At 63.3% G+C, this 55,549-nt stretch carries 58 protein-coding genes (2 of these 58 running past the window's edge); 29 read left to right on the top strand and 29 right to left on the bottom strand.

Annotated features, from left to right (window positions below):
* The 10 genes from AC0L2B_RS07455 to AC0L2B_RS07500 form a co-directional block, all read right to left on the bottom strand.
* Positions 1–287, bottom strand: the 5' portion of a protein-coding gene (locus tag AC0L2B_RS07455; protein ID WP_091590577.1) for a hypothetical protein. Its footprint begins 166 nt before the window's first position; only the first 287 of its 453 coding nucleotides appear in the window; its start codon is at positions 285–287; its stop codon lies off the left edge, out of view.
* Between the two features lie 131 nt (positions 288–418).
* The gene (locus AC0L2B_RS07460) at positions 419–1,261 is read right to left on the bottom strand and encodes a 23S rRNA (adenine(2030)-N(6))-methyltransferase RlmJ (RefSeq protein WP_473744784.1); all 843 of its coding nucleotides are present in this window, start codon (positions 1,259–1,261) and stop codon (positions 419–421) included.
* Positions 1,258–1,878, bottom strand: a complete 621-nt coding sequence (locus tag AC0L2B_RS07465) for a hypothetical protein (protein ID WP_287216688.1) — start codon at positions 1,876–1,878, stop codon at positions 1,258–1,260. The genes AC0L2B_RS07460 and AC0L2B_RS07465 overlap by 4 nt, the downstream gene beginning before the upstream one ends.
* A gap of 257 nt (positions 1,879–2,135) precedes the next feature.
* Complete coding sequence (locus tag AC0L2B_RS07470) at positions 2,136–3,236, bottom strand: ABC transporter ATP-binding protein (protein ID WP_473744785.1); 1,101 nt, start codon at positions 3,234–3,236, stop codon at positions 2,136–2,138.
* Positions 3,237–3,246: 10 nt separating this feature from the next.
* Entirely contained in the window at positions 3,247–4,080 is an 834-nt protein-coding gene (locus AC0L2B_RS07475) for a carbohydrate ABC transporter permease (protein ID WP_473744786.1), read from the bottom strand.
* Between the two features lie 13 nt (positions 4,081–4,093).
* Positions 4,094–5,029, bottom strand: a complete 936-nt coding sequence (locus AC0L2B_RS07480) for a carbohydrate ABC transporter permease (RefSeq protein WP_027152651.1) — start codon at positions 5,027–5,029, stop codon at positions 4,094–4,096.
* Positions 5,030–5,148: 119 nt separating this feature from the next.
* Entirely contained in the window at positions 5,149–6,408 is a 1,260-nt protein-coding gene (locus tag AC0L2B_RS07485) for an ABC transporter substrate-binding protein (RefSeq protein WP_023800684.1), read from the bottom strand.
* Positions 6,409–6,435: 27 nt separating this feature from the next.
* Positions 6,436–7,611: a PLP-dependent transferase gene (locus AC0L2B_RS07490; RefSeq protein WP_473744787.1), complete on the bottom strand. Its 1,176-nt coding sequence runs from the start codon at positions 7,609–7,611 to the stop codon at positions 6,436–6,438.
* Positions 7,608–8,342 carry a FadR/GntR family transcriptional regulator gene (locus tag AC0L2B_RS07495; RefSeq protein ID WP_473744815.1) on the bottom strand — a complete coding sequence of 245 codons (735 nt, stop codon included), beginning with the start codon at positions 8,340–8,342 and terminating at the stop codon, positions 7,608–7,610. The genes AC0L2B_RS07490 and AC0L2B_RS07495 overlap by 4 nt, the downstream gene beginning before the upstream one ends.
* A 230-nt stretch (positions 8,343–8,572) precedes the next feature.
* Positions 8,573–9,253: a TetR/AcrR family transcriptional regulator gene (locus AC0L2B_RS07500; protein WP_473510024.1), complete on the bottom strand. Its 681-nt coding sequence runs from the start codon at positions 9,251–9,253 to the stop codon at positions 8,573–8,575.
* 188 nt (positions 9,254–9,441) lie between these two features.
* Here AC0L2B_RS07500 and AC0L2B_RS07505 point away from each other — a divergent pair, with 188 nt between their 5' ends.
* Together AC0L2B_RS07505 and AC0L2B_RS07510 are read left to right on the top strand one after the other, a co-directional pair.
* Entirely contained in the window at positions 9,442–9,930 is a 489-nt protein-coding gene (locus AC0L2B_RS07505; RefSeq protein WP_473744788.1) for a RidA family protein, read from the top strand.
* Between the two features lie 109 nt (positions 9,931–10,039).
* On the top strand, positions 10,040–10,786 hold the full coding sequence (locus tag AC0L2B_RS07510; protein ID WP_473744789.1) for a haloacid dehalogenase type II: 747 nt from the start codon (positions 10,040–10,042) through the stop codon (positions 10,784–10,786).
* Positions 10,787–10,826: 40 nt separating this feature from the next.
* Here AC0L2B_RS07510 and AC0L2B_RS07515 read toward each other — a convergent pair whose 3' ends face one another.
* Together AC0L2B_RS07515 and AC0L2B_RS07520 are read right to left on the bottom strand one after the other, a co-directional pair.
* Positions 10,827–11,276, bottom strand: a complete 450-nt coding sequence (locus tag AC0L2B_RS07515) for a DNA polymerase III subunit chi (RefSeq protein WP_473744790.1) — start codon at positions 11,274–11,276, stop codon at positions 10,827–10,829.
* 19 nt (positions 11,277–11,295) lie between these two features.
* Positions 11,296–12,807 carry a leucyl aminopeptidase gene (locus tag AC0L2B_RS07520; RefSeq protein WP_473744791.1) on the bottom strand — a complete coding sequence of 504 codons (1,512 nt, stop codon included), beginning with the start codon at positions 12,805–12,807 and terminating at the stop codon, positions 11,296–11,298.
* Between the two features lie 244 nt (positions 12,808–13,051).
* Here AC0L2B_RS07520 and AC0L2B_RS07525 point away from each other — a divergent pair, with 244 nt between their 5' ends.
* From AC0L2B_RS07525 to rsmA, 7 genes are all read left to right on the top strand, one after another.
* Positions 13,052–13,366, top strand: a complete 315-nt coding sequence (locus AC0L2B_RS07525) for a hypothetical protein (protein ID WP_287073990.1) — start codon at positions 13,052–13,054, stop codon at positions 13,364–13,366.
* On the top strand, positions 13,363–14,565 hold the full coding sequence (lptF, locus tag AC0L2B_RS07530) for an LPS export ABC transporter permease LptF (RefSeq protein WP_473611141.1): 1,203 nt from the start codon (positions 13,363–13,365) through the stop codon (positions 14,563–14,565). The genes AC0L2B_RS07525 and lptF overlap by 4 nt, the downstream gene beginning before the upstream one ends.
* Positions 14,566–14,598: 33 nt before the next feature.
* Positions 14,599–15,681 (top strand): LPS export ABC transporter permease LptG, encoded by a 1,083-nt coding sequence (gene lptG / locus AC0L2B_RS07535; RefSeq protein WP_023800697.1) that lies wholly within the window; start codon positions 14,599–14,601, stop codon positions 15,679–15,681.
* A gap of 128 nt (positions 15,682–15,809) precedes the next feature.
* The gene (locus AC0L2B_RS07540) at positions 15,810–18,098 is read left to right on the top strand and encodes an LPS-assembly protein LptD (RefSeq protein ID WP_473744792.1); all 2,289 of its coding nucleotides are present in this window, start codon (positions 15,810–15,812) and stop codon (positions 18,096–18,098) included.
* A 205-nt stretch (positions 18,099–18,303) separates the two neighbouring features.
* The gene (locus AC0L2B_RS07545; protein ID WP_473744793.1) at positions 18,304–19,236 is read left to right on the top strand and encodes a SurA N-terminal domain-containing protein; all 933 of its coding nucleotides are present in this window, start codon (positions 18,304–18,306) and stop codon (positions 19,234–19,236) included.
* Positions 19,233–20,261 (top strand): 4-hydroxythreonine-4-phosphate dehydrogenase PdxA, encoded by a 1,029-nt coding sequence (gene pdxA, locus AC0L2B_RS07550; RefSeq protein ID WP_473744816.1) that lies wholly within the window; start codon positions 19,233–19,235, stop codon positions 20,259–20,261. Before AC0L2B_RS07545 ends, pdxA begins: the two co-directional genes overlap by 4 nt.
* A 22-nt stretch (positions 20,262–20,283) precedes the next feature.
* Complete coding sequence (gene rsmA / locus AC0L2B_RS07555; protein ID WP_128185603.1) at positions 20,284–21,123, top strand: 16S rRNA (adenine(1518)-N(6)/adenine(1519)-N(6))-dimethyltransferase RsmA; 840 nt, start codon at positions 20,284–20,286, stop codon at positions 21,121–21,123.
* A gap of 12 nt (positions 21,124–21,135) precedes the next feature.
* Here rsmA and gmk read toward each other — a convergent pair whose 3' ends face one another.
* The 9 genes from gmk to fabD form a co-directional block, all read right to left on the bottom strand.
* Positions 21,136–21,810 carry a guanylate kinase gene (gene gmk / locus AC0L2B_RS07560; RefSeq protein WP_027152668.1) on the bottom strand — a complete coding sequence of 225 codons (675 nt, stop codon included), beginning with the start codon at positions 21,808–21,810 and terminating at the stop codon, positions 21,136–21,138.
* A gap of 5 nt (positions 21,811–21,815) precedes the next feature.
* Positions 21,816–22,706: a YicC/YloC family endoribonuclease gene (locus tag AC0L2B_RS07565; protein ID WP_473744794.1), complete on the bottom strand. Its 891-nt coding sequence runs from the start codon at positions 22,704–22,706 to the stop codon at positions 21,816–21,818.
* Between the two features lie 180 nt (positions 22,707–22,886).
* Positions 22,887–24,125, bottom strand: coding sequence for an endolytic transglycosylase MltG (gene mltG / locus AC0L2B_RS07570; RefSeq protein ID WP_473744795.1), 1,239 nt, complete (start codon positions 24,123–24,125; stop codon positions 22,887–22,889).
* A 102-nt stretch (positions 24,126–24,227) separates the two neighbouring features.
* Entirely contained in the window at positions 24,228–25,490 is a 1,263-nt protein-coding gene (fabF, locus tag AC0L2B_RS07575) for a beta-ketoacyl-ACP synthase II (RefSeq protein ID WP_473744796.1), read from the bottom strand.
* Between the two features lie 34 nt (positions 25,491–25,524).
* The gene (locus AC0L2B_RS07580; RefSeq protein WP_006203723.1) at positions 25,525–25,761 is read right to left on the bottom strand and encodes an acyl carrier protein; all 237 of its coding nucleotides are present in this window, start codon (positions 25,759–25,761) and stop codon (positions 25,525–25,527) included.
* A gap of 189 nt (positions 25,762–25,950) precedes the next feature.
* Positions 25,951–26,688, bottom strand: a complete 738-nt coding sequence (gene fabG, locus AC0L2B_RS07585; protein ID WP_292545697.1) for a 3-oxoacyl-[acyl-carrier-protein] reductase — start codon at positions 26,686–26,688, stop codon at positions 25,951–25,953.
* Between the two features lie 42 nt (positions 26,689–26,730).
* Complete coding sequence (locus AC0L2B_RS07590; RefSeq protein ID WP_128247644.1) at positions 26,731–26,997, bottom strand: type II toxin-antitoxin system RelE family toxin; 267 nt, start codon at positions 26,995–26,997, stop codon at positions 26,731–26,733.
* A complete protein-coding gene (relB, locus tag AC0L2B_RS07595; protein ID WP_091590868.1) occupies positions 26,981–27,202 on the bottom strand; it encodes a type II toxin-antitoxin system RelB family antitoxin in 222 nt (73 codons plus the stop codon). Before relB ends, AC0L2B_RS07590 begins: the two co-directional genes overlap by 17 nt.
* A gap of 83 nt (positions 27,203–27,285) precedes the next feature.
* Positions 27,286–28,227, bottom strand: a complete 942-nt coding sequence (gene fabD / locus AC0L2B_RS07600; protein WP_473744797.1) for an ACP S-malonyltransferase — start codon at positions 28,225–28,227, stop codon at positions 27,286–27,288.
* Positions 28,228–28,493: 266 nt separating this feature from the next.
* Here fabD and AC0L2B_RS07605 point away from each other — a divergent pair, with 266 nt between their 5' ends.
* From AC0L2B_RS07605 to AC0L2B_RS07680, 16 genes are all read left to right on the top strand, one after another.
* Entirely contained in the window at positions 28,494–30,419 is a 1,926-nt protein-coding gene (locus tag AC0L2B_RS07605; protein WP_473744798.1) for an LTA synthase family protein, read from the top strand.
* Positions 30,420–30,717: 298 nt separating this feature from the next.
* Positions 30,718–31,209 (top strand): 30S ribosomal protein S6, encoded by a 492-nt coding sequence (rpsF, locus tag AC0L2B_RS07610; protein WP_236371601.1) that lies wholly within the window; start codon positions 30,718–30,720, stop codon positions 31,207–31,209.
* Positions 31,209–31,457 (top strand): 30S ribosomal protein S18, encoded by a 249-nt coding sequence (gene rpsR, locus AC0L2B_RS07615; RefSeq protein WP_006203718.1) that lies wholly within the window; start codon positions 31,209–31,211, stop codon positions 31,455–31,457. The genes rpsF and rpsR overlap by 1 nt, the downstream gene beginning before the upstream one ends.
* A 331-nt stretch (positions 31,458–31,788) precedes the next feature.
* Positions 31,789–32,373, top strand: a complete 585-nt coding sequence (gene rplI, locus AC0L2B_RS07620) for a 50S ribosomal protein L9 (protein ID WP_091590536.1) — start codon at positions 31,789–31,791, stop codon at positions 32,371–32,373.
* Between the two features lie 277 nt (positions 32,374–32,650).
* Entirely contained in the window at positions 32,651–33,940 is a 1,290-nt protein-coding gene (locus AC0L2B_RS07625) for a class I SAM-dependent methyltransferase (protein ID WP_473744799.1), read from the top strand.
* Between the two features lie 80 nt (positions 33,941–34,020).
* The gene (locus AC0L2B_RS07630) at positions 34,021–34,344 is read left to right on the top strand and encodes a YnfA family protein (RefSeq protein ID WP_287216711.1); all 324 of its coding nucleotides are present in this window, start codon (positions 34,021–34,023) and stop codon (positions 34,342–34,344) included.
* A gap of 3 nt (positions 34,345–34,347) precedes the next feature.
* Positions 34,348–35,316: a small ribosomal subunit Rsm22 family protein gene (locus tag AC0L2B_RS07635; protein WP_473744800.1), complete on the top strand. Its 969-nt coding sequence runs from the start codon at positions 34,348–34,350 to the stop codon at positions 35,314–35,316.
* Between the two features lie 207 nt (positions 35,317–35,523).
* Positions 35,524–37,014: a replicative DNA helicase gene (locus AC0L2B_RS07640; RefSeq protein ID WP_023800713.1), complete on the top strand. Its 1,491-nt coding sequence runs from the start codon at positions 35,524–35,526 to the stop codon at positions 37,012–37,014.
* Positions 37,015–37,016: 2 nt separating this feature from the next.
* On the top strand, positions 37,017–37,529 hold the full coding sequence (locus AC0L2B_RS07645) for a hypothetical protein (protein ID WP_128247650.1): 513 nt from the start codon (positions 37,017–37,019) through the stop codon (positions 37,527–37,529).
* Between the two features lie 80 nt (positions 37,530–37,609).
* Complete coding sequence (gene radA / locus AC0L2B_RS07650) at positions 37,610–39,013, top strand: DNA repair protein RadA (RefSeq protein WP_473744801.1); 1,404 nt, start codon at positions 37,610–37,612, stop codon at positions 39,011–39,013.
* 27 nt (positions 39,014–39,040) lie between these two features.
* Positions 39,041–39,709, top strand: a complete 669-nt coding sequence (locus AC0L2B_RS07655) for a CvpA family protein (RefSeq protein WP_023800716.1) — start codon at positions 39,041–39,043, stop codon at positions 39,707–39,709.
* Between the two features lie 78 nt (positions 39,710–39,787).
* Positions 39,788–41,257 (top strand): amidophosphoribosyltransferase, encoded by a 1,470-nt coding sequence (purF, locus tag AC0L2B_RS07660; protein WP_023800717.1) that lies wholly within the window; start codon positions 39,788–39,790, stop codon positions 41,255–41,257.
* Positions 41,258–41,284: 27 nt separating this feature from the next.
* Positions 41,285–41,575, top strand: coding sequence for a hypothetical protein (locus tag AC0L2B_RS07665; protein ID WP_473744802.1), 291 nt, complete (start codon positions 41,285–41,287; stop codon positions 41,573–41,575).
* Positions 41,572–42,318, top strand: coding sequence for an SDR family NAD(P)-dependent oxidoreductase (locus AC0L2B_RS07670; RefSeq protein ID WP_473516001.1), 747 nt, complete (start codon positions 41,572–41,574; stop codon positions 42,316–42,318). Before AC0L2B_RS07665 ends, AC0L2B_RS07670 begins: the two co-directional genes overlap by 4 nt.
* An 81-nt stretch (positions 42,319–42,399) precedes the next feature.
* Entirely contained in the window at positions 42,400–43,029 is a 630-nt protein-coding gene (locus AC0L2B_RS07675; protein ID WP_473744803.1) for a hypothetical protein, read from the top strand.
* A gap of 119 nt (positions 43,030–43,148) precedes the next feature.
* Positions 43,149–43,352 carry a hypothetical protein gene (locus AC0L2B_RS07680; RefSeq protein ID WP_027152685.1) on the top strand — a complete coding sequence of 68 codons (204 nt, stop codon included), beginning with the start codon at positions 43,149–43,151 and terminating at the stop codon, positions 43,350–43,352.
* A gap of 14 nt (positions 43,353–43,366) precedes the next feature.
* On the opposite strand, the gene AC0L2B_RS07685 is transcribed toward AC0L2B_RS07680, so the two are convergent.
* Entirely contained in the window at positions 43,367–43,873 is a 507-nt protein-coding gene (locus AC0L2B_RS07685; protein WP_128247654.1) for an OsmC family protein, read from the bottom strand.
* A 142-nt stretch (positions 43,874–44,015) separates the two neighbouring features.
* Positions 44,016–45,050 carry a MerR family transcriptional regulator gene (locus tag AC0L2B_RS07690; protein ID WP_473744804.1) on the bottom strand — a complete coding sequence of 345 codons (1,035 nt, stop codon included), beginning with the start codon at positions 45,048–45,050 and terminating at the stop codon, positions 44,016–44,018.
* 255 nt (positions 45,051–45,305) lie between these two features.
* Between AC0L2B_RS07690 and AC0L2B_RS07695 the strand changes: the two genes are divergently transcribed.
* The gene (locus tag AC0L2B_RS07695) at positions 45,306–46,181 is read left to right on the top strand and encodes a DMT family transporter (RefSeq protein WP_473744805.1); all 876 of its coding nucleotides are present in this window, start codon (positions 45,306–45,308) and stop codon (positions 46,179–46,181) included.
* Positions 46,182–46,352: 171 nt separating this feature from the next.
* On the opposite strand, the gene AC0L2B_RS07700 is transcribed toward AC0L2B_RS07695, so the two are convergent.
* Complete coding sequence (locus AC0L2B_RS07700; protein ID WP_473744806.1) at positions 46,353–47,216, bottom strand: LysR substrate-binding domain-containing protein; 864 nt, start codon at positions 47,214–47,216, stop codon at positions 46,353–46,355.
* A gap of 113 nt (positions 47,217–47,329) precedes the next feature.
* On the opposite strand from AC0L2B_RS07700, the gene AC0L2B_RS07705 reads away from it, so the two are divergent.
* Positions 47,330–47,737 (top strand): tautomerase family protein, encoded by a 408-nt coding sequence (locus AC0L2B_RS07705; RefSeq protein ID WP_023800724.1) that lies wholly within the window; start codon positions 47,330–47,332, stop codon positions 47,735–47,737.
* A 91-nt stretch (positions 47,738–47,828) separates the two neighbouring features.
* On the opposite strand, the gene AC0L2B_RS07710 is transcribed toward AC0L2B_RS07705, so the two are convergent.
* Complete coding sequence (locus AC0L2B_RS07710; RefSeq protein WP_473744807.1) at positions 47,829–49,502, bottom strand: tetratricopeptide repeat protein; 1,674 nt, start codon at positions 49,500–49,502, stop codon at positions 47,829–47,831.
* A gap of 439 nt (positions 49,503–49,941) precedes the next feature.
* Here AC0L2B_RS07710 and AC0L2B_RS07715 point away from each other — a divergent pair, with 439 nt between their 5' ends.
* Positions 49,942–52,164, top strand: a complete 2,223-nt coding sequence (locus AC0L2B_RS07715; protein ID WP_473744808.1) for an AMP-binding protein — start codon at positions 49,942–49,944, stop codon at positions 52,162–52,164.
* A 132-nt stretch (positions 52,165–52,296) separates the two neighbouring features.
* Here AC0L2B_RS07715 and AC0L2B_RS07720 read toward each other — a convergent pair whose 3' ends face one another.
* From AC0L2B_RS07720 to AC0L2B_RS07730, 3 genes are all read right to left on the bottom strand, one after another.
* Positions 52,297–52,560, bottom strand: a complete 264-nt coding sequence (locus AC0L2B_RS07720) for a hypothetical protein (RefSeq protein ID WP_128247659.1) — start codon at positions 52,558–52,560, stop codon at positions 52,297–52,299.
* Positions 52,561–52,745: 185 nt separating this feature from the next.
* Positions 52,746–53,561, bottom strand: a complete 816-nt coding sequence (locus AC0L2B_RS07725) for a CDP-alcohol phosphatidyltransferase family protein (RefSeq protein ID WP_023800727.1) — start codon at positions 53,559–53,561, stop codon at positions 52,746–52,748.
* A 3-nt stretch (positions 53,562–53,564) separates the two neighbouring features.
* Positions 53,565–54,263 (bottom strand): phosphatidylserine decarboxylase, encoded by a 699-nt coding sequence (locus AC0L2B_RS07730; protein ID WP_473744809.1) that lies wholly within the window; start codon positions 54,261–54,263, stop codon positions 53,565–53,567.
* Positions 54,264–54,507: 244 nt separating this feature from the next.
* Here AC0L2B_RS07730 and AC0L2B_RS07735 point away from each other — a divergent pair, with 244 nt between their 5' ends.
* On the top strand, positions 54,508–55,380 hold the full coding sequence (locus tag AC0L2B_RS07735; RefSeq protein WP_473744810.1) for an SMP-30/gluconolactonase/LRE family protein: 873 nt from the start codon (positions 54,508–54,510) through the stop codon (positions 55,378–55,380).
* 3 nt (positions 55,381–55,383) lie between these two features.
* Here AC0L2B_RS07735 and AC0L2B_RS07740 read toward each other — a convergent pair whose 3' ends face one another.
* On the bottom strand, positions 55,384–55,549 hold the end of the coding sequence (locus AC0L2B_RS07740) for an ABCB family ABC transporter ATP-binding protein/permease (RefSeq protein WP_473744811.1). 1,721 nt of this gene lie beyond the right edge of the window; only the last 166 of its 1,887 coding nucleotides appear in the window; the start codon falls outside the window, past its right edge — the gene reads right to left on this strand; it ends in the stop codon at positions 55,384–55,386.

Consider the following 55,549-nt stretch of genomic DNA (forward strand, 5'->3'; position numbering starts at 1 on the left):
CGGCGGCCGATCGGCCAGGTTTCGTTGGCTGGCAGATAGCGATTCTGGTGGATGCCCTGGAAATCGACAATCGCGACGTCGGGCAGATTCGGCACGTGGTGCACCTGGTAGGAGAAGCGGCTGGTGATCTTGTTCAGCACCCAGGCCTCACCGCAAACACCGCTGTCTTCTTCGGTATAGACGGCAAGGTCGGCCGCCTTTGCTGGCTGGGTGACAGAGAGGGACGTGCCGAGCGGCGTGCAAAGCGCTATCAGTGCGGCAAGGGCGGATTGGGCGAAGCGAGTCATGGCAGCCTCTTATGGTCGACTGCGCGCACTGTGCGGATTCGCTTGCGCGCGGTCAAGCGGTTGTAGCGACAATGGTTTCCTAGTTTGAAATCGCCTTCAACCAGGACAGGCGCGCGGATAGCTCTGCCGCCCTACGCCGCCAGCCATTCCAGCGTCCAGTGCGCCGGTTTTTCAATGACAAGCAAATTGTGCAAAGCCGGCAGCAGCGTGCGCAATTCGCCCTCCAGCGTGAACGGCGGGTTGACCACCACCATGCCGCTGCCGTCAAGGCTGGGCTCGGCCGACGGCGGCCTGATCTCGAAGCCGATGTCGAGCAGCTTCGGGACACCTGACTGCGCCAGCGCCTTGCGGAATGCGGCGACCGCCTTGCGGTCCTTGACCGGATACCATAACGCATAGACACCGCCGGGCCAGCGCTTGTGGGCTTTGCGCAGCCCATCGACGAGGCGGTCGAATTCGCCCTCCTCCTCGAAGGGCGGATCGACCAGCACGAGGCCGCGCTTTTCCTTCGGCGGCAGATGCGCGCCGAGTGCCAGCCAGCCGTCGAGCTCGATCACCCGGGTCTGGAAATCGCCTTGGAACAGCGCCCTCAGCTTCGCGGCGTCCTGGCGATGCAACTCGATCGCCGACAGCCGGTCCTGCTTGCGCATGAGATGACGCGCGATCAGCGGTGAGCCCGGATACTTTTTCACGCCGCCTTCAGGATTGAGCGAACGGACGGCTTCCAGATAAGGCGCGAGCAGCGCTGCCGCCGGTGCGTCAAGCGCGGCATCGACCAGTCGGCCGATACCGCCTTGCCATTCACCGGTCTTTTGCGCTTCAGTCGACGACAGGTCGTAGCGGCCGATGCCGGCATGGGTGTCGATGACGCGAAAGGCCTTGTTCTGCTTCAGATATTCGACGAGCCGGCTCAGCACGACATGCTTGACGACATCGGCGAAGTTTCCGGCGTGATAGGCGTGGCGGTAATTCACGATCTAGTTCGACCCCTGCCCCAGCGTGGCGGTGGCGGCTGCGAGTTCGGATTTTGCGGCCGGCGGCCGCCGAAACGCAACGCCAACAGCAGCCCGATCAGGCCGGCCGCTATCAGCGAGAAGCCGACCGGCCGCGCCCGGCGATCGATCTCGCCGACGCCGGAACGCAGCACGAGGTCCACCGCCCGCATCTCGATGCCTTCGGCGTCGCCCGGGCCGATGGTGAAGAGGTGCGGGCCAGGGCTGACCTTCGCGATCAGGCCGGCTTCGTCGCGAAAGATCTTGTCCGGCAGTTGCGGGCTGACCTGGCGCGGATTTTCCGAATGGTTGAATTGCAGCGTCGAGGCGAGCACGGTCCTGCCGCCGGTGGCGGCGGTCAGCGTCAGCACGGTGCGGTGTTGCGAGACGACGATGCGTTCGGTTCTCGCGGTGAGGTCGACCAGCACCCGCACCGGCGCGTCGCGAGCGGCCAGCGGCACCGTCGCCGGCTTGAACCGGCCCTGTTCGTAAACCCGCCAGGTGCCGATCTCACGGCCGGAGAAATTGGTCATCGCCCAGGGATAGACGACGCCGATGCCGATGCCGGCGAGCAGGATCAGAAGAAACAGAAAGCGCATGCGCTCGACTACCTTGCCTGCTTTTGTTTGACCATGATCTCGTCCGAAAATCGGTTCCCACTTTTGTTTCGCTGACATTCGGTTCGGAATCATGGTCTAGCGCCGCCGTGGCGCGTTCCATCCCGTCCCAAAGCCATGTCGAGGCCGAGATCAAATGTCGTATCGAATTCGGCGGTGCCAAGATAGACAATAGCATCGGACCCAAAGGTGGGAACCGGTGGGAGAATCCGAATGATCTGAGCGCCCGATAAGGACGATCAGCCCTTCCCCTTCTGGAGGCTCGTTTCCAATGCGCGCATTCCAGTCTCGTCGAACAAATGCAGATGTTGCGGCGGGAAAGCCACCGTCACCGTCGGGCCAGCCGTCAGCGCCGCCCTGTCCAGCGTGAAGACGTTGAATGGCAGGCCATGCAGGCCGAGATGCAGGATGATGCCGAAGCCGGTCGGCTCGATCAGGTCGACCGTCGCCCTCAGGCGGCTCTCCGATGCCGGCGACATCTCGACATGCTCCGGCCGGATGCCGAGCGTCACCGCAGCGCCTTCCTCCAGTTGATAGGCTGACGAAAGCCCAATCAACGTTCCATCGGGCAATCGTGCGCCGGCCGTGCCTGCGCCGACCTCATAGCGCGCCGACAGAAAATTCATCGCCGGCGATCCGATGAAGCCGGCGACGAACAGGTTGGCAGGGCGGTCGTAAAGCTCCAGCGGACTGCCGACCTGCTGCACCACGCCCTCATGCATGGCGACGATCCGGTCGGCCAGTGTCATCGCCTCGATCTGGTCGTGAGTGACATAGATCGAGGTCGCGCCGAGATCGCGGTGCAGCTTCTTGATCTCTGCCCGCATCTGCTCACGCAAGCGCGCATCGAGATTGGACAGCGGCTCGTCGAACAGAAATGCCTTGGGCTGTCGCACGATCGCGCGGCCCATCGCCACGCGCTGGCGCTGACCGCCCGACAGTGCCTTCGGCCGCCGCGCAAGCAGCGGCTGCAGCTCAAGCTTCCTGGCTGCATTGCTGACGGCGGCCGTGATCTTCTCGCGAGCAGCCTTCCGGATGCGCAGGCCGTAGCTCATGTTCTCGGCGACATTCATGTGCGGATAGAGCGCGTAGGACTGGAACACCATGGCGATGTCGCGGTCCTTGGGCGCCCGCTCATTGACGCGCATGCCGTCGATCCGGATCTCACCTTCGGTCACCTCCTCGAGCCCGGCGATCATGCGCAGCAGCGTGCTCTTGCCGCAGCCCGACGGTCCCACCAGCACCACGAACTCGCCGTTCTCTATCGACAGGTCGACGCCATGCAGCACGGAGACGACGCCGAAATTCTTGCGGACGTTGCGGATGTCGATCGATGCCATTGAACCTCACTCAGCCCTTGACCGCGCCGGCCGTCAGGCCCTGGACCAGATAGCGCTGGATGAACAGGAAGAAGAGGCAGGCCGGGATCAGCGCCAGCACGCCGGCCGCCATCATCTGCCCGAAATCGACCGAAAACTTCGACACGAAGGTGAGCAGACCGACCGGAAACGTGGCGGCGCTGTTGCCCGAAATCAGCATCAGCGCGAACAGCAGTTCGCTCCATGCGGCGGTGAATACAAAACCCAGCGTCGCCGCAATGCCGGGCAGCGTCAGCGGCAGGACGATCTGCCGAAACGCCATGAACTGCGTGGCGCCATCGATCCTGGCCGCCTCCTCCAACTCCTTGGGAATGCCGTCGAAAAACGACTGCATCAGGAACGTCGCGAAGGGGATGTTGAAGGCGGTGTAGACGACCACCAGCCCGGTCAGGCTGTTGGTCAGCCCGAGTGGCGAGAGCATCTTGAAGATCGGCGCGACCAGCATCACCAATGGAAACATCTGGGTGAGCAGCATCAGCGCGACCAGCCAGTATTTGCCGCGGAAGGTGAAGCGCGACAGCGCATAGCCGGAGAGAGACGCAAGCAGCGTCACGATCACGGCCGTCGCGCCGGCAACGATCATGCTGTTCCTGAAGAAGACCGGGAATGCGCTGTGGGCCAGCACGAAGCGGAAATGTTCAAAGCTCATCCGTGACGGCCACATGCGCACGCCCTCGGAATAGAGCAGGTCGTTCGGCGTGACCGATACTTTCAACAGCCAGAACAGCGGGAACAGTGCAAAGAGGACGTAGCAGAGGATCGCCAGGCGGTGCAGCGCGGTGCCGAAGGTCGAATAGCTGTTCATCTGGTCATCCCGATCAGGCCCGATCCATCAGGACTTGCCGCAGCATGACGATCAGCATCGAATAGGCGAGCAACAGGACGAGCAGCACCAGCGCAATGGCCGAGGCATAGCCGAAATCCAGGGCCCTGAAGGCTTGCGTGAAGATGTAGCTCGCGACGATCTGGGTGCGGTCGGCAGGCCCGCCGCTGGTCATGACGATGATCAGGTCGGCGAAGTTCGAGATCCAGACGGTGCGCAACAGCACGGTGATCGCAATGGTCGGCGCAAGGAACGGCAAGGTGATCGACGTGAACCGCCTGAATGCCCCGGCGCCGTCGATCGCCGCCGCCTCGTAGAGGTCGCGCGGGATGGCCTGGAGCGCGGCCAGCAGCGTGATGGCGAAGAAGGGAATGCCCCACCAGACGTTGGCGATGATCGGTCCCCACATGGCAAGCTGCGGATTGGAAAGGATGTTGGCCGGTTCATTCATGAGGCCGAGCGCATAAAGCCAATGCGGCAGCGGTCCGATGACGGGGTTGAACAGCCACGCCCAGTTGAGCCCAGTGAGGAAAGTCGGTACCGCCCAGGGCAGGAACACCAGCGCCTGCGCTATGGCGCGGCCGGCGAACGGCCGGTCGAGCAACAGCGCCAGGATCAGGCCGAACACGAATTGCAGCAAGACGGACGCGCCGGTCCACCACAGCGTGTTGCGCAGCGCCCGATAGAAATTGTCGTCGTCATAAAGGGTGCGAAAATGATCGAGCCCGACATAGCCGCCGGAGAAGGGGTTGAGCAAGTGCACGTCGCGGAAGGCATAGGACAGGCCTAGCACCAGCGGCGCCAGCATGATGGTGACGATCAGAATCAGCGCCGGGGCGGTGTAAAGATATGGCTCGGCATGGCGCGTGATCCGGTCGACCAGCGACCGGCGGCGCGATTCGGGGAACCCGGCGGTGGCGTCAAAGACCATCAGCTAACGCTTTCGCTCCAATTGGCCATCCGCCCAATCGACCCTTCTTCCAATTGACCATGGACGAGACGTATCGGAGCCACCCGCGATGGGCGGCTCCGATGCCTGGCGTCCGCCGTTTATTTCTTGGCCAGGTACTTCTGCTGCGCCTTGGTCAGATAGTCGGCCCACTGGTTGGCCATTTCCTCTGGCGTGATATCGCCAAGCAGTGCCTGTTGACTGGTCTTGATGACCATCGAGTCCTTGAAGAAGGCGAACTCCTCGAGATAGGTCGGCATGACCGTTGGCACCGCATCCTTGTCCTCGAGTTCAGCGAACCAGCCCTTGAACTGCTCGCTTGCGTAGAAGGGATCCTTTTCGGCCGACTTGTGGACCGGCAGCGCTCCGGTGCGCTTGTTCCACTCGACATTGCCCTCGGGCCCTTCGAGCGTTTCGATCAGCTTCCAGGAGAGGTCCTTGTTCTGGCTGGCCGCCATCATCGACCAACCGGCATAGCCGATGGTCGGGAACGTCTTGCCGCTCGGCCCCTTCGGCATGGTCGTGACGCCGTAGTCTTCCGGCTTCATCCGCTCGGCTATCGCGATCAGCGCGTCTGGATCCTGATCAAGCATTGCGCAGGTGCCGGTGTAGAATCCCGCGACGATTTCGTTAAATCCCCAGTTGACGCTGTCCTTCGGCGCCAATCCCTTCTTATACAGATCGACGACCCAGGTCAGTCCCTTGACCCAGCCCTCGCTGTTCATGGTCGAGGTGCCGTCCTCATTGAAGAACTCGTTGGAGCCGGCCATGGTTGCGCCGAACATGATCCAGCCGTTGAGGCCACCCGGCCCGCCGCGCAGGCAGTAGCCATATTTGCCTGGAAGCTTGGATACTTTCTCCGATGCCGCCACGAACTCGTCCATTGTCTTGGGCGGCTCGGTGACACCAGCCTCCTTGAACAGCTTCTTGTTGTAGAACATCGCCCGCAGATAGAAGCCGTAGGGCAGCATGTAGGCGGTGTTGTTCACGTCGCGGCCGAGTTCGAGCGCGCGATCGGTGAGGCCCGAGGTGTGCTCCCATTTGGCCAGATAGGGTTCGAGGCTTTCGAGAAGGCCGTTGTTGGCATAGAGCGACAGCCAGGTGTCCGGCATCTCCATGACGTCGGGGATTTCGCCGGCAGACACCATGGTCGCGAATTTCTGGAACGCCTCGCCCCAGGGCAGCGAGATCACCTCGACCTTGGTGCCCGGGTTGGCCGCCTCGAATTTGGCGACGATCGACTTCAGGGTTTCGGTACGCTCGGGGCTGGTGATCACCTCCACGAGCTTCAGCGTCGTGTCGGCGAGTGCAGCACCCGACATCAGTACGGTGGCGAATGCGGCGATAAGAAGCTTCTTCATTTTCCGTTCCCTTCTTGTCTGGTTGCTTCAGGTCTTTTCTTCAGAAGCGGCGTCGATCGCCGTTTCCAGGTCACTCCACAGCGCCTCGGTTCCCTCGAGGCCGACATGGAGACGCACGGACCGCGGATGGACGCCGAACGCCATCGCGGAATTGGGTTGGGCCTTCTGCTGCAGCACGACCTCGCCGGGCACAATGAGGCTTTCGTGGCCGCCCCACGACACGCCCAGCTTGAACAGCTTGAGGCGGTCGGCAAAGGTGCGGATGTCGATGCCGTCGCGGAAGACAAATGAGAACAGGCCCGACGTGCCGGTGAGCCCCGCGGGAAGCAGGTTGGCCAACCCTGGATGGCAGACCCTCTCAACGATTGGATGATCCCGCAGGCGCCGTGCGATTTCGAGGCCGGTGGCCTGATGAGCGCGCATCCGGATCGGCAGTGTGCGCAAGCCGCGAATCAAGAGCCAGGCATCGAATGGCGACAGCTTGCCGCCGAGATATGGATAGGCTTCGCCGCGGATGCGGCCGATCAATTCCTTCGAGCCCGCGACCACGCCGGCCACCACGTCGCTGTGACCGCCCAGGTACTTGGATGCGGAGTGGACCACAACGTCGACGCCGAGCGACAGCGGCCGCTGAAAGACCGGGCTGGCCCAGCTGTTATCGATGATGGTCGGGATGCCGCGGGACTTTGCCAGCGCAGCGAGCGCACCGATGTCATGCGTTTCCATGACCCAGCTGGTCGGGCTTTCCATATAGAACAGCTTGGCGCCAGGCAGGGCGCTCGCGACAGCCGCCTCGTCGCGCCCATCGACATAGGTCACCTCGATGCGCATGCGCGCGAGCAACGTCCCGAACAGTCTGAACGCGTCCGGGTAGATATGCCTGACCGCGACAATGCGGTCTCCCGGTTCGACGAAGCTCAGCACTGCCGACGAGATGGCGGACATGCCGCTTGCAAAACCGATCGCGTCCTCGGCGCCCTCCAGCTTTGCCAGCATTTCCTCGAACATGCGCACCGTCGGGTTCAGCCCGCGCGTGTAGGTCGGCCGCACTTTTTCGCCGCGGTATGTTTCGAGCATCTCGTCATAATTCGAGAAGGTGAAGAGCGAGGTCTGCACGATCGGCGGGACGACGGCATCGAAGGCGTTGCCCTCGTCATGGGCGGCGATCAGCGAGGCCTGGTCGAAAAAATCCGGGCCATTCATTTCGACATTTCCTCGATATCCTCTTCCACGATCTCGAGGATCTTCAGCGTTTTTCCGCGCGCCAGCTCCGCGTCCCCGGCGACGATGGCATCGAACAGCTCACGGTGATACGGGAACGATCGCCGCGCGAAATCCTGCCGGTCGAAAGGATGGTCCCAGAAGCGCTCGAACGCTTCGCGCATCTGCCCCAGGAGCTGCCGGAAAAGCGGGTTGTGCGTGGCATCGTAGACCGCCAGGTGAAAGGCCAGGTCTTCCGGCCCCGACGTGCCGGTGGCGAGATGGACGCGCTCCATCTCGATGAGTTTTTCCTCGATCGTCCGCAGATCGTCGACTGTCCGCCGCCGCGCCGCAACCATGCTTGCCTCGGCCTCGATGCCGCGGCGCACCTCGAGGGTATGCAAGAGACCGTCGCGCAGCTCAGCCGTATTGAGCGACAGCGGCAAATGGATCGTGCCGGCGGATATCGGCTTGAGCAGATAGGTGCCGCTGCCTTTGCGGGTCTCGGTGACGCCGAGCGCTTCGAAACGCCCCATCGCCTCGCGAATTGTCGAACGCCCCACGGAAAGCGCGGCCATCAATTCGCGTTCGGTCGGAAGCCGGTCACCGCTCTTCAGCGCAGCGCGCTCGACATAATCAGCCAGCGCTTCCATGACTTGTTTGCCGCGGTCCAACGGCGGGAGCGTGGCGATTGCCACACGCGTGGCAGGTGCCCCGGGCAGTTCGTCGCGCATACGCATGGGTACCTACGCCCAAAATTGGTCTGACATCTTAGCAGTTTTGCGCGCCACCGGCCTTTCGTCAAGTGGCCTCGGCAGTGCAGAGGTTGCATTTCGGCTCACACCCATTGCGGAACCCTGGACGTTGCCGCGTCTTCTGCGACCTTGCAAAAATCAGCTGCAAAACTGTGACTTTAATCAGCGATTTTGCGACAGTCGCTTTCAGCCAAAGCTACCGTTCAGCCTCATTTTGGAGAGAGGCCATCGAGCAGGAAGCCGAGGCCATTCCTGAAAGCGCCGTCCCAATCATTGTCCAACAGCAGACGAGAGCGTTCGATTGTCGGATAACGTTCGCTGAGACGTGTAAGGCGCTGCTGCGCAGCGGCCCTGTCGTCGTCCGAGAGGTCGAAGCTCGCCCGGGTGATGGTGGCGCCCATCACATAGTTCCAGAGCGACCATATCGCAACGTTCACATCTGCGTCCGCAACGCCGGCTCTGGACAACGTCTTGCTCAGCAGTTCCAAGCGACCGAGGATGTTCGGGCCGAGCGCCCGGCGCGGCAACAGCGTTGCCGACCAAGGGTGGCGCAGCATGCTGGCGCGCCAGTCTTCGAGCACATGAACGACTTCTCCGCGCCAGTCTTGAGCTATTTGCGGCGGTCCGCGATATTCAAGCACCGAGTCGAGCGCCAGATCAAAGACATCCTCTTTGTTGTCGACGTGCCAATATAGGCTCATCACGCCCGAGCCGAGGCGATCGGCCAGCCGACGCATCGTCAATCCGTCGACTCCTTGAGCGTCAAGCAGTTCCACCGCGGTCGCCACGATACGTTCCCGAGAGAGCGGCGGTTCACTGCGCGGCTCCTGCAAGGGCTGGAGCCGCTCATTTATCCCTCGTTTGCTCCGGCCGCTGCGTTTGGCCGCCATCCGTCTTCCTCGCTGTTCAGAACGTCGATTTTGACCGGCAACGCGAACGGATGTCGATCTGAACGATTGACTCGTACGGCGTACCATACGATGACTCGTACGTCGCACGAGTCATCGTATGGGCGATACGGTTAAAGTTCAATAATGCCGGCCGCGAGGCACGTTGCTCGCATAGCCAAGAGAAAATCATGTCACGCGCAATCAAGCATCTGCTTATCGAAGGGCTAATCATCATGACCATGGGAGTTCCCACTGCCACGACAGCCAATGAGAAGGATCTCAAGCTGACCATCGTCAATCCACAAAACCTCTACGACCCGTCGCCAAATGGCTACAGCACGGCAGTGATCACGCCGCGCGGAGCCCGGGTGGCCTACATTTCCGGACAGGGCGGCCAAGACAGCACGGGAGCCTTGTCGCCCGACTTCGCTGTCCAGGTTGAGCAGGCCTACACAAATTTGCGCACCGCCCTCGAGGCGCTCGGTGCGAGGCCGGATCAGGTCGCCAAGCTCACCGTCTTCGTGGTCGATCACGATATGTCCAAGCTCGAGGTGTTGACCAAGAACGTCAAAAAAATGTTCGGTGAAGCGCTGCCGGCGCAGACCCTGATTCCCGTCCCCAAGCTTGCAATTGACCCCATGCTCTTCGAGGTGGAGGCCGTCGTCATTCTGGAATAGTGGTGCAGCTCGCCTTTCGCAATTGTCCAGAGCTTCGCGGAATTACGAATTACGGATCGCGGTAGGGACGCTCAGCAGGGAAAACGAGGCAGGCGACGAAGGAAAAATAGTGGGGATCGAGGAGCCGAATGTGATGGCATTGGATGGCGTACGTGCGTTGGTATTCGACGTGTTCGGCACTGTCGTCGATTGGCGCAGCGGCGTGGCGCGCGATGCTGAGTGGTTCCTGAAGCGGCATGGAGCAGGATCCGCTATCCCTACCGCTTTCGCGGATGCGTGGCGTCGCCGTTACTCTCCAGCGATGGAGGAGGTGCGCAGCGGCCGGCGGCCCTTTACACGGCTCGACGTGCTGCATCGGGAGAATCTGGAAGCCATTTTGCAAGAATTCGGGATCGACCCGGCTTCGGTGCCGGCGTCCGAGCTGGACGAACTGAACCTGGCATGGCACCGATTGGAGCCATGGCCGGACGTGGTGGCCGGCCTTACACGGCTCAAGGCCCGCTATATCATCGCGCCGCTCTCGAACGGCAACATCGCCCTCATGCTCAACATGGCGAAGCGCAGTCGCATCCCCTGGGATGCGATCCTCGGCGCCGAAGTCGTGCAAGCCTACAAGCCTGCGCCGGAAGCCTATCTTCGCACCGCTGACGTCCTGTCAATGAAGCCGGATGAGATTTGTCTTGTGGCCGCCCACAATGGCGACCTTGCAGCGGCTCGGGCATGCGGATTGCGAACAGCCTTTGTCCCGCGTCCGACCGAGCACGGGGTGGCGCAGACCACGGATCTGCATCCTGATCAAGCCTGGGACCTGGTGGCCAGCGACTTCATTGACTTGGCTGAACGACTTCAGTTGTAGCAACCCCAGGTTGCCGATCGCCCCAGGGCGGCGGGCTTTACTACGCCTTGCGTTCCCAGCGCCGGTCTGAGGTCTGCTGCCAGTAGGTGACTGCGTGGCCGGCTTCCTTCATCGTCTTCCAGTGCGTGCGCGCCGCCTCGAGCTGGGCCGCATCGTGGCCGTCGAACAGGAACACGGCGCGCTCATAACCGGCAAGCTTCGGCGGCACCGCGCCGTCAACCAGGAAGCGTATCTGCGCCTCGTTCGGATTGTCATGGCTGGTTGTCAAAAGGATCGGCTGCTCGGCCAGATAGGATTCGCGGTCCGTCGCATGCGCCAGGAAGGAATCGTCCCTGAAGGTCCAAAGATGCTGGTCCAGCGCGTCGCGCCGTTCTTCGGAGCCGGTCTGTACCACGGCGCGCCAACCGCGATCGACACTGCGCTCGAGCAGGCCGGGCAACGCATCGTCCAGAGTCGATTCGGTCAGGTGGTAGAACAGGACGTCGGCCATGATCGCGCCTTGAAAGGCCTCACTCCTCGTAGTTGTCGCGAACCAGCCGGTCGAGCAGCCTGACGCCGAAGCCGGAGGCCCATGACTGGTTGATCTCGCTGGACGGCGCGCCCATCGCGGTGCCGGCGATGTCGAGATGCGCCCAGGGTGTATCCCTGACGAAGCGCTGCAGGAACTGCGCCGCGATGATGGCGCCGCCATAGCGGCCGCCGATGTTCTTCATGTCGGCATTTTTCGAATCGATCAGCTTGTCGTATTCGGTGCCGAGCGGCATCCGCCACACGCGTTCCTGCGTCGCCTGCCCGGCGCTCGTCAGCCTGTTCGCCAATTCGTCATTGTTGGAGAACAGCCCGGCATAGTGCTGGCCGAGCGCGACCATGGTGGCGCCGGTCAGCGTCGCCAGATTGACCATGAATTTCGGCTGGAAGCGATCGCTGCAGTACCACAGCGCATCGGCCAGAACGAGGCGGCCTTCGGCGTCGGTGTTGAGCACCTCGATGGTCTGGCCCGACATCGAAGTGACGATGTCGCCGGGGCGCTGCGCATGGCCGTCGACGGCATTTTCCACCAGCCCGATGATGCCGACGACATTGGCCTTGGCCTTGCGCGCGGCCAGCGCGTGCATCAGCCCGGTCACCGCGGCCGCGCCGCCCATGTCGCCCTTCATGTCCTCCATGCCGGAGGCCGTCTTTATCGAATTGCCGCCGGTGTCGAAAGTGACGCCTTTGCCGACGAAAGCAATCGGGCTGTCCTTGGCCTTGCCGCCGTTCCATCGCATGACGGCCAGGCGCGCGCCACGCGGCGAGCCTTGTGCGACGCCGAGCAGCGCGCCCATGCCGAGCTTCTTCATCTCCTTCTCGACCAGGATCTCGACCGCGACGCCGAGCGCCTCCAGTTCGTTGACGCGGGCGGCGAATTCCACCGGCCCCAGTATATTGGCCGGTTCGTTGACCAGATCGCGCGCCAGGAGCACCCCGTCGATCACCGCCACCTCGTCGGCGAAGGCCTTTTTCGCCGCCGCCGGATCGGCGGTGTGGATGGTCACCTTAACCGGCTTTTTGGGCTCGGCCTTGTTGCCGTCGCGCTGGCCGTCGCCATTGTCCTTTTTCGTCTTGTACTTGTCGAAAGCATAGCTGCGCAGAAGAATGCCCGCGGCAAGCTGTGCCGCTTGCCTGCCGCCGACGTCAGCACCCGGCAAATCGAGCATGACCGCCACCTCCGTCGCCTTGCGCAAGGATGCAGCGATGGTGCCGCCAAGCTTGAGCCAGGCATAGTCGTCGAGCGCCGAGACCTTGCCGGCGCCGACCGCCACCAGCCGGTCGAGCGATGTGCCCTCCGGCGCCAGCACTTCGACCAGGCCGGCGAACTTGCCGGAAAAGTCGGCCACCGGAAACGCCCGCTCCAGGGTCTTTGCCGGATCGCAAGCCTTTGCCGCGTCGCCGAGACCGCCATCGTTGGCCGCCAGCATGAAGACGCTGCCTTTTTTGGGCGCTGCGAACCTGGCAAAGGCGATCGAAGGTCTCGAAGTCATCATGTCCTGCTTTCGGGAAAGGCGTTGGGTTTTCGGGGGAGTGCCTTGACGAACCAGATATTTGGCTGTTTCCGACCGGAAGCACCACCCCCATTTTCAATCATCGCCCCTGCCTGGCGATCTGCTGCGTATTGTGTTGGCGCCGATCACGACCGCACCGTGAAAAATCGATTCCTGGCCGGCTTTGCTGCGCAATTCTGTTACTTCTGCTTTCATGCCTGTACCTGTCGCAGCCGCGGCGGCCATGTCAGTGACCGGCGCGACATTTGGTCGTTTTCCGGCATTTGGCAAGACTTTGCCGGAATCCGATCCCATATGGCAGATGGAATCGATGGCGATTCGTCGCGGCACGGCCCCGCTTTACTGCCGCAACCTGTTGTTAACCATTGATGTTCGCCCTTTCTTATCCAATGCCGCCGACACTCCGGCCACCGGAAACAACGATGTGGGACGGGAACCAGATCGAACCGCCAACGGACCGGTTGTGCAGGCGTCGCCGGGCGACTACCTTGTCTGGAGGCATGATGCCGTTCGGCAAAATCGAGAAAAGCCTTCATGAAGGTCGTTGAACGCTACATCATGCGTCGTGCGTTGGCGGTCTTCCTCGCAGCGCTCATCTGGACGCTGGCGATCGTGTGGACGACGCAGGTGCTCGCCCGCATCGATCTCGTGACCGACAGCGGGCAGTCGGCGCTGACCTTCTTCGAGGTCGCTGCGCTGATCATTCCGTCGATCGTCCCGATCGTCGTGCCTTTCGCTCTGGTGGTCGCGGTCGCGCAGACACTGAGCGCGATGAATTCCGATTCTGAGCTTGCCGTCTTGAACGCCGCCGGCGCTTCGCGCTGGACCATCGTCACGCCGATCATGCTCCTGGCGCTGGCGGCCAGTGTTTTTTCGTTCGCCGTCGACAATGGCGTCGACCCCTATGCACGACAGAAAAACCGCGAGCTGGTGGCGTCGTCGCGCGCCGATCTTCTGTCGCTCATCATCCAGGAAGGCACCTTCCACAAGATCGACGACGGCCTGTTCCTGCAGATCGGCCAGCGGCTTCCGGACAACCGCCTTGGCGGCATTTTTGTCGCCGATTCACGCGAAGAAGGCGTCAACCTCATCTACTACGCCAAGAGCGGCGCCATCATCGAAAGCGGCGACGAGCGGGTGCTGATGATGAACGACGGCGTCATCCATCGCAAAACGCTGGCCGGCGATCTTTCGGTCATCCGGTTCACCTCCTATGCCTTCGACCTGTCGGCCTTCATGTCGGCCTCATCGGAGGTATTGCTGTTGCCGAAGGACCGGACGACACAGTACCTGCTCAATCCCAGTCCGAACGACAAGATGTTCCAGAAAAGGCCGAACAAGTACCTGGCCGAGGTCCACCAGCGTTTCTCCGAATGGTCCTATTCACTCGTTTTCGCGCTGATCGCGCTTGCGGTCGCGGGAGACGCGCGTTCCCATCGCGAGGCGCGCATTCATCCGCTGATCACGTCTATCGCAATCGCCCTTTTCGTGCGCTGGCTCGGTTTCTTTGCCGCTGGGAAGGCCGACAACATTCCGCAATACGCCTATATGGTCTACGGCGTTCCTATTGTGGCGTCCGCAGTCGCGACATGGTTCATCGTCTCCAACCGGACCATGGAATTGCCGGTCGCCTGGGCCGACTGGATGACGAATTTCGCCGGCCGCTTCGGTGACGGCTGGAGCGCCCTGAAGCTCCGCTTCGCCAGGCGCGGCGCTTCTGGCCAAGAGGCCGGCTGATGGGCTGGACACGCTAATGGGCTGGACACGCTAATGGGCTGGACTCTGGGCAGATACTTCTTCTTCCGCTACGTGACGATCACCATCTGGTTCTTCATCGGCCTCCTGGCGCTTGTGTTCCTGATCGACTTCACCGAGCTTTCCGGCCGCACGACCGGCTTGCCCGGTTTTACCTACGGCACGGCGTTTGCCATCTCAGGGTTGCGAATGCCGATGATCATGCTGCAGACGGTGCCGTTCGTCGGCCTGTTCTCGGCGATGGCAACGCTGGTCTCGCTTAATCGCAGGTATGAACTGGTCATCGCGCGTTCCGCCGGCGTATCCGCATGGCAATTTCTGCTGCCGTGCTGCATCGGGGCGCTGCTGTTCGGGGTGTTGTCGGTCGGCGTCATCAATCCGATCGCCGCCTATGCGTTTTCCTGGTCCGAAAAAATCGAAACCCAGCTCCGCTCCGGCAAGTCGAACACCGTCTCGGCTGACGCCGAGCCCTGGATCCGGCAGAAAACCAGTTCCGGCGATACTATCATCGGCGCGCGCGCCATCCTCAATCAGGGCCTGGAGATGGCCGACGCCGCCTTCTTCGTCCTCAACCCGCAAGGCGACATCGTCGAACGCAAGGACGCGGCGCACGCCTATTTGCGGGATGGTTACTGGGAACTGCAGGACGTCAAGGTGTTCCGGGACGGCAACATCCAATCGGTGGCAACCGACCGCATACCGACCGATCTCAAGCCCGAGTTCGTGCAAGAGCGGCTGGCGCGCCCGGAAACCATCCCCTTCTACGATCTGCCCGGGAAGATCGAGGTTGCCCGCTCCTTCGGCCTCAAGGCAAATGCCTTTGCCATGCAATTTGATTCACTGGTAGCGCTGCCGTTCCTTCTCGTCGCCATGACTTTGATCGCCGCAACGGTGTCGATGCGATTTGCGAGGATGGGACAATCCGCGACGATGATTCTGGGTGGCGTCCTGGCCGGGTTTCTGCTTTATGTCGTGACAGTGCTGGTCAAGGCATTCGGCGTGGCGGGATTCGTACCCACAGTCGTCGCTGCATGGGTTCCGGTTGTCGTGGCTATGTTCTTCGGGGTGACTTTCTTGCTGTACAAGGAAGACGGCTAGTGAGGGGGGCGGTTTTGCGCATCCATAGGCAGGCCGATTCGGCGCGCCTCTATGGGGCGAGCGCCTTGGCGTGCCTGCTCGCTTGCGTCGTTCCGAGTATCCCGGCTTTTGCCCAGGATATCAGCGGCATGGCAGCCGACGTTCCCACCGGTTCGCAAATGCTGCTGGCGGCAGATACGCTGGTCTATGACAATGACAACCAGACCGTAACGGCCGTCGGCGGCGTGCAGATCGATTATGGCGGCAACCGCCTCGTCGCCCAGCGGGTGGAATACAATCGCAACACCAAGCGGCTCGTCGCCAGCGGCAATGTCGAGGTCATCAACAGCGACGGCACCAAGATCTATTCGCAGCATGTCGACATCACCGACGATTTCGCCGACGGCTTCGTCAACGCGCTGCGTGTCGAAACCGTCGACAAGACCTATTTCGCCGCCGAAAGCGCGGAACGCATGGGCGGCGTGCTGACGACGTTCCACAACGGCGTCTACACGGCCTGCGAGCCGTGCGAGGACAAGCCGGACAAAGCGCCGACCTGGCGCATCAAGGCCAGAAAGATCATCTGGAACGGCGAAAAGAAGACGGTTCGCTTCGAGAATTCGGATTTCGAGTTCTTCGGCTTTCCGCTCGCCTATCTGCCGGCCTTCGAGATTGCCGACCCGACCGTCAAGCGCAAGAGCGGCTTCCTGATCCCCAGCATCGCTTACAAGAGCGACCTCGGCCTCGGCGTCAAAGTCCCCTATTATTTCGCGCTCTCACCAACCTACGACCTCACCGTCACCGGCAGCGGCTATACCAAGCAGGGCTTTCTCGGCGAAGCCGAGTGGCGCCAGCGCTTCAACAACGGCCAATACAGTCTGAAGATCGCCGGCATCCGGCAAGAGGATCCCGACGAGTTCATCGACGACGACGGGCACAATGTCGATTCGGGTGCGGCCGGCGACCCGAACGAGTTCCGCGGCATGATGGGCACCAAGGGCCAGTTCGCTATCAATCCGCGCTGGGACTTCGGCTGGGATGTCCTGCTGCAGACCGACAAGAACTTCTCACGCACCTACGCCATCGAAGACTTCGGCGACAGCGTGCATCGCTCCTCGATCTACCTGACCGGCCTCAACGGCCGCAACTATTTCGACGTGCGCGCCATGCGCTTTGTGGTCCAGGAAGAGGCACTCCCTGACGATCCGACCGCGCGCGCCGGCAAACAGCCCTGGGTGCTGCCCTCGCTCGACTACGCCTACATCCCCGACATGGCGGTGGGCGGCGGGCAGCTGTCGCTCAATGTCAACGCGCAGGCTATCAGCCGCGACAGGCTGGATAGGGCCCTTGCCGATCCGAACAACGCTGCGTCCGTCACCAGTGTACGCGGCATCGAGGGCCAGTCGGGCCGTCTCACTGCCGAAGCGGAATGGAAGCGCACCTTCACCACCGATGGCGGGCTGCTGCTGACGCCCCTTTTGGCGCTGCGCGGCGACGCCGGCTATGTCAACGCCTCTTCGGGATCGCTCAATGCCATCAATCAGATGGCGTCTAACCTCGGCGTCGACGACGATACGCGATCGTCGCTCGCCCGCTTCATGGCAACCGCCGGACTGGAAATGCGCTGGCCGGTGCTGTTCTCGTCGACCAGTTCCAGTCACATCTTCGAGCCGATGGCGCAGGTGTTCGTGCGTCCGAACGAGCAATATGTCGGCGGCCTCGCCGTTCCCAACGAGGACGCGCAGAGCTTCGTCTTTGATGCCACGACATTGTTCGAGCGCGACAAGTTCTCCGGTTACGACCGCTTGGAAGGCGGCACGCGCGCCAATGTCGGGCTGCGCTATTCCGGCGCCTATGACAATGGCTGGAGCACCAACGCGCTATTCGGCCAATCCTACCAGCTTGACGGCCAGAACTCCTTCGACGCGCCGGACCTGGTCAACGTCGGCGAAGATTCGGGCCTGGAGACCGCGAGCTCCGATTATGTCGGCCTTGTCGGCTTCAACAGCCCCGGCGGGCTTTCCGGCTCGGTCAGCGGCCGCTTCGACGAGCAGAGCTTCGAGATTCGCCGCGCCGAGGTGAAGGCAGCCTATTCCGGCCTGCCGATTTCGTTCAGCGCCAAATACGCCTTCATCCAGGCTCAGCCGCTCTATGGTTTTACGACCGATCGTCACGAGGTCACGCTCGGCGCCTCGGCGCAACTTGCCGAGAACTGGCGTGTCTTCGGTACCGGCACCTACGATCTCGAGCAAAGCGTCCTGGTCAAGGACGGGGTCGGCTTTGCCTATAGTGATGATTGCTTCACCTACTTGATGACATTCTCGGAATCCCGCGACCTGAGCAGCAAGGAAGTGTCGCAGAATATCGGTTTCAACCTGTCGTTTCGCACGCTCGGCGATTTCGGCTCGACGCAAAGCTCCTTCAACACTGTCCAGTAGCAGACCACTGGCCAATAACGGACGGGCGGAACGGGCGGCCGGCCAACGCACCAGCCCGAAAAATTCAAAGTGTCTTGAGCATACGTCGTGCGTCAAAGTGGACGCACATCGCAGCTAACGACATCGTTTCGCCGCATAGGGCAGGCACGGGTTCCAGTTCCCTCAAAATGCGATAAAATTGGGCCGCAACCGAGATAGGATTGGGATGCTTTCGATGAGGAAATACCTCTTTTCGGCAGGGTTCGCGCTGCTGGTGGCGGCGACCTCAGCCTCGATCACCATGATGACGCCGCCGGCTTTCGCCAGCCAGATCAAATACGTCGTCAACAACGTACCGATCACCACTGGCGACATCCAGCATCGGGCTGCCTTCCTGCGCCTGCAGCGCAAGAAGGGCAATGCCGCCGAGGAAATGATCGAGCAGACGCTGCGCGTCGCCGAAGCCAAGCGTCTCGGCATCCGCATCAGCGACGCCCAGGTCGAGGCTGCCTATCAGCGTTTTGCCACGACCAACAAGATGCAGCTCAAGCAACTCGATGGCGTCATGGCGCAATCCGGCGTCGGCAAGGAGCATTTCAAGGAGTTCATCCGCTCCCAGATGGCCTGGAACCAGGCGCTGACCGCGCGCCATCGCTCAGAGAGCGGCGGCTCCGTGAGTGAGCAGGACGCAGTCAGGCGCATGCTCGACAAGGGCGGCAACAAGCCGACCGCCATGGAGTACATGCTGCAGCAGGTCATTTTCGTCGTACCGGCGGCCGAGCGCAGCGCGACGCTGTCCAAGCGCAAGCGCGAGGCCGACGCCATGCGCGCCCGCTTCAACGGCTGCAACACCTCGCGCGAATTCGCCAAGGGCCTGATCGACGTCACCGTTCGCGATCTCGGCCGGATACTGGCGCCGCAATTGCCGCCGGACTGGGCCGACCAGATCAAGGCCACCAAGGTCGGCGGCGCCACCCCCACGCGCGAAACAGACCGTGGCGTCGAGTTCATCGGCATCTGCTCGTCGCGCGAAGTGTCCGACGACAAGGCCGCCCAGATGGTGTTCCAGAGCGAAGGCTCGAGTGGCAAGGGCGCCGACGAACTCTCCACGAAATATGTCGAGGAGTTGCGGAAGAAAGCCCGCATCGTCGAGCGCTGAAGCCGCCAGAGGCAGCGCTGGCGCTGAGCGCCGGCGATCCATCCGGCGTCGGGCCGGAAATCGCCATTGCCGCCTGGCAGGCGCGTGACAGCGCTGGTGTGCCGCCCTTCTACCTTATAGCCGATCCGGCGCTGATTGCCGCACGGGCGCGCCTGCTCGGCGCCGATGTGCCAATCACGGAGACAGTGCCAGCCGAAGCGGAGCGCGTCTTTGAGCGCGCCCTGCCAGTCCTGCCGCTTGCCGCCCGCTTCGTCGACGACCCCGGCCGGCCGGACCCGGCCAACGCCGCCGGCATCATCGAGGCCATCGACCGCGCTGTTGACGACTGCCTTGGCGGTCGCGCGGCGGCGGTCGTTACGTGCCCGATCGCCAAGAAGCCGCTCTACGATGCCGGCTTCCGTTTTCCCGGTCACACTGAGTATCTGGCGCATCTGGCGACGCTCTACACCGGCGCACAAGCAATGCCGGTGATGATGCTTGCCGGTCCCGAGTTGCGCACGGTTCCGGTCACCATCCACATTGCGCTGCGCGAGGTGCCGGAAGCGCTGACGACGGAATTGATCGTCGCGACCGCCCGCATCACCGCCGCCGACCTCGAATACCGCTTCGGCATTGCCAAGCCGCGGCTTGCCGTTGCCGGCCTCAATCCGCATGCCGGCGAAGGCGGCGCGATGGGCGCCGAGGACGAGCGCATCATCCGCCCGGCGATCGAAAGGCTGAGGGCGGAGGGCATCGACGCTTTCGGGCCGCTGCCGGCCGACACGCTGTTCCACGCCCGCGCCCGAGCCGGCTACGATGTGGCGCTGTGCATGTATCACGATCAGGCGCTGATCCCGGCCAAGGCACTGGCGTTCGACGAGGCGGTCAACGTTACGCTCGGCCTACCCTTCATCCGCACTCCACCGGATCACGGCACCGCTTTCGATATCGCCGGCAAGGGCATAGCCCGGACCGACAGCCTGATCGCGGCGCTCAGGCTCGCCCGCAGGCTTGCCGACATCGGGGCGAAGGCTGCCGCCGCATGAGGCTTTGCATGAGAGCGGTCGCATGAGCATCGACGGGCTGCCGCCGTTACGCGCGGTGATCGAACGCCATGGGTTGCAGGCAAAAAAGGCGCTCGGCCAGAATTTCCTGCTCGACCTCAACCTTACCGGCAAGGTCGCGCGTGCCGCCGGCGACCTGACCGACGCCACGGTAATCGAGGTCGGTCCGGGTCCAGGTGGCCTGACCCGGGCGCTGCTGTCCCACGGCGCGGCTCGGGTCATCGCCATCGAGCGCGACGAGCGCTGCCTGGCAGCGCTCGCGGAGGTGTCAGATCACTATCCGGGCCGTTTGGAAATCATTGCCGGCGACGCGTTGAAGACGGATTTTGCAGCGCTTGCCGAAGGCGCACATGGAGGCAATGGATCTGTGAGGATCGTCGCCAACCTGCCCTACAATATCGGCACCGAACTTTTGATACGCTGGCTGACCGTCGCCGAGTGGCCGCCCTTTTACGCATCGATGACGCTTATGTTCCAGCGCGAGGTGGCCGAGCGCATCGTCGCCCGCCCCGGCAGCGATGCCTATGGCCGGCTGGGCGTGCTGGCAGGCTGGCGGACGGAGGCAAAAATCGCTTTCGACGTGCCGCCGCAAGCCTTCACGCCGCCGCCCAAGGTGGTGTCGTCGGTGGTGCATCTGGTGCCGCGGGCAAATCCGCTGGCCGCCGAAGTCAAGAAGCTCGGCCGCGTTACCGAAGCGGCCTTCGGCCAGCGCCGCAAAATGCTGCGGCAGAGCGTCAAGAGCCTCGGCGGCGAAGCCCTGCTCACCCGCGCCGGCATCGATCCGACGCGGCGGGCGGAAACCTTGAGCGTCGAGGAATTCGTGCGACTGACCAACGCGGTGTGATTGCGCCGGCCCCTAGTCCGTCTTCTCGTCGAGCAGCCCCGAGACGAAATCGAACAGCCCGGGCCGGCGGTCGCGTCTGAGCCGCTCGGCGATGACTATGCCGCGTACCTCGGCGAAGGCACGGTCGAGATCGTCGTTGATGATGACGAAATCATATTCTTTCCAGTGCTCGATCTCGTTGCGAGCGTTCTTCAGACGCGTCTCGATCACCGATTCCTGGTCCTCGGCGCGGCGCTTCAGCCGCGCCTTCAACTCTTTCATCGAGGGCGGCAGGATGAAGATCGAGACGATGTCGGCGCGCATCTTCTCCTTGAGCTGCTGGGCGCCCTGCCAGTCGATGTCGAACAACATGTCGCGGCCCTGTGCCAGCGCCAGTTCGGCCGGCTCCCGCGGCGTGGCATAGCAATTGCCATGCACTTCGGCCCATTCAAGCAGTTCGTCCGAATCGCGCAGCCGCTCGAACTCACGCATAGTGCGGAAATGATAGTGGACGCCTTCGATCTCGCTGCCGCGGCGCGGCCGCGTGGTGACGGAGACCGACAGTTCGAGACTGGAATCGCTCTCCAGAAGATTGCGCGCGATCGTCGACTTGCCGGCGCCGGACGGCGACGACAGCACCAGCATCAAACCCCGCCGGCGAATGCGGGAACCCAAATCCCTGGCAACCATAGGCTCCTTGGCGACCATCAGGGTTACTCCAGATTCTGGACCTGTTCGCGAAACTGGTCGACGACCGCCTTCAGCTCCAGCCCTATGGCGGTGATCGCAGCGGCGTTCGACTTCGAACACAGCGTATTCGATTCGCGGTTGAATTCCTGCGCCAGAAAGTCGAGCTTGCGGCCGATGGCGCCGCCGCCTGCCAGCAGCACCCGGCCGGATGCCACATGTGTCTTCAGCCGGTCGATCTCCTCGCGGATGTCGGCCTTGGTGGCCAGGAACGCCGCTTCCATATGCAACCGACTGGCGTCGAGATTGGCGGAGGCATCCATCAGCAGCCGCACCTGCTCGGTAATCCGTTCGCGGATCACCGCCGGCTCGCGCGACGGATCGGCCTCGGCGCGCAGTGTCAGCGCTTCGATAGCGGCGATATGACCGGACAGCAGCGAGCGCAGGGCGGTGCCCTCGCCCTGGCGTGCCTGCTCCAGCCCGCCCAGCGCCACTTCGAGCGCCGAGAGTATCGCGCTGTCGAGCGCCGCCCGCGCCTCTTCGGTTTCGACGGTTTCGGGGATGTCGAGCACGCCGCGCAGCGAAAGCAGCCCGTCGGCTGTCGCAGGCGCTGCGCCGAACATCTCCTGCAGCCGCTTGGCCAGCTCCGCCAAATCTCTCAGGAAGGCCTCGTTGACCACTGGCTGCGCCTGCTGGCCGGCTGCGCGGCCGACGGTCAGCGTTGCCTGGAAATTGCCCCGCGCAAAGCGCTTCTGCACCGTCTGCCTGACGGCCGGCTCAAGCCGCTCGAGGCCTTGCGGCAGCCGCAGCCTGACCTCGACGCTCTTGCCGTTGACCGACTTGACCTCCCAGGCGATCGACGTGCCGTCATGTTCGGCGACGGCCCGTGCAAAACCGGTCATGCTCTGCAAATTCATGATGCCCTTGCTTCCCCCTGGCGCATGATCCCGGAAGCGGTTCCGGGCCAGATCGTGCGCGGCTTCAAAATCCGGAGCGCCTGTTCGCGTCGAATCGGACGCAGGGCGCTCCTGATGACAAAATCAGCACGTCCCCGGCCGTCAGACGAATCGGAGGGACGACTTCACAACCGTCCGGCGCTACTGCGCCGCCGCTCCGGCGTCGCCATCGCCGTCGTCAACCGGCGCGTCGGTCTGACCTTCCACCTTGGCGGCGTCGGCCTTGGCAGCACCGGCCTTGGCGGCTTCATCGGCCAGTTCCTTCTGCAGCGCCCGGTAGCGGGCGACGTTCTCGTTGTGCTCGGCCAGCGTCGGGGCAAAGACGTGACCGCCGGTGCCGTCGGCAACGAAATACAGGTCGTCGGTCTTCGACGGATTGGCGACGGCTTCCAGTGCCGCACGGCCAGGATTGGCGATCGGCGTCGGCGGCAAGCCGTTGATCAGATAAGTGTTGTAGGGCGTCGGCTTCTTGATGTCAGACTGATAAATCGGGCGGTCGGCGGGTTTGCCCTTGCCGCCGAACAGGCCGTAGATAATGGTCGGATCGGACTGCAGCCGCATGCCCTTGGCCAACCGGTTGAGGAAGACGGCAGCGACCCGCGAGCGTTCGTCGCCCTTGCCCGTCTCTTTCTCGACGATCGAAGCCAGGGTGACGAAGTCTTCGACACTGGCCAGAGGCAGATCGGAGGCGCGCCGCTGCCAGACTTCCTCGACAAGCTTCTTCTGGTCCGCCAAAAGCTTTTCGACCATCTGCTGGCGTGTCGCGCCGCGGGTGAAACGCAGCGTGTCGGTAGCAAGGCTGCCCTCGGGTGGAATGGTCCCCGGCATATCGCCATCGAGCGCTGCCTGATCGGCGATGCGCTGCAGCGCCTGCTCGACCGTCAGCCCCTCGGGGACGGTCAGCGAATACATCACCGACTTGCCGCTCTTCAGCAACTCCATGATGTCGCGCATCGAGGCCTGCGGCTTGATCTCGTATTCGCCGGCTTTCAGGGCGGAATCATTGCCAAAAGCGCGCACGCCAAGGCGGAAGATGCGCGCGTCGCTGATCAGTCCGCGCCGCTCGAGCTGCTCTGCAATCTCCTGGACGCCGGTGTTCGGCTTGACCAGGAAGGTGTCGGCATTGGCCGAAGGGCCGGGCTCGTTGAATTCCTGCTTGCCGAAATACAAGGCAAAGCCAGCCGCCAGAACCATCAGCATCACCAGGGAGATGACGAAGTTCATGAACACCACGAACTGGCTGCGCGAGGCGCGCGAGCGCTTGGGCGGCGGCGTGCCGGCTTCAGGCCGCAATGCCTCGCTGGCCGTTTTCGGCACGATCGGGCCCGACGGTGCGGACCGTTGCCCGAATTGCCCGTTGTCCGCCGAATTTGTGCTCATGGCGCCCTACCGTTTGACCTTGCAACGAATCCCCTTGGGCACAGTAGGGGCGAATATGGCAAAATTGACGACACGCATAGACCGTGCCGGTCGGCGGACCGGTCAGCCATTGTAGCGCTGGAAGACCAGCGAGGCGTTGGTGCCGCCGAAGCCGAAGGAATTGGACAGCGCCACATCGATTTGGCGGGCGCGCGGCGTGTGCGGCACCAGGTCGATCGCCGTTTCGCGCTCCGGGTTGTCGAGATTGATGGTGGCCGGCGCGATGTTGTCGCGAATGGCGAGGATCGAATAAATCGCCTCGGCGGCGCCCGCCGCACCCAGAAGGTGGCCTATCGACGACTTGGTCGACGACATCGATATTTTCGACGCGGCGTTGCCGACCAGCCGCTCGACGGCGCCCAGCTCGATCGTGTCGGCCATGGTCGAGGTGCCGTGCGCATTGATGTAGTCGACGTCTGCGGGCGTCAGCTTGGCCCGGTTCAGCGCCGCCACCATGCAACGGAAGGCGCCGTCACCATCTTCGGCCGGCGCGGTGATGTGATAGGCATCGCCGGTCAAGCCGTAACCGGTGACCTCGGCATAGATCTTGGCGCCGCGCGCCTTGGCGTGTTCCAGTTCCTCCAGAATGACGACGCCGGCGCCCTCGCCCATGACGAAGCCGTCGCGGTCGCGGTCATAGGGACGCGAGGCCGTTTCCGGAGCGTCGTTGCGGTCGGTCGACAGCGCCCGGCAAGCGGCGAAGCCGGCGATCGACAGCCGCGTCACCGGCGCTTCCGTGCCGCCTGCGACCATCACGTCGGCATCGCCCCACATGATCAGCCGGGCGGCATCGCCGATGGCGTGCGCACCGGTGGAGCAAGCGGTGACGACGGCGTGGTTGGGGCCTTTCAGCCCATGCCGGATCGAAACCTGGCCGGATACAAGATTGATGATCTGGCCGGGGATGAAGAACGGGCTGATGCGGCGCGGACCGCGCTCCTTCAGGATCATCGCATTCTCGGCGATGCCTTCGATGCCGCCGATGCCGGAGCCGATCAGCACGCCGGTGGCGCACTGCTCTTCATGCGTCTTCGGCGCCCACCCCGAATCCTTCAGCGCCTCGTCGGCGGCCGCGATCCCGTAGAGGATGAAGTCGCCGATCTTGCGCAGTTCCTTCGGCTCGAGAACGGTCTCGGGATTGAAGGTGGCATTCTCACCATTGCCGCGCGGGATGACGTGGGCGACCTTGCAGGCAAGATCCTCCACCTCGAACTCGGTGATGCGCTTGGCTGCGCTGCGGCCGGTCAGAAGTTCCTTCCAGCCATGCTCAAAGCCTACGCCGAACGGCGAAAGCAGCCCAAGGCCCGTGACGACGACACGCCTCATCGCAGGTCCTCCTCGGTGATGACTGCAAATAGCGTCAGGCCGAAGCCTTGTCGATGTATTTCACCGCATCGCCGACAGTCAGGATGGTTTCGGCCGCATCGTCCGGGATCTCGACGCCGAATTCTTCTTCGAACGCCATGACGAGTTCGACCGTGTCGAGACTGTCCGCGCCCAGATCATCGATGAAGCTCGCCTGCTCCGTCACCTTGTCGGCATCGACGCCAAGGTGCTCGATAACGATCTTCTTGACGCGCTCTGCGGTGTCACTCATTTGGGCATCCTCGTCTTTTGTTTGTCTGTCTTCGTTAGCGGGCAGAATGCCGCTAATCAAGCTGAAAGATGGTCCTGTCGGAAACGCAACGGCACCGGACCGGTTTTTGCCCGAACCGCCGGGTTGCGGGCCGCATTACACGAAAATCGGCCGGGCTCCAAGGCGAAAAGGGGTGTTTTCCCGCAACTGTCAAATCATCGCCATGCCGCCATTGACGTGAATGGTCTGGCCGGTGACATAGGCCGCTTCGTTGGAAGCCAGGTAGGCGACGGCGGAGGCGACTTCGGCGCTGGTGCCCATGCGCCGTGTCGGAATCGCCGCCATGATCGCCTCTTTCTGCTTGTCGTTGAGCTTGTCGGTCATCGCCGATTCGATGAAGCCCGGGGCGACGCAGTTGACGGTGATGTTGCGCGTGGCGATCTCCTGCGCCAGCGACTTGGAAAAGCCGATCATGCCGGCCTTGGAGGCGCAGTAGTTGGTTTGGCCGGGATTGCCGGTGACGCCAACCACAGAGGTGATGTTGATGATGCGGCCATGCCGGCGCCGCATCATTGGATGGGTGAGTTCGCGGGTCAGCCGGAACACGGCGGTCAGGTTGACCTCGAGCACCGAATCCCAGTCGGCGTCCGCCATGCGCACGAACAGCCCGTCCTTGGTGATGCCGGCATTGTTGACGAGAATGTCGACGCCTTCGAGGTCGGCCTCGGCCTTCTGGCCGAGCGCCTTGACCTCGTCGCGATTGGAAAGGTTCGCCGGGAACAGCTTGACCCGGTCGCCGAGCTCGGCCGCCAGCGTTTCCAGCTTCTCGACGCGGGTGCCGTGCAGGCCGACGACAGCGCCCTGCGCATGCAGCACCCTGGCGATCGCCTCGCCGATGCCTCCCGATGCGCCTGTGACGAGCGCCTTGCGGCCGGTCAATTCGAACATGTCTTTGATCCTCTTCCAAATCGGACAGGCCGGCGAATGTGGCTACCTGTAGACATCACTGCGGTGGCCTATTGTAACCACCAGAATGACGAGCCGCTTGTCCTGCACATCGCAGATAATTCGATAATCCCCAACCCGGTACCTCCAAAAAGTCGCTAACGGTCCCTTCAGCGGCTTGCCGGCTTCACGCGGATTGTCGAGGGCGGCAATACGGTTCTCGATGAAGTCGCGGAGCCGGTGACGTGTCTGCGGATCCAGTTTTTCAATAAATTTGCGCGCCGAACGGGCATATTCAAGCGTCCAGGCCACGCCAGAAGTCCTCGGCTGTCATGACGTCCTCCTCGCCACTTCTGATCCGCTCCAGCACTTCGGCCGCGAGGTAATAGTCTTCCACGTCCTCAAGACCGCGCTCGATGAGCTCGCGCAGATAATAAGCTTTACTGCGGCCAGTCCTGGCCGCGAGAAAATCCAGACGCTCTTCGATTTCGGGGGCAAGTCGGATTGATGTCGGCATTCCGATCTCCTGTGAATACATGTATTCACATATCCCGACGAGGCTAAGAATTCAAGCGCCCGCATCAGCCGGACGCGCATGGTTCAATCGAGCGCCGCCAGCGCCGCCTCGACATCGGCCGGCGTGCCGACCGCACCGGTGGCGATGTCGCGGTTGATGCGCCGCGCCAGTCCCGACAACACCTTGCCGGCGCCCACCTCGTACAGCGTCGCGATGCCGTGGGCGCCAAACCATTCCACCGTTTCGCGCCAGCGCACGCGCCCCGTCACCTGTTCGACCAGGCGGTGGGCGATTGCATCCGGATCGCTGGACGGCGTGACCGACACGTTGGAAACCACGGGTACGAACGGCGCGTTCTTCGTCACGCCGGCCAGCGCCTCGCGCATGACCTCGGCCGCCGGTGCCATCAGCGCCGAATGGAAGGGCGCCGAGACCTGCAGCATCAGCACCCGCTTGGCGCCCTTTTCCGTGCACAGCTTCGCCGCCTGCTCGACGGCCGCCCTGGCGCCGGAGATCACCAGCTGGCCACCGCCATTGTCGTTCGCGATCTGGCAAATCGACTCTTTGGCCGCTTCAGCGCAGGCGGCTTCGACATCGGCCTGTTCCAGCCCGATGATCGCCGCCATCGCGCCCTCGCCGGCCGGCACAGCCGCCTGCATGGCATTGCCGCGGATACGCAAGAGCCGGGCGGCATCGGCGACCGAAACGAAACCGGCGGCGGCAAGTGCCGAATATTCGCCGAGCGAATGGCCGGCGACATAGGCGACCTTGTGCTTCAGCGAGACGCCGCGCGATTCCAGCGCCCGGATGGCGGCGAGCGACACAGCCATCAGCGCCGGCTGGGCATTGGCGGTCAGCGTCAGCCTCTCTTCCGGCCCTTCCCAGATCAGCTTCGACAGGTTTTCGCCGAGCGCGTCGTCGACCTCTTCGAAGATCTTCCGCGATTCCGGAAAGGCGTCGGCGAGGTCCCTGCCCATGCCGACAGCCTGGCTGCCCTGTCCCGGAAAGGTGAATGCGACGGCCATGCGTGCCTCCCAGCGGCTGATTTTTCCTGCCTGTGACGCAAGGCGGGCGGGCAAGTCAAGTCCGCTAGCACCCCGACCCGGGCCGCTCCGGCTCGGTATCGCTGGCCGAGTACCTGTTCCAAAAGGCTTTTTTTCGATCACTCATGATGAAAATCGCTCACGATTCGTTTGCTGGCTCTTCTTATTTCAGCCACAGACGCTAGCTTTTCGTGACATATCGATGACAGCTCAATGACACTTTTGTGTATGGTCGGGGGAATTGTAAGTTGGCAAGGATCAAGAAAGGCGTTGGCAAATCCGCGCCGCAGTTTCTGGAAGGCGATCCGGCCACCGGCTATCTGCCAGGCCGGAAATGGCCTGTTATCCGCTATGGCCTCGTCAGCCTTCTCGTCGCCACCATCCTGGTTTTTGCCATCGAACTGATCGTGCGCGGCGACTTTGCCGGCACCGTCGGCTTCTTCCTGCAGCCCTTCAAGCCGGGCTGGACCACCATCATCATCTTCGCGCTGATCCTGATCGGCCTCGATGCCGTGCTCGGCCGCAGCCACCAGAGCCTGATGATCGTCGCGCCGCTGACGCTGGCGCTGGCCTTTGTCGGCCACCAGAAATCGCTCTATCTCGGCGATCCGCTCTATCCGACCGATTTCCTCTATTCACGTCAGATCGTGGCGCTGATGCCGCTGCTGGTGCGCGAACGTCCGGGAACCGCCATCGCTCTGGCGGTCGGCATCGTCGGCAGCCTCTCGCTGCTCGTTTATGGCTGGCGGCTGTGGCGCCGCCGCGTACCGGCGCTCGGTCGCAAGGGGCGCCTGGCCCGGCTGACGCTGACCGTGCCGCTGCTCGCCTTCTTCGTGTCGATCATGGATTACGCGACGTTCTCGTGGACCCGCGACCGGCTGCAAATCATCCCGATCATGTGGGACCAGAAGGAAAATTACGCCTCCAACGGCTTCGCACTGGCCTTCGCCCTCAACGTGCCGATGGCCCATGTTCCCGCGCCTGCCGGCTACTCCGACAAGGCAATCGCGGCGATCGAAAGACCTGATGTGAAGGCATCGGTGCCGGCCGAGAAGCCAGACATCATCATCGTCATGAGCGAATCCTTCTGGGATCCGACCGAACTGCCCGGCGTCACCATCACGCCCGATCCGATTCCCAATGTGCGGGCGCTGCGCTCCGGTCACGTGTTCTCGCCCGAATTCGGCGGCATGACCGCCAATGTCGAGTTCGAGGCGCTGACCGGCTTTTCCAACGCCTTCCTGCCGGCCGGCAGCATCCCCTACCAGCAATATGTCCGCGCGCCGGTGCCGTCGATGGCGACGTTCCTGAAGAGCCAGGGCTATGAGACGCGCGCCATCCATCCGGGCACAAGCTGGTTCTGGAACCGAACGCCGGTCTATGCCGATTTCGGCTTCGATGACTTCAAGTCCGAAGAAAACATGCCATATCTCGAAAAGCGCGGGCCGCTGACGTCGGACGCGGCGATGACCGACGAGATCATCCGCGAAGCCGACGCCACGGACGATCCGTTCTTCTACTTCGCCGTCAGCCTGCAAAACCACGGACCCTACGAACCGAATCGCTATTACAATCCGACCCACAGGGTGCAGGCTCCGACCAGCCAGTGGGCAAAGGATTCGCTGCTGAGCTTCACGGAAGGCGCATCCGACGCCGACAAGAGCCTCGAGCGCCTCATCGAATGGGCGAAGAACCGGCGGCGACCGACGGTCATCGCCTTCTTCGGCGACCATCTGCCGCCGCTCGGTCCGGTCTATGTCGAGACCGGCTTCCTTAGGGATAACGTCGCGCCACGCAAGGGGCCGCCCGACCAGATGCTGCTGCATCACCGAACACCGCTGATCGTATGGTCCAACCGCACCGGTCCGGTCGCGGACATGGGCACTGTCAGTCCAGCCTTTCTGCCCTACCATGTCCTGACCACGGCCGGGATCAGCCACCCCTATTACACCGGCTTCCTCGGCCAGATGCGCGAGCGCTACAGCGTCGTCGACCGCAATTTGTTATTGACGCCGACGGGCGAGGACACGCCCGACTGGGCGCGCAAGAAGCAAATCGACCCGGCGATTCGCGATTTCCGCCTGCTGCAATACGACATGATGTTCGGCAAGCGCCGTGCAGCGCCCGATTTCTTCCCGGAGACGATGAACAAGCGGGTCCCGCATACAAGCTGAAGATGCGCGACATGTCGTCCTGAGCGCGGCGGTTTTTCGGCTCGCCCTTGTCTTGCGGCCAAATTCCTGTATAGACGCCCGCAATCTGCCGGTCCTTGCTGGGGGCTGAACGGAGGGCCGGAGGTTTTTCGAAACCTTCGTGTGGAGCCAGAAGCGCTTCCGCCTCCCGTGTCTCCGCTCTCGACCGTCTCGTCATGCTCCTTTCTTCCCCGCCCCGCCAGGGATCGCCGGGTCAGAGAAGTTGCAGAGGCTTTTGCCGCCGGGACCGGGAGAGAAACGAAGAAAGGCAAAGAACAATATGGCTCTTTACGAACATGTGTTTCTTGCCCGGCAGGACCTCTCGCAGCAGCAGGTCGATGCGCTTGTCGAACAGTACAAGGGCGTCATCTCCGCGAATGGCGGGTCCGTCGGCCGGGTCGAGAACTGGGGACTGAAGTCCCTCACCTACCGGGTCAACAAGAACCGGAAGGCATACTATACGCTGATGGACATCACCTGCCCGCCGGCCGCGCTCAACGAGATGGAGCGCCAGATGGGCCTGTCCGAGGATGTGCTGCGTTTCCTCACCATCAAGGTCGATGCGCATGAGGAAGGCCCGTCGGCAATGATGCAGAAGCGCGAAGAGCGCTCGGAACGCGGCGGCTTCGGCGACCGTGACCGTGGCCCGCGCTCGTTCGGCGACCGCGATCGCGGCGACCGTGGCGATCGCCCGCCACGCAGCTTCGGTGGCGATGGTGCAGACCGTGGCCCGCGCCGTCCGCGCGAAGCTGTTGAAGGGGGTGCAGAATAATGGTCGACATCAACCAGATCCCGACCCGGCGCCCGTTTCATCGCCGCCGCAAGACCTGTCCGTTCTCCGGCGCCAACGCGCCCAAGATCGACTACAAGGACGTGCGTCTTCTGCAGCGCTATATTTCCGAGCGCGGCAAGATCGTGCCGTCGCGCATCACCGCCGTCAGCCAGAAGAAGCAGCGCGAACTCGCCAAGGCGATCAAGCGCGCCCGCTTCCTCGGCCTGCTGCCCTACGTGGTTCGCTGACACTGATTAGTTGACCATGATCTTATCCGAAAACCGGTTTCCACTTTTCGGGATCATGGACAACACTGACTAGTGGACCATGATCTTTTCCGAAAACCGGTTTCCACTTTTCGGGATCATGGGCTAGCCAGCGGGCGGTTCGCCGCCCGCTTTTCCCACGGCGACGGGCGCCGCAGGGTTGCCATCAAATCCCGGGTTGAGGTGAAGGCCTCTAACTGCCGCGACAGGCAGGACAGCGACATCGGCGGCGACGCCCTCAGCTTCCTGACCTGTTCCAGACAATTCGGCGTCGATGCCAGTGATTTGGCGCCCCAAACGAAGGAACAAAACCATGGAAGTCATTCTTCTCGAACGCGTTTCCCGCCTCGGCCAGATGGGCGATACCGTCAAGGTCAAGGATGGATTCGCCCGCAACTTCCTGCTGCCGCAGGGCAAGGCGCTGCGCGCCAACGAAGCCAACAAGAAGAAATTCGAAGGCCAGCGCGCCCAGCTCGAAGCCCGCAACCTCGAGCGCAAGTCCGAGGCGATGCAGATTTCGGAGAAGCTGGACGGCAAGAGCTTCATCGCCGTGCGTTCGGCCGGCGAAACCGGCCAGCTCTACGGCTCGGTGTCGACCCGCGACATCGCCGAGTTGCTGACGGCGGAAGGTTTCTCGGTCAACCGCAACCAGATCCTGCTCAACCAGCCGATCAAGACCATCGGCCTGACCAATGTGGCGATCGCGCTGCATCCGGAAGTCGAGGTCACCATCACGCTCAACATCGCCCGCACGGCCGACGAAGCCGAGCGCCAGGCCAAGGGCGAGATGCTGACCACAGCCGAAGCCATCTATGGCGACGACATCAACGACAATGCGCGCCCGGACAACTTCTTCGATCCCAATGCCGAGTTCGAAGGCGGCGAAGACAACGGCTGATTGCACGTCACAAGGCGTCAGAGCGGCGCTTTAAAACGTATCGTCGGCTTCCAGTCATTTCTGGACCAACGCCCGGGCGCCTCGCCCGGGCTTTTTTGTGCCAAACGGAACTTTTCGACCCCCTATATCTTGATGCAGACTATAGCGCCGCGCGTCGTTTGGACGCGCAAAGGACGCTGCAGGACTTTGGTTCGGCGCATGATCCTTTCCGAAATCGATTTCGATTGTCGGGTCATGCGCCGAGACAGCGTGTCTGACCGAGAGGGGACATTTGTTCATGAATATTCTGCTGAAACGCATTCTCGACCGCCTGGTGCGCACCGGCAATCTCAAGGTCACCGGACCGAAAGGCCTCTCGGTGACTTTCGGTGACGGCAGCGGCGATCTGGTGCACATGCACATCAAGACCACGCATGCCGAGCGCGCCATCAGCTTCGATCCGATGCTGGCGGTGCCGGAAGCCTATATGGACGGTGAGCTCGATATACTCGAGGGCGGCGTGCTGGGGGTAATGCGCATCGCCTTCCAGAACATGGACAGCGGCGGCATCGATGCCACCTGGTCGAAGGCGATTGAAGGCCTGCGTCACGCCTTCCGCCGCCTGCAGCAGATCAACACGGCGGCGCGAGCGCGCCGCAACGTGCAGCGCCATTATGATCTGTCAGGCGACCTCTACAGACTCTTCCTCGACGAGGACATGCAGTATTCCTGCGCCTACTTCGAGCAGCCGGACATGACGCTCGACGAGGCGCAGGCAGCCAAGAAGCGCCACATTGCCGCCAAGCTCAGGCTGAAGGCCGGCCAGACGGTGCTGGACATCGGCTCCGGCTGGGGTGGGCTCGGTCTCTATCTCGCCAAGTCCTTCGACGTCGACGTGCAAGGCGTGACGTTGTCGACCGAGCAGCATGGCGTCGCCACCGACCGCGCCCATGCGCAAGGCCTGGAAAACCGCGTGCATTTCGAAGTGAGGGATTACCGCGAGCTCAACGAGCGCTTCGACCGCGTCGTCTCGGTCGGCATGTTCGAGCATGTCGGCGTCAACCACTACCGCACCTTCTTCGACAAATCGGCGACGCTCTTGAAGCCGGACGGCGTCATGCTGCTGCACACGATCGGCCGCTCCGGCGCGCCGTGGGCAACCAGCGCCTTCATCCGCAAATACATTTTCCCGGGCGGCTACGTCCCCTCGCTCTCGGAAGTGATGCCGGCGATCGAAAAGTCGGGCCTCATCGTCACCGACATCGAAGTCCTGCGGCTACATTATGCCGAGACGCTGAGACATTGGAGCCAGCGCTTTGCCGCCAACCGCGACAAGGCCAAGGCGATCTATGACGAACGGTTTTGCCGCATGTGGGAGTTCTATCTGGCAGCCTCGGAAGCCGCTTTCCGCTGGCAGGATCTGGTGGTCTTCCAAATCCAGATCGCCAAGAAGAACGACACGCTGCCGATGTCTCGTGACTATATGGCCAAATGCGAGAAGGCGTTGCAGCTGCGCGACATGGGGCATCGTCCAAAAGCCCCTACCGCCAAGCCCGCCCGGCGCCGCAAGGTGGCGGATATGGAATAGCCGGCGATCACGCCATTGCCGCTTGCCATTGCCGGCCCACACGCTGAAAAAGGTCTCGCCGTCGCCGCGAGACTTTTTTCATGACCTATCTCATCTACATCGTTGCTGCCCTTGCCGAGATCGCCGGCTGCTTTTCGATCTGGGCATGGTGGCGGCTGGAAAAGTCGCCGCTGTGGCTGGCGCCAGGCGTGGTCTCGCTCGCTTTGTTCGGCTTCCTGCTCGCGCTGGTAGACATCAGTGCTGCGGGCCGCGCCTATGCCGCCTATGGCGGCATCTACATCGCCGCCTCGCTCGGATGGCTGTGGCTGGTGGAAGGCGTGCGCCCCGACCGCTGGGACCTTGCCGGTTCCGCGCTCTGCATCGTTGGCGCCTCGGTGATCCTGCTCGCACCTCGGGGTGCCTGAGCTATGGAACTGCCTATCCCGCTTCGACAGGGCGTCGAGCGCCTCCTCGAAAAAGTGCCGCTGCCGACGCTGAAACAAGCGGCAAAAACGCTGTCGGACCGCTATCGCGCCGAACTGCGCGACGGCCGCCTGCATATGGCCGAGGAGATCGCGGTCAAGGCCTATCTGGCGACGCGGCTGCCGGCGACTTATGCCGCTGTCCGTGCCAGTCTCGATGCGCTCAGCGAGGCAAGGCCCGATCATGCACCCAAAACCCTGCTCGACGTCGGCGCCGGCCCCGGGACCGTGCTTTGGGCTGCGCTCGATCTCTGGCCCGACCTCGAGCAGGCGGTGCTGATCGAGGCGAGCGCCGCGGTGCGCCGGGTCGGCGCGGCGCTTGCCGCTGAGGCGATGACGGCCAGGGTCGCCTGGCTGGCCGGCGATGTCAGCCTCGATCTCGCCGATCTCAAGCCGGCCGAGCTGGTCACCTGCGCCTATGTGCTGGACGAGATCGTACCAGCGTCGCTGCCAACACTCATCGACCGGCTCTGGCACCTGACCAACGACACGCTGCTGGTCGTCGAGCCGGGCACGCCGGCCGGATGGCAGCGCATTCTTGCCGTGCGCCGACAGCTGATCGAGGCGGGCGCGCACGTGCTTGCGCCTTGCCCGCATGCGGCTCGCTGCCCGCTCGTGCCGCCCGACTGGTGCCATTTTTCGCGCCGTGTCGCGCGTTCGCGCCTGCACCGGCTGGCCAAGGACGCCGACGTGCCATGGGAGGACGAGAAATTCATCTATGTCGCTGCCTCCCGCCACGCCGTTGCCCCGCCGCAGGCGCGTGTGATCGCACCGCCGAAATCGGGCTCGGGCAAGGTCCTGCTGAAACTTTGCGAAAAGGACGGCAGCGCCGACGAGAAACTGTTCACCAAGCGCGACGGCGAGATGTTCAAGGCAGCGCGGCGGCTCGACTGGGGCGACGCACTGCCGGGGTGATTGGCAGCTATTTTCCTGTTTTGTTCTCGCCCGAGAACGGCTAGGCTCGCCATCTTGATTCGAGTCAATCGAGATTCTTTCCACCGAAAAAACTTGGCTGTGAATCGCGGGCACCGAAGCTGATTGAATGAAGACTGATGCAGATAAGTCATCACCGACCTATCCCGTTACTGATATCGAGAGACCGGCATCGAAATCGGGGACGTAATGGCAGAGGCAGCACGAAAATTCGGCGTGGCGGAAACACCGCTCTATCGCGAGGCACCGAACAACATCGAGGCCGAGCAGGCGCTGCTCGGCGCCATTCTCGTCAACAACGACGCCTTCTACCGCGTGTCGGATTTCCTGAAATCCGGCCATTTTTACGAGCCGCTGCACAGAAAGATCTTTGAGGTCGCCGCCGAACTCATTCGTATGGGCAAGATAGCAACGCCGATCACGCTGAAGACCTTTCTGCCGGCCGACGAGAGGGTCGGCGACATGACGGTTGCGCAATATGTCGTACGGCTGGCCGTCGAGGCGGTCACCGTCGTCAATGCCGCCGACTACGGCCGCGCCATCTATGATCTCGCCACGCGACGCGCCCTGATCACCGTCGGCGAAGACATGGTCAACATCGCCTACGACGCGCCGGTCGACATGTCGCCATCCGAGCAGATCGAGGACGCCGAGCGGCGCCTGTTCGAACTGGCCGAGACCGGCCGCTACGATGGCGGCTTCGAGAGCTTCACCGACGCGGTCAAGACCGCAGTCGACATGGCCAACGCCGCCTATATGCGCGACGGGCACCTGTCGGGCGTCGCCACGGGCCTGCGCGATCTCGACCGCCGCATGGGCGGCCTGCAGCCGTCCGATCTGATCATCATCGCCGGCCGCCCGGGCATGGGCAAGACCTCGCTTGCCACCAACATGGCCTTCAACATCGCCGAAGCCTATGTGCCGGCGCAACAGGCCGACGGTTCGTTCAAGGCGGCAAATGGCGGCGTCGTCGGCTTCTTCTCGCTCGAAATGTCGTCGGAACAGCTCGCCACCCGCATCATTTCCGAACAGACCGAAATCCCGTCGTCGAAAATCCGCCGCGGCGAGATCAGCGAAATGGATTTCGAAAAGCTGGTCGCCTGTTCGCAGACCATGCAGAAGATCCCGCTGTTCATCGACCAGACCGGCGGCATCTCGATCGCCCAGCTGTCGGCACGGGCGCGGCGGCTGAAGCGCCAGCGCGGCCTCGACGTCATCGTCATCGACTATATCCAGCTGATGCAAGGGTCGAGCGCCAAATCTTCGCAGAACCGCGTGCAGGAGATCACCGAGATCACCACCGGCCTGAAGGCGCTGGCCAAGGAGCTTGCCGTGCCGATCATCGCGCTGTCGCAGCTGTCGCGTCAGGTCGAAAGCCGCGACGACAAGCGCCCGCAGCTCTCGGACCTGCGCGAATCGGGTTCGATCGAGCAGGACGCCGACGTGGTGATGTTCGTCTACCGCGAGGAATATTATCTGAAGAACCGCGAGCCGAAGCCCGGCACCGACGAATACATCAAATGGGAACACGAGATGAACGAGATGCGCGGCAAGGCCGAGGTCATCGTCGCCAAGCAGCGCCATGGACCGACCGGCTCGGTCAGCCTCGCCTTCCAGGGCGAGTTCACCCGCTTCTCCGACCTCGCCGAGGAGCATCATATTGCGGAGAGGTTTGAGTAGGCATGGGTAAGCGTTTCAGGTTTTCTGTCCGCCTGACTCTCGTGCTCGTCAGCGCGGCTGTCCTGCCTGACGTCGCTTCAGCTTGTTCAATGCCTGCAAACTGGACGCCACAACGAGCATTTGCTGAGGCGGCCCTGGTGTTCCGAGGCTTGGTGACAGCCACAGAGCTTAGTCCGACAAAGCTTGGAATTGTCGCAGCCGATGAGGGTGATGGTCGGATACTGGTTAACGTTCGCTACGAGACAATGGAGGTGTTCAAGGGCAACCCGGAACCGAATGGTGTGATCTCCACGACCACTCTGATCATGGGAGGATGCGGCGTGCCTGTTCTGGCTGGGCAAAATTTCTTGTTTTACGTCGACGCGATTGATGAGGAGGCGCGAAAAACGCAGCCTGAGTTTGCAGGCCAAACTCAAGGCATGATCTCCATTTACGACACCCAGATGCTGTCGCCCAATCCGCAGTTGCTCGATGAGTCGCTTGCCGAAGTACGCGCTCTCGCCAAGAAACACTGAATTGTATCCGCGCTCGCCAAATCCCGGCCGAAAATGCGGACGTTCTCGATCCGCCTCCCTTCTAAGGTATGCGAGATTTCATGGCTAAATCGCGCGTCCAGTTCATCTGCCAGAATTGCGGTTCGGTGCATCAGCGCTGGGCTGGCAAATGCGATGCCTGCGGCGAGTGGAACACGCTGGTCGAGGAAGGCACGTCCGGCGGCATCGGGTCGGGCCCGGCCAACACCCGCAATGCGCGCAAGGGCCGCGCCGTGGTGCTCACGACCTTGTCCGGCGACATCGAGGACGCGCCACGCATCGTTTCCGGCATCGGCGAACTCGACCGCGCTACCGGCGGCGGTTTCGTGCGCGGCTCGGCCCTGCTGGTCGGCGGCGATCCCGGCATCGGCAAGTCGACGCTGTTGACCCAGGCGGCCGCAGCACTGGCGTCCAAGGGCCACCGCATCGTCTACGTCTCGGGCGAAGAGGCGGTCGCCCAGATCAGGCTGCGTGCGCAGCGGCTCGGCGTCGCCGATACTCCGGTGGAGCTTGCCGCCGAAACCAATGTCGAGGACATCCTCGCCACCATCGCCGACGGCAAGCGGCCGGACCTGGTGATCCTCGATTCGATCCAGACCTTGTGGACCGACATGGCCGATTCGGCACCCGGCACCGTCACCCAGGTGCGTGCCGCCGCCCAGGCGATGATCCGCTATGCCAAATCCACAGGGGCGGCGATCGTGCTTGTCGGCCACGTCACCAAGGAAGGCCAGATCGCCGGGCCGCGCGTCGTCGAGCATATGGTCGACGCGGTGCTTTATTTCGAGGGCGAAGGCGGCCACCACTACCGCATCCTGCGCACGGTCAAGAACCGCTTCGGACCGACCGACGAGATCGGCGTGTTCGAAATGTCTGATATGGGCCTGCGCGAGGTCGCCAATCCATCCGAGCTTTTTCTCGGCGAACGCCATGCGAAAGCGCCGGGCGCCGCCGTTTTCGCCGGCATGGAAGGTACCAGGCCGGTGCTGGTCGAGATCCAGGCGCTGGTGGCGCCGTCGTCGCTGGGCACGCCGCGCCGCGCCGTCGTCGGCTGGGACGGCGCCCGGCTGTCGATGATCCTTGCCGTCCTTGAAGCCCATTGCGGGGTCCGCTTTGGCACGCATGACGTCTATCTCAACGTCGCCGGCGGCTACCGTATCTCGGAGCCGGCCGCCGATCTGGCGGTGGCGGCCGCACTGGTTTCCTCGCTCACCGGTCTTGCCCTTCCCGCCGATTGCGTCTATTTCGGCGAAATCAGCCTTTCGGGCGCCGTGAGGCCGGTTGCGCACGCGCAGCAGCGCCTGAAGGAAGCCGAAAAGCTGGGTTTTGGAAGCGCGGTTCTGCCCTTGGGCAGCGAGGAACTTGCCGGGGGGATAGGGGCCGGCGCTTTCCAGCCCACCGAGCTTGCCGATCTCGTGGCGCGCATAGCCGGCTCACGGCGCAGCCGCGCCGACGAGGAAGAATGACGCGGCTCATGAAGTGGGGCAAAAGACATGCCGATTACGCTGCTTGACGGAATTCTCGTCGGCTTCACCTTGGTCTCGGCGATGCTCGCCATGGTTCGCGGCTTTTCGCGCGAGGTCCTTTCCGTCATCTCCTGGATAGCGGCGGCCGCGGCAGCGTTCTTTTTCTACCAACCGGTCCTGCCTTACGTTCAGCCCTATGTCGACAATGAGAAGATTGCCATGGTGGTGGCCGCCGGCATCGTCTTCATCGTCGCGCTGATCGTCGTCTCCATCATCACCATGAAGCTCGCCGACTGGATCATCGATTCCAGGGTCGGCGCGCTCGACCGCACGCTTGGTTTCCTCTATGGCGCGGCGCGCGGCATCCTGGTCGTCGCGGTGGCCCTGCTGTTCTTCAACTGGCTGGCCGGCCCCAAGGCTCCGGGCTGGGTCGCCGATGCCAAGTCGCGGCCGCTGCTCGAATCGATCGGCGCCAAGCTCGAAAGCCTGCTGCCCGAGGATCCGGAAAACGCGATCCTCAACAGGCTCAATCCGAATCAGCCGGCACCCGAGACCGGCGCCGAGACACCTCCGGCAGCGGATGCACCCGCGGCGGACGCACCGGCGACCGGCGACGATGCTCCGGCGCCCGACGGCAGCGAGACCGACGCACCACCGGCCGACAATGCACCGGCCAATCCGGCGCCGGCAAACTGACGATCATGTGAAGGCCGCAAACTCTACGTTGCTCTCGAGCCGTCATCACACTATATAGCGACTTTAGCGGAGCTGAAGATGGCAGACGCAGACGACGTGCTTTCCGCCGAGGCTGACGATCATTTCCATGACGAATGCGGCGTGTTCGGTATTTTTGGCCGGCAGGACGCTGCGGCTATCGTCACGCTCGGCCTGCATGCGTTGCAGCACCGGGGCCAGGAAGCGGCCGGTATCGTTTCCTATGACGGCACCCAGTTCCATGTCGAACATCATGTCGGCCTGATCGGCGATACGTTCACCAAACAGCGCGTCATCGACAGCCTGCAAGGCAACCGCGCCATCGGCCACACGCGCTACGCCACCACCGGCGGCGCCGGCCAGCGCAACATCCAGCCGTTTTTCGCCGAGCTCGCCGATGGCGGCTTCGCCGTCGCCCACAACGGCAACCTCACCAACGCCATGACGGTGCAGCGCGCGCTTCAGAAACAGGGCGCGATCTTCTCGTCGACCTCCGACACCGAGACACTGCTGCATCTGGTCGCCACCAGCAGGGAACGCGATCTCAACTCGCGCTTCATCGATGCGGTGCGCCAGGTCGAAGGTGCCTTCTCGCTGGTGGCGATGACTTCAAAGAAGATGATCGGCTGCCGCGATCCGCTCGGCATCCGGCCGCTGGTGCTCGGCGATCTCGACGGCGCCTGGATCCTGGCTTCCGAAACCTGCGCGCTCGACATCATCGGCGCGCGTTTCGTGCGCGACCTGAAGCCCGGCGAGATGGTCGTCGTCACCGCCAAGGGCATAGAGAGCCTGTTTCCGTTCGAGCCGCAGAAAACCCGCTTCTGCATCTTCGAATATGTTTATTTCGCGCGTCCGGATTCGTCGGTCGAGGGCCGCAACGTCTACGAGGTACGCAAGCGCATCGGCGCCGAGCTGGCGCTCGAAAGCCCGGTCGAGGCCGACATCGTCGTGCCGGTGCCGGACAGCGGCACTCCGGCGGCGATCGGCTTTTCGCAAGCCGCGGGCATCCCGTTCGAGCTCGGCATTATCCGCAATCACTATGTCGGCCGCACCTTCATCCAGCCCGGCGATTCGATCCGCCACATGGGCGTCAAGCTCAAGCATAACGCCAACCGCCGCATGATCGAAGGCAAGCGCGTGGTGCTGGTCGACGATTCGATCGTGCGCGGTACCACCAGCCAGAAGATCGTGCAGATGGTGCGCGATGCCGGCGCCAAGGAAGTGCACATGCGCATCGCCTCGCCGCCGACGCGCGCTTCCTGTTTCTACGGCGTCGATACGCCGGAGAAGTCGAAGCTGCTGGCGTCGCGCATGTCGGTGGAAGAGATGGCCGAATTCATCCGCGTCGATTCGCTCGGTTTCCTGTCGATCGACGGGCTCTACCGCGCAGTCGGCGAGGCCGGCCGCGACAATGAGCAGCCGCAATTCTGCGACGCCTGCTTCACCGGGCAATATCCGACCCGGCTTGCCGATTTCGAAGGTTCGGACAATGTGCGCACGCTGTCGCTGCTGGCGGCGGGCGGGGCGTAGAATTCCAACTCCGGAGCGAGGTGAGACATGAGCACTCGAAGGGGCTTGTGGAAGAACCTCAGTGATTCATTCTCTTTTGCGAAATCCTTGCTCAAAGATCAGATAGATTCCGAGGTCGATATTGAGACGCCTCTTGGTAGCGGGTTTCTTTTTTGCCAAGTGAGAGAGTCAAGGGAGACCCAAAACAGATACGTCGTCGTCAAAGCTATCGGCGGTGATTCAACAGTTTTTGTTCCTCTTGATGAGAATTCCGCCAAGCAGTTGATTTCCTTCCTTCAGCTGTCGTTCTTAGACCAGCAAGCCAAGAATAACTCATGACCCCTGCCCTCGACCTTTCCGGCCGCGTCGCGGTCGTCACCGGTGCCTCGCGCGGCATCGGCTACTTCATCGCCCTGGAACTTGCCGCCGCCGGCGCACACGTCATCGCCGTTGCCCGCACCGTCGGTGGGCTGGAGGAACTCGACGACCAGATCAAGGCGGCGGGCGGACAAGCCACGCTTGTGCCGCTCGACCTCGCCGACATGGCCGGCATCGACCGGCTGGGCGGCGCCATCCATGAGCGATGGGGCAAGCTCGATATCTTGGTCGCCAATGCGGCGGTGCTCGGCGTCATCTCGCCGATCGGCCATGTCGAGGCCAAGACTTTCGAGAAAGTTATGACCATCAACGTTACCTCGACATGGCGGCTGATCCGCTCGGTCGACCCGTTGCTCAGGCTCTCCGACGCAGGCCGTGCCATCGTGCTTTCCTCCAATGCCGCCCATTCGGCGCGGGCCTTCTGGGCGCCCTACGCGGCGTCGAAGGCGGCAGTCGAGACCATGATGCGTTCCTGGGCGCATGAGACGGAAAACCTGGCCCTCAGGGTCAATGCCGCCGATCCCGGCGCCACCCGCACCGCCATGCGTGCGCAGGCGGTGCCCGGTGAGGATCCGGAGACGCTGCCGCATCCCCAGGAGATCGCCAAACGCATCGTGCCGCTGGCCAGCCCTGCGCTTACGGAAACCGGGCTGATCTTCCAGGCCAAGCACAACCGCTTTGTTGCCTACCGGCAACCGGAGTAGACGCATCGCGCATTTCGACGGACGAATTGCGCCGCCGCCGACGTTATTGGAATGCCAGATTTTCCGAAACGGAGGACCACCATGCGCAGACTGCTTCTCGTCACCGCCGCTGCATCGCTGGCAGCCATCGGCGTCGCATCCTCGCAGGATGCGACGATGAGCTTCTTCGTCACCAGCGTCGGCTCGGGCAAGGGCGCCGATCTCGGCGGCCTCGCGGGCGCCGATGCGCATTGCGCCTCGCTGGCTGAAGCCGCGGGCGTTACGGGCAAGACATGGCACGCCTACCTCTCGACCAGCGACACCGATGCACGCGATCGCATTGGCACGGGACCGTGGTTCAACGCCAAGGGCGTCAAGATCGCCGACGATGTCGCTTCGCTGCATAGCGATGCCAACGCCATCACCAAGCAGACGGCGCTCAACGAAAAGGGCGAAGTGATCAACGGCCGCGGCGACAAGCCCAACCGCCACGACGTGCTGACCGGGTCCAAGCCCGACGGCACGAAAATTGCCGACCAGACCTGCGGCGACTGGACGCTCAGCGGAGCGGAAGGTGCGGCAATGACGGGCCATCACGACCGCACCGGTCTCGACGATTCGGCCGCCGCCAAATCGTGGAATTCCTCGCACGCTTCACGCGGCGGCTGCAGTCAGGAGGCACTGAGGAGCACCGGCGGCGACGGCCTGTTCTACTGCTTTGCCGTGAACTGAGCCGGCCCAACAAATGCAGAACACGCTGGCGTGGCGACCCACCGCGCCAGGCTGCGCTTTCGCCGATCGCCCAGAATTGATAGGATCACCCGACTCCCACAACAAGCGAGGAAATTTCCATGGCTTCGAGCGTAGCGCTGGTCTGGTATCTGGTGATTGCCGGCCCGCAAGGCGGCATGGTGGTGCTGCCCAGCACGTTCGACACTCGCGAACAGTGCGCCTTCGCCGTCACCGAATATCAGAAGCAGCCAACGCCGGCCGGCTGGTCGGTGCAGTGCGTGCCGAGCGCCTCGCCGTTCGCCGACGAGGGCGAAAGCGAGTAGCCGGCGGCGCGCGTTCAGCGCTGAGCGCTGACCGTCAGTTCCGGCCTCGTATTGATGGTCTGAAACACCACGCAATAGCGTTCGGTCAGCTTGAGCAGTGTGTCGACGCGCTCTTGTGGCTCGTCGCTGTCGAGGTTGAAATTCAGCCGGATGGCGCGGAAGCCGACCGGCGCATCTTTTGCCACGCCTAAGGTGCCGCGAAAATCGAGATCGCCTTCGGCCTCCACGGTGGCGGCGCCGAGTTTGAACTCCAGCGCCGTCGCCACTGCCTTCAGCGTTACGCCAGCGCAAGCGACCAGCGCTTCCAGCAGCATGTCGCCCGAGCACAGTTCGAGCCCGGAACCGCCGGTAGCCGGATGCAGACCGGCAACGGCGAGCGCCCTGCCGGTCTCGACCTTGCAGGCGATCGACTGGTCGTCGACCGAGCCCTTGGCCCGAAGCGTGATCAGCGCGCGCGATGCGTCGTCGCGATACGCCTCCTTGAGCGGCGCCTGCATGGCCTTCAGTCCGGTGGTGTCCATGTCCAACCCTTTTCGGCAGTCATTTTCATCGCTCGTCACGATACTCGAATAGAACCGGTACGGCCTAAACCTTGATTTCACGACATTTGGATCGGAGTGACAAGCTGTCCAGACATTGCTGCGTCGTTAGACTTGATGCCTTTCATGCGGCCTGGGGCCGCCACGCGATGACGCCGTCCGTCCGCGCCCGCACCTCGGGTGAGGCCAGGCAGGTGGCGACGGCCTCGTAGCCGGGAGTGCCGGGGTACCGGGCGACGTACGTTGGCGGGCTGTGATTGGCGGGGCAGAGGATGATCGCTTCGTCGGTGCCGACAGCCGCCAGGTCGAGTATCGCGCAGGAGCGCGTGAGCAGAAAAAGCGGTCGACCGCCGGGGCCGCGGCGACGCAAATGGGCAATCAGGGCTTCTTGCGAGGCTTGATCCAGCCCCTGTTCGATCATGTCGACGACCAGGATGGCCGGACCTTCGGCTTCCAATCCGACGAGTAGAGCGATCATTGCGTCGGACACCGCGGCACCGTCCTCGACGAGCCAGGCCAGCGTCTGATCGACCCGCGACCTGAGAGCTGGGTCGGCGTCCACACGAGCCGGAGCCGCCGCACAGCCATTCGCCAGTCGATCCAAGCCAAGGAAGGCGGCGTCAGGCAATGTCTCGGCCAGGCGCTGAGCCAGCCGGGTCTTGCCACTGCCCAGCGGGCCGATGATGTAGTTCAGCGGTCGGATCTGTCCCAGTTCGAACCGCTCGCCTCCCCAAGGCCAGGGAAGGTCGAAAGCGACGCTGAGCGTAGCCTCTGGCGCCAGCAGGCGCGCCAGTTCCCCGGCGCTTGGCGCTTCGCCTCGAGCGAGGTCGTCCCGCAGGCTGCCGATCTTCTCTATTACGCCGACAAGCTGGCGCAGCCGGCTCTCGAGTACTGCCTGGTGTGCGGCCAAGGCCGGCTCCATGCCCCGGGAGTCACCCTCCATCACCCGCGCCACCTGGGCTAGGCTGAAGCCAAGCGCGCGCAGGGCCGCGATCTCGGCGGCGCGGCTCATTTCGACAGGACCGTAGGCGCGCCATCCGGCCGCAGTGCGGATCGGAGCAATCAGGCCGCGCTGCTCATAAAGCCGCAGGGCCTTGGCCGACACCCCGAGCCGGCCGGCGGCTTCGGAAGCGTTCAGGAACTGGGCGGAAGAGTTCATGAATCACCTTGTTGCTGTTGACCGCCTTTCTATCGGGGCTGACCCTGGGGCCGAGTCAACAGGGATGTTCGCGGTCCGCAGGAGCCGTGGGAGAGGCAAGATCACTTCGTGTCGAACTGACACATCGGCTTTGATGAGATGAATCGACTTGCAAAAGGGCATTTCCGCAGCGGCTGCAGGATACGGCATCCCCTGCTGACAGTACGGTGTCAGGACAGGGCAGCATAGTCTGGTGACATGACCGGATTCCCAACCATGCCTGACACCGCCGCCGAGCGCACCCTTGGCATCATCCTGGTTTCGGCGTCGGCAGCCGTCTTCGGCCTCACCGGCGTGCTAACCAAGTCGATCAATGCCGATCCGCTGACCATCACCTGCTGGCGGGGCTTCGTTGGGTCGATCCTGATCACCCTCTATGTGCTTTGGCGGCGCCGTCAATCCGGTGGGCGTGAAAGCCTGCGCCTCGGCTGGCGCGGCTGGCTGTTGGCGAGCGAGGGCGCGCTAGCCAGCATCGCCTTCATCTCGGCGTTCAAGTTCACCTTCGTCGCCAATGTTGCGATCATCTACGCCACTGCGCCCTTCGTCACCGCGCTGCCTGCCTTCATTCTGGTTCGTGAGCGCTTCCGGCTGCAGACGCTTGCCGCCGCCGCCGTGTCGCTCAGCGGCGTGGCGATCATGGTCTGGTCCGGCTTCGGCACCGGCCATCTGTTCGGCGACGGGCTGGCGCTGCTGATGACAATCGGCAGCGCGCTCTACATGATCATGGTGCGCGCTTTCCGCGACACGCCGGTAGTGTGGGCCGGGGCGGTGTCGGCATTCCTTTTGTTCGTGCTCGGTTGGTTCGTCACCGATCCATTGGCCGTCTCGGCCAGGGACGCAGTGTTGCTCGTCGCCTTCGGCACGTCGTTCGCGCTGGCCTCTATTCTGTGGACGGAGGGCGCGCGGCTCATTCCGGCTGCCGAATCCGGCCTGCTGGGCTCGGCTGAAGTACCGTTCGCGATCCTGTTCGCCTTCCTGTTCCTGGCCGAGGTCCCGCCAGCCGCCAGCATGATCGGCGGCGCCATCGTGCTCTGCGCGGTGTTCGCCCATGGCGGGCGCGACTGGCAAGCGGCCAGGCAGCGCTCTGCCTGAGAAAAATTTGCCCCCGAAAATAAAACTGCGGGTGCAAATAAATTAGCAAGGTCATGGAACCATCAACAGGTTCAGGCATTGTTGGCTTTGACGGGTCATCCAAGTCCCCCCAAACCCCTCGGCCCGTCTAACCTATAGCCGATCGCAAGGTCGGCTTTTTCTTTTGCGAAATCAGCTCGGTGCGCCTGGCAAGGCAAGGTTGCCGCTGAACAGCGCAGCCAGATCCTGGGCCGGGGGCTCGGCATCCTGGCGCAGCCGGATGGCGAACTCGGCGATGGGAACCTGCGGCAGGCCAAACCCGCGCGGTGCCTCGACGATGCCGGAATGGGCAAACCGCGCCGTCCGCAGCGTCAGAGCAATGCCGGCATGCACCGCCGTGCGCAGCCCGGCCAGGCTGGCACTGCCGGCGGCGATGCGGTAGCGGCGGCCTGCCCTGTCGAGTGCCGCGATCGCCGCTTCGCGAAAGCCGCAATGCGGATCGAGCAGCGCCAGCGGCAGTTCGTCCTGGTGTGTGGCCAAGCCTCTTTGCGAACAGAGCCACATCATCGGTTCGCGGAGCACGCCGATCTCGTCCGGCGCCGGAGCCTGTCGCATGGCGACCATCAGATCGAGGATGCCGGTTTGCAGCGCCTCGGCCAATTCGGCGGAGCGGCCGACGCGCAGTTCGATCCTGACGCGCGGATAGCTCGCGGCAAAGGCCCTGAGCAAATCCGGCAGCCCGCTGTCGGCGAAATCTTGTGTCGTGCCGATGGCCACGCGCCCATCGGCTCGCACGCCCTTGAGGGCCAGCCACGCTTCGCGATGCACAGCAAGGATGCGCCGCGCATGACCGGCCAGATCTTCGCCCGCCGGCGTCAGGACGCGCCCTCTTCCCTGCGGCGCCAGAAGTGGTTCGCCGACAATATCCTCAAGCCGCTGCATCTGCGTGGTCACCGCCGACGCCGAGCGCCCGACAAATGACGCCGCCTGCGCCAGCGAGCCGCGGTCGACGAAGGCGAGAAAGGTTTTGAGGAGGTCGGGGTCGAGCATTGTCATAATTCGACGGTATCAAAGTTTTCCCTGAAAACAATTCGATTTTCATAACGCAGAAGCGATGGCAAAGATTTCTGACGGCGAGGAGACGCCGCGTAATCCCGAGGAGAGAAATTATGCCGATCATCAATGTCAGCGTCACAGGCAAGCCCGATGCCGTTTTGTCCGCCGCTATCGCCAGGCAGGTGACCGAACTGACCGCCACGCATTTGCGCAAGGATGCGACGATCACAGCGGTGGCCATTTCCTACCATGACCCGGAGCACTGGTTCGCCGGCGGCAAGTCGTTGGCCGAGCATGACGCCAACAGTTTCTGGCTCGACATCAAGGTGGTCGACGGCACCAACACCAAGCTCGAGCTGGAGGCCTATCTCAAGGCGCTCTTCCTTGGCTTTGGCAGCCTGCTGGGCAAGGTGCATGAGGAGAGCTATGCCTTCGTGCATGAAGTCCCGGCCGCCGCCTATGGCTATGGCGGCAAGACGCAGGAATTCCGCTTCATCAGCGGGAGGCTGAAAGCGGCGTGAATGACGCCCCTTGGGTTCCCTTGCGGGGAGAGATAGGGCGCAGGCATTCGTCTCACGGCTGAAACGGGCAACACCCGCAACGGCGCGTTGATCATGACGCGCAGCACTCGTCGCCGAGACGGCAAAAGCACGACGCGCGAATCTCGACGTCGGCCCGCGACATCGCCAGATCGAGGCGAGGCTGAATGGCGTCGGCCTCTTCGTGCTGGCCAAGCCGATGCAGGGCTTCGACATAGCCGTGCAGGCCCCAGACGTTGTCGGGGTGCCGCGAGATCCGTCTGTAGCCACGATCCATTCCCAGATCCGCCTCATAGACCTGCGCCGCTTCTCGGGCGTGCCCCTGCTCGAGGAGTAAGGCCCCAAGGGCGTGCCGTGTCGGCTGCATCCAGCCCCAAGGCTCGTCATAGGGAAGGCCGTCGTCCCGCGCCACTGCGGCGCGGAGATGCGCGAAGGCCGCTTCGTGATCGTCCTTCCGATACGCGATCTCGCCTCGAAGCATCTCCGCGGCGACCGCCAGGATGTCGACGTAGCGGTAATTGAAGAACATGCGCGCTTCCGGAACGCGGGCGAACGCCTCCTCGAAGCGGCGCTGCTCCGCTTCGGCCACGGCTGTTTGTCCGAGCGCGGCATGGGCAATGCCCTTAGCATAGTGCCAGACCGTCGTGGTCGCGCGGTAGAGATCTGGATCCTCGGGAAGCGGTTCGTCCAGAATCTCCTGCCATTTGCCGAACCGCACCAGCACGTGCGCTTTCATGGGCAAATAGCCTTCCAGCCAGTCGGCCATCGGCGGCGTTGCCTGTCGCAGCAGCGCTTCCGGGACGGTGGCAAGCATTTCGTTGGCTGCTTCCAGGGCGGGACGGAACTGGCCGAGGAACATCGCCGCATAAAGCTTGAAATGATAGTCGTGACATCGCGAGAGGGTATAGAAGTTGAAGGGACCCTCCCGCTCCAGATACTTGCGGTCGGCTTCGATTGCCCGCTCGTTGGCGACTAGCGCTGAGTGATAGTCACCGCAGAGAATATCGATGTGCGAGGGCATGTGCCGCAAATGGCCGGCGTCCGGCACGAGATCGCGAAGGGTATCGGCCGGGCGCAGTGCCCGTTCGGGATGCGGCGACATCTCCATGGCGTGAATGTAGAGATGGATGAGGCCGGGGTGCGCGACCTCACGCTCATCCGATAGGCGCAGGCTCTGTTCCAGCACCGCCACGACTTCGACTGTATCGGCGCCCTCAGCGGGTTCGCCGCTCTCGAGGTCCCACAACTGCCAGGGTGTGCGGTCCATCAATGCCTCAGCGAAGAGCGCGGCGACGTCGGCATCGTCCGGAAACGCTGCGTAGACTTTCCGCATTGCCCCCGCATAGGCGTCGCTCCAGGTGCGCAGGTCTTCGTTATCCGCCACGTGATCCGACTGGTAGCGACGCTCCAACCCCCGGATCAGCGCCTTCTCCACCGGCCCCGCACCATTGGCGAGCGCCAGCGCTTCCTCCGTCGCGCGGCGCGCCTCGACCAGCGTCTGCTTAAGGTCCTCCTCGTTGAAGTCGGCCCACGGCTTGTTGTAATAGGGGCCGAGGGCATAGGCGACGCCCCAATGGGCCATGGCGCAGCCGGGATCACATTCGGCCGCTTTGCGGAAACACTTGACCGCCTCTTCGTGGTTGAATCCATAACGCCAGATGAGGCCGCGATCGAACCAGACCTGAGCCTCGGACGAGCTTGTCGTCACCGGCCGGCTATATCGACCGAGGTTATAATAGTCGTGCATCGCACCCCCCAACAGACAAATAGCGGCAGGGTATGCCCCCCTACCGGGCGATAGCCTGCGGTTGTAGCGTAAGGCGAGGAACGCTTCCTCCCTGCAAAGGTTCCGGTCGACCGAACAGGGCCTTCTCTAAAGACAAGATCTGCACCCATCTGACTGTCTCACGGAGCATCCAACATAGTCTACGAACCGGACACCCATTCGCAAATGTAGGCGAGGTGCCGAATGCGGTGGGCTGTTCGAGCAGCATCTGCATTTGCGCCGAATACGGCAAGACGCCGAAACTGACGAAGATTGTGGCGACGCCCATCAAGGAGTATCGGGCACGGCGGGCGGCGAGAAGAAAGAACCTCCGCATTGACGTTGAGCCCACTTCGTCTAGGTTCTCATCGAAGCGGTCACGAAGAGCCGCGAGGTCAAAATCTGTTGGGAGAGACGCGGCATGATCCTGACACTGGCGCTGCTTGCGGGTCTCGTCGCGGCCTGGCTGCTGATCGGCGTGGTGGAAAAATTCCGCCTCGGCCTGCGCTTCACGCAGGCGCTGCTCTATGTGCCGTTCAAGCTCGTCTACCGGATTGCCGATGATCGTATCAAGATCGCCCGCAGAACAGCCGCCCCGGTCATTTACGTCATTTCGCACCAGTCGCGCCTCGAACCGGCGCTGATGCTGTCACTGCTGCCGGAAGACACGCTGCACATCCTCGACGAGGTCTCGGCGCGATCACCCTGGCTCGAACCATGGCGCGAGCTTGGCCGCACTATCGCTTTCAACGCTGAGCATGTCTTCGTCAGCCGCCGGCTGGTGCGGGTGCTGAAGGGCAAGGGCCGCCTTGCCGTCTATCTGCCGGATGCGGTCGAGCCTGACATCAAGACATTTCGCCTGTTTCGCGCCGTCACCCGCATCGCCATGCAGGCCGACGCCCGCATCGTGCCGATCTTCGTTGCCGGCGCGCGCACGCTGCCGGTATCGCTGACGCCGGCGGACAAGGCGCCGCGGCGCTGGTTTCCAAGCCTGTCGATCAGCGTGCTAGAGCCGATGACCATCGCCGAGTTGGTAGCGCGAAACCCTGATCAGTCTTCGAACACCAATGCGCTGTTCGACCGTTTCGCCGAAGCCCGGCTTTTCGGCAGCGATCTTGACCGCGGCCTGTTCCTCGCCATACGCGACGCCGCCGACCGAGTCGGCGCCTCGCATCCCATCGTCGAAGACGTGGTGAGCGGCACGCTGGATTACAGAAAGCTGTTCATCGGCGCGCGGGTGCTGGGCCGCCGCTTCGAGGCGGTGACGGCGCCGAATGAAGCGGTTGGAGTGCTGCTGCCCAACGCCAACGGTGTCGTGCTGTCACTCGTTGGCCTGTTGTCGGCGAGCCGGGTGGCGGCGATGATCAACTACACCGCAGGCCCGGCCAGCGTCACCGCCGCCGTGCGCACGGCGGAGATCCGCACCGTGGTCTCGTCGCGCGCCTTTGTCGACAAGGCCAGCCTCGCTGACATCGTCGCGGCGGTAGAGGAAGGCGGCGCCAGGCTGTTGTGGCTGGAGGATGTGCGGGCCAGCGTAACCGTACTGGACAAGCTCGCCGCCGCCTTGCTGTGGCGCTGGCCGCTGCAGCCGCAGAATGCGGCCAAACCAGCGGTGATCCTGTTCACCTCAGGCTCGGAAGGCACGCCGAAGGCGGTGGTCCTGTCGCACAGAAATCTTCTCGCCAACGCGATGCAGGCTGAGGCCCGCATCACCATCTCGCCGGCCGACATCCTGCTCAACGTGCTGCCGGTGTTCCACTCGTTCGGGCTCACCGGCGGCACCATCCTGCCGCTGGTCACCGGCGTGAAACTGTTCCTCTACCCCTCGCCGCTGCACTACAAGCTGATCCCCGAGGTCGCCCGCAAGGCAAGGCCGACGGTCATGTTCGGCACCGACACGTTCCTCGCCAACTATGCGCGCACCGCCAAGGACGGCGATTTCTCCAGCCTGCGCTTCATCGTCGCCGGCGCCGAGGCGGTGAAACCGGAGACGCGCCGCGTCTACCGGGAGCGCTTCCAGGCCGAGATCATCGAGGGTTTCGGGCTGACCGAGGCAGCGCCCGTCGTTGCCGTCAACACCGCCATCCACGGCCGCGACGGCACGGTCGGGCGACTGTTGCCGGGCATGCGCATGAAGCTCGAGCCGGTCGAGGGCATCAGCGGCGCCGGACGGTTATTGCTCAAGGGGCCGAATTTGATGATGGGCTACATGACCTCAGATCGGCCCGGGGAATTGCAGCCGCTCGACGGCTGGCACGATACCGGCGACATTGTTTCTGTCGACCGCGAGGGCTTCATTACCATTCGCGGCCGGGCCAAGCGCTTCGCCAAGATCGCCGGCGAGATGGTGTCGCTGGGCGCGGTCGAGATGCTGGTGCAGTCGCTGTGGCCGGAAGAGCACCACGCTGTGGTGGCGGTGCCGGACGAGCGCCGCGGCGAGCGTATCGTGCTGGTCACCACCGCCGATGACGCCGACCCCGATGAATTGCGCAAATTCGGCAGACAAGCCGGCGCCGCCGATCTGATGGTGCCGAACGACATCGTCAAGGTCGAGGAAATCCCGGTGCTGGGCTCCGGCAAGACCGACTACGTCTCGACCCGCAAACTGGCGATTGACCGACTGGGGCTCAGCGCGGCGGCCTAGCGCCTAAAGCGCGTCGCGTCTGGAGGGATTTATGCGACGCGCTTTAAGTTCTTGCTTGAATGCATCTTGTTGTCCCAAAATCGCTGCGCACCTTCGGGTCAGGCCCGAGGGCATGCTTTTGGGCGACATGCATTACAGGACCACCACCGCCAACAGCAGGATGAACCCGACCGCCATCATCAGCAGGCCCGGCCAGTTCTGCGACAGCCCGAGGAAACCGAGGCCGCGCCGCCGCGGCTCAAGTGTCGGGCCTGGCGTTGCAAGATTTGGCGTCGAGCGATCCGGCGCCGCGCGAGCAGGCGCCGGATCGCTGAGCCGCCCACGCCAAAGGGCTGCGCCGGCCATATACACAACGCCAGCGACAATGAGCAACGCGCCAATGAGGACGACAGCCATTTCTCCTCACTCTTCTTTAAGCTCCTGCGCCTGGGACAGCAGCTTCAAGGCTGATAGCGAGGCGTTCGCGACGTCGCTCGCCTCGCCCGCTGAGTCAGAACGGACAAGACGCCGGCAGGTTCCGCTAGAGCGGGATGCGTCCGACTTGAACTAATTGAACTATCAGCGAATTGGCGACAGATCTGTCAGCCGAAGTCCGAAGGCGGCACCTTCTCGCCTTCGCGCTTGGCGCGCCTGGAATAGGCGCGGATGCTGAGCGGCAGGAAGAGCAGATAGCCGGCAACCGACGCCGTCAGCGTGTACCAGGGATAGGTCATCAACAGCAGGATGTAGAGGACGACACCGAGGATGATCGGCAGCACCTTGTCGCCCGGGACTTTCAGGCTTTTTCCGGAATAGACCGGCAGCCGGCTGACCAGCAGGAAGGCTATCAGAACGGTGAAACCGGCGGCGATGAAGGCGGCAGGGCGGGACGGCTCCACACCAAGCCGCAGGAAGTACAGGTAAAGCGGCAGCATCACCAGCACGGCGCCCGCCGGCGCCGGCACGCCGACGAAATACTCGGTCTGCCACTGCGGGCGATCAGTTTCTTCGTCGAGCACGTTGTAGCGAGCGAGTCTCAGCCCGCAGGCGATGGTGAACAGCAGCGCGGCAATCCAGCCCGGCGAGCCGGCCTGGTCGAGCAGGAAGGCATAGAGCACCAGCGCGGGTGCTACGCCGAAATTGACGATGTCGGCCAGCGAATCCATCTGCGCGCCGAATTTGGACGTCGCCTTCAGCATGCGTGCCAGACGGCCGTCGATGCCGTCGAGGAAGGCGGCCAGCAGCACCATCACCACTGCCGGCTCGAAACGGCCTTCGAAGCCGAAGCGGATGCCCGAGAGGCCGGCGCAGATGGCGAGCACTGTGACAAGATTGGGCAGCACCATGCGCATCGGAATTTCACGGATGCGCGGGCCGCCGCTGCCATGCGCCTCGAATTTTTTGAACGGCGCGCCCACGGCTCAGGACACCCGCACGAGCGGCGTTGCGGCAACGCCGCCGAATTCGGCCAGTATGGTTTCACCGCCGACCGCAGTCTGGCCGACGGCGACACGCGGCGTTGCGGTCGACGGCAGGAACACATCGACGCGCGAGCCGAAGCGGATCAGCCCGAAGCGCTCGCCGATGCCGATCGTGCCGCCGGTCTCGGCCCAGCAGACGATGCGCCGCGCCACCAGGCCGGCGATCTGCACCGCGGCCACCGTGCCGTTGGGGCTGTCGATAACCAGGCCATTGCGCTCGTTGTCGGCACTCGCCTTGTCAAGTGCGGCGTTGAGGAACTGGCCGGGCCGATGCTCTATCCTTGTGATGCGGCCGCGCACGGGAGCCCGGTTCACGTGGCAGGAGAAGACGTCCATGAACACCGAGATGCGGGTCATCTCGCCGCCCCCGAAGCCAAGTTCGCGCGGTGGCACTGCAGGACCGACCGCCGTGATGATGCCGTCGGCCGGGCTCACCACCAGCCGGTCGTCGACCGGCGTGACGCGCTCGGGATCGCGGAAGAAATAGACGCACCAGGCCGTCAGCATGAGGCAGATCCAGAACAGGATCGAAGAGAAATAGCCGAGGAAAAGCGTCACCGCTGCGAAGGCGGCGATAAACGGATAGCCTTCGCGATGGATCGGAACCAACGTTTTCTTGATCGTGTCGACGAGGTCCATGGAATGGAAACAGCCTAGTTTCAGGTCCGGCCTCAATAGCGGAAACACCCTGTGGCCGCAACGCGACAATGAAGGAACGCCGGATCCGGCGTTCTCGTCCGCATTAGCCGATCGCGGGCGTTGGAAGGGGTCCAATGCGCCTGTCCAAAAAAGCATGACTGGTGTCGGGGCGAACCGGCCTCATGCGTCCTTGGAGATACGGGCCTTGTCAAAGCGCCCGCCGAACGAAAGATGGAGGCAACAAATGCTGTCACGGAAATCAGCAGCAAAGGAAGCGCGGGTCGTGATGAACGGTCTGGCGTTCGGCGAATCGCCGCGCTGGCATGATGGCAGGCTTTGGATCTGCAACTGGGGAACCGGCCAGATCATCGCCGTCGATGCCGACGGCAACAGTGAGGTCATGCTCACCGTGCCGGCCACCCTGCCCTATTCGGTCGACTGGCTGCCGGACGGTCGCCTGGTCGTCGTCTGCGGGCGTGAGGGCTTGGTGCTGCGGCAGGAAGCAGACGGGACGCTGGTCACCCACGCCGATCTGCGACACCTCTCAGGGAACGCCTGGAACGAGATCGTCGTCGACGGGCGCGGCAACATCTACGTCAATGGCGGTGGGCCAGCGCCGGTTCCCGGCCAGCATTTCGGCCCCGGCACCATCGTGCTGATTGCACCGGACGGGTCGGTGCGGCAGGTGGCGGACAAGATCGCCTTCGCCAATGGGATGGTGGTGTCGCCTGACAACAAGACGTTGATCGTCGCCGAGTCCCACGCCAACAGGCTGACCGCCTTCGACATCGCCGCCGATGGCGGCCTTGCCAACCGGCGGCGATGGGCCGACCTCGGCAACGGCTTTCCCGACGGCATCTGCCTCGATGCCGAAGGCGCCATCTGGTATGCCGACGTCCCCAACCGGCACTGCGTGCGGGTGCGCGAGGGCGGGGCGATGCTCGACAGTGTCGATGCCGATCGCGGCTGCTTTGCCTGCATGCTCGGCGGCGCCGACGGCAAGACGCTGTTCATCGTCGCCGCCGAATGGCGCGGCTTCGAGCACATGATCAGCGATGCGCGCACCGGCCAGGTGCTCAGCATCGAAGGTTCCGCGCCGGGAGCTGGCTGGCCGTAGGGGCTACGACACCTCGGAGGGGCGGCGGCGGACGACAACGCCGAACTCGTCGCGCTCGCGAGCAATGCGCAACCGCTCCTCGGCCTCGGTTGCCTCACGCTGGCGATCCCACATCGACGCGTACAGGCCGGCCTTGCGCATCAAGGCGGCATGCGTGCCGCGCTCGGCG

The organism is Mesorhizobium sp. WSM4815 (genome assembly GCF_055811575.1).

Coding starts and splice junctions, on each gene's coding strand:
- AC0L2B_RS07465 (WP_287216688.1), bottom strand. CDS start 1,878: ATGCGCTTTCTGTTTCTTCTGATCCTGCTCGCCGGCATCGGCATCGGC.
- AC0L2B_RS07470 (WP_473744785.1), bottom strand. CDS start 3,236: ATGGCATCGATCGACATCCGCAACGTCCGCAAGAATTTCGGCGTCGTC.
- AC0L2B_RS07475 (WP_473744786.1), bottom strand. CDS start 4,080: ATGAACAGCTATTCGACCTTCGGCACCGCGCTGCACCGCCTGGCGATC.
- AC0L2B_RS07480 (WP_027152651.1), bottom strand. CDS start 5,029: ATGGTCTTTGACGCCACCGCCGGGTTCCCCGAATCGCGCCGCCGGTCG.
- AC0L2B_RS07485 (WP_023800684.1), bottom strand. CDS start 6,408: ATGAAGAAGCTTCTTATCGCCGCATTCGCCACCGTACTGATGTCGGGT.
- AC0L2B_RS07490 (WP_473744787.1), bottom strand. CDS start 7,611: ATGAATGGCCCGGATTTTTTCGACCAGGCCTCGCTGATCGCCGCCCAT.
- AC0L2B_RS07495 (WP_473744815.1), bottom strand. CDS start 8,342: ATGCGCGACGAACTGCCCGGGGCACCTGCCACGCGTGTGGCAATCGCC.
- AC0L2B_RS07500 (WP_473510024.1), bottom strand. CDS start 9,253: ATGGCGGCCAAACGCAGCGGCCGGAGCAAACGAGGGATAAATGAGCGG.
- AC0L2B_RS07505 (WP_473744788.1), top strand. CDS start 9,442: ATGTCACGCGCAATCAAGCATCTGCTTATCGAAGGGCTAATCATCATG.
- AC0L2B_RS07515 (WP_473744790.1), bottom strand. CDS start 11,276: ATGGCCGACGTCCTGTTCTACCACCTGACCGAATCGACTCTGGACGAT.
- AC0L2B_RS07520 (WP_473744791.1), bottom strand. CDS start 12,807: ATGACTTCGAGACCTTCGATCGCCTTTGCCAGGTTCGCAGCGCCCAAA.
- AC0L2B_RS07525 (WP_287073990.1), top strand. CDS start 13,052: ATGTCAGTGACCGGCGCGACATTTGGTCGTTTTCCGGCATTTGGCAAG.
- lptF (WP_473611141.1), top strand. CDS start 13,363: ATGAAGGTCGTTGAACGCTACATCATGCGTCGTGCGTTGGCGGTCTTC.
- lptG (WP_023800697.1), top strand. CDS start 14,599: ATGGGCTGGACTCTGGGCAGATACTTCTTCTTCCGCTACGTGACGATC.
- AC0L2B_RS07540 (WP_473744792.1), top strand. CDS start 15,810: ATGGCAGCCGACGTTCCCACCGGTTCGCAAATGCTGCTGGCGGCAGAT.
- AC0L2B_RS07545 (WP_473744793.1), top strand. CDS start 18,304: ATGCTTTCGATGAGGAAATACCTCTTTTCGGCAGGGTTCGCGCTGCTG.
- rsmA (WP_128185603.1), top strand. CDS start 20,284: ATGAGCATCGACGGGCTGCCGCCGTTACGCGCGGTGATCGAACGCCAT.
- gmk (WP_027152668.1), bottom strand. CDS start 21,810: ATGGTCGCCAAGGAGCCTATGGTTGCCAGGGATTTGGGTTCCCGCATT.
- AC0L2B_RS07565 (WP_473744794.1), bottom strand. CDS start 22,706: ATGAATTTGCAGAGCATGACCGGTTTTGCACGGGCCGTCGCCGAACAT.
- mltG (WP_473744795.1), bottom strand. CDS start 24,125: ATGAGCACAAATTCGGCGGACAACGGGCAATTCGGGCAACGGTCCGCA.
- fabF (WP_473744796.1), bottom strand. CDS start 25,490: ATGAGGCGTGTCGTCGTCACGGGCCTTGGGCTGCTTTCGCCGTTCGGC.
- AC0L2B_RS07580 (WP_006203723.1), bottom strand. CDS start 25,761: ATGAGTGACACCGCAGAGCGCGTCAAGAAGATCGTTATCGAGCACCTT.
- fabG (WP_292545697.1), bottom strand. CDS start 26,688: ATGTTCGAATTGACCGGCCGCAAGGCGCTCGTCACAGGCGCATCGGGA.
- relB (WP_091590868.1), bottom strand. CDS start 27,202: ATGCCGACATCAATCCGACTTGCCCCCGAAATCGAAGAGCGTCTGGAT.
- fabD (WP_473744797.1), bottom strand. CDS start 28,227: ATGGCCGTCGCATTCACCTTTCCGGGACAGGGCAGCCAGGCTGTCGGC.
- rpsF (WP_236371601.1), top strand. CDS start 30,718: ATGGCTCTTTACGAACATGTGTTTCTTGCCCGGCAGGACCTCTCGCAG.
- rpsR (WP_006203718.1), top strand. CDS start 31,209: ATGGTCGACATCAACCAGATCCCGACCCGGCGCCCGTTTCATCGCCGC.
- rplI (WP_091590536.1), top strand. CDS start 31,789: ATGGAAGTCATTCTTCTCGAACGCGTTTCCCGCCTCGGCCAGATGGGC.
- AC0L2B_RS07625 (WP_473744799.1), top strand. CDS start 32,651: ATGAATATTCTGCTGAAACGCATTCTCGACCGCCTGGTGCGCACCGGC.
- AC0L2B_RS07630 (WP_287216711.1), top strand. CDS start 34,021: ATGACCTATCTCATCTACATCGTTGCTGCCCTTGCCGAGATCGCCGGC.
- AC0L2B_RS07635 (WP_473744800.1), top strand. CDS start 34,348: ATGGAACTGCCTATCCCGCTTCGACAGGGCGTCGAGCGCCTCCTCGAA.
- AC0L2B_RS07640 (WP_023800713.1), top strand. CDS start 35,524: ATGGCAGAGGCAGCACGAAAATTCGGCGTGGCGGAAACACCGCTCTAT.
- AC0L2B_RS07645 (WP_128247650.1), top strand. CDS start 37,017: ATGGGTAAGCGTTTCAGGTTTTCTGTCCGCCTGACTCTCGTGCTCGTC.
- radA (WP_473744801.1), top strand. CDS start 37,610: ATGGCTAAATCGCGCGTCCAGTTCATCTGCCAGAATTGCGGTTCGGTG.
- AC0L2B_RS07655 (WP_023800716.1), top strand. CDS start 39,041: ATGCCGATTACGCTGCTTGACGGAATTCTCGTCGGCTTCACCTTGGTC.
- purF (WP_023800717.1), top strand. CDS start 39,788: ATGGCAGACGCAGACGACGTGCTTTCCGCCGAGGCTGACGATCATTTC.
- AC0L2B_RS07665 (WP_473744802.1), top strand. CDS start 41,285: ATGAGCACTCGAAGGGGCTTGTGGAAGAACCTCAGTGATTCATTCTCT.
- AC0L2B_RS07670 (WP_473516001.1), top strand. CDS start 41,572: ATGACCCCTGCCCTCGACCTTTCCGGCCGCGTCGCGGTCGTCACCGGT.
- AC0L2B_RS07675 (WP_473744803.1), top strand. CDS start 42,400: ATGCGCAGACTGCTTCTCGTCACCGCCGCTGCATCGCTGGCAGCCATC.
- AC0L2B_RS07680 (WP_027152685.1), top strand. CDS start 43,149: ATGGCTTCGAGCGTAGCGCTGGTCTGGTATCTGGTGATTGCCGGCCCG.
- AC0L2B_RS07685 (WP_128247654.1), bottom strand. CDS start 43,873: ATGGACACCACCGGACTGAAGGCCATGCAGGCGCCGCTCAAGGAGGCG.
- AC0L2B_RS07690 (WP_473744804.1), bottom strand. CDS start 45,050: ATGAACTCTTCCGCCCAGTTCCTGAACGCTTCCGAAGCCGCCGGCCGG.
- AC0L2B_RS07695 (WP_473744805.1), top strand. CDS start 45,306: ATGCCTGACACCGCCGCCGAGCGCACCCTTGGCATCATCCTGGTTTCG.
- AC0L2B_RS07700 (WP_473744806.1), bottom strand. CDS start 47,216: ATGACAATGCTCGACCCCGACCTCCTCAAAACCTTTCTCGCCTTCGTC.
- AC0L2B_RS07705 (WP_023800724.1), top strand. CDS start 47,330: ATGCCGATCATCAATGTCAGCGTCACAGGCAAGCCCGATGCCGTTTTG.
- AC0L2B_RS07710 (WP_473744807.1), bottom strand. CDS start 49,502: ATGCACGACTATTATAACCTCGGTCGATATAGCCGGCCGGTGACGACA.
- AC0L2B_RS07715 (WP_473744808.1), top strand. CDS start 49,942: ATGATCCTGACACTGGCGCTGCTTGCGGGTCTCGTCGCGGCCTGGCTG.
- AC0L2B_RS07720 (WP_128247659.1), bottom strand. CDS start 52,560: ATGGCTGTCGTCCTCATTGGCGCGTTGCTCATTGTCGCTGGCGTTGTG.
- AC0L2B_RS07730 (WP_473744809.1), bottom strand. CDS start 54,263: ATGGACCTCGTCGACACGATCAAGAAAACGTTGGTTCCGATCCATCGC.
- AC0L2B_RS07735 (WP_473744810.1), top strand. CDS start 54,508: ATGCTGTCACGGAAATCAGCAGCAAAGGAAGCGCGGGTCGTGATGAAC.